The sequence below is a fragment of the Enterobacter cloacae complex sp. IR5412 genome (assembly GCF_049237385.1).
GTDB classification, from domain to species: domain Bacteria; phylum Pseudomonadota; class Gammaproteobacteria; order Enterobacterales; family Enterobacteriaceae; genus Enterobacter; species Enterobacter intestinihominis.
The window spans coordinates 256763-313572 of sequence record NZ_JBMKHQ010000005.1 but is presented as its reverse complement, the minus strand read 5'-3'; the positions used below and the strand labels follow the sequence as shown (position 1 = coordinate 313572).

Here is a 56810-nt window from a genome sequence, read left to right as displayed (position 1 = left end):
ATCTCCCGCTGCCGGATGAGGCAACGTTGGCTCTGGTACATAAACTCCACCGGATCTTCCAGGGTCAGAATGTGCCCGTCCGTATGGTGATTGAGAAAATCGACCATCGCGGCCAGGGTGGTCGATTTCCCGCTGCCGGTGGCGCCGGTGACCAGAATCAGGCCGTTGTCATTGGACAAAAGCTCCGGGATCGCGCGCGGCACGCCTAACGCAGAGAGCTGCGGACACGTCAGCGGCAACAGGCGTAGCGCGATCGAAACGCCGTGCATATGCTTAAACGCACTGCCGCGCAGCCGCTGACCGCCTGTGAGGGTAACGGCAAAATCTACCTGCCCGTTTGCCCACCAGGCACCCTGCTGCTCGTCGTTGAGCCACGCTTTTAATAACGCCTCCACATCGGGGGGCGGAAACGGCGCAGGTTCAAGACGGCCTGACCTGCGCCAGCGCGGTGGTGAATCACTGCACAGGTGTAGATCGGAGACGTTATGCTTTACACTAAGGGCCACAATTTCTTCCACATCCATAGACAACTCCTCGGAAAATGAACGACATTGCGCATAACCTGGCACAGGTCCGGGACAAAATCTCTGCCGCGGCAACGCGTTGCGGCCGTGCTTCAGAAGAAATTACGTTGCTTGCAGTCAGCAAAACCAAGCCTGCGAGCGCCATCGCAGAAGCGATAGCCGCCGGTCATCGTGCCTTTGGTGAAAACTATGTGCAGGAAGGCGTAGATAAGATTCGCGCTTTCCGGGAGCGGGGAAATACAGACCTGCAGTGGCACTTTATCGGTCCGCTACAGTCGAACAAAAGCCGTCTGGTAGCAGAGCACTTCGACTGGTGTCACACCATCGATCGTCTGCGTATCGCTACCCGTTTGAGCGACCAGCGGCCTATGGAGATGCCAGCGCTTAACGTGCTGATTCAAATCAACATCAGTGATGAAAACAGCAAGTCCGGCATTACGCTGAGCGAACTGGATGCGCTGGCGGCGGACGTGGCGGCGCTGCCGCGCTTAACCCTGCGCGGACTGATGGCCATTCCGGCACCAGAGTCAAGTTATGAAAGGCAGTTTGCCGTAGCACAGCAAATGGCTGTAGCATTTGAGGCGCTTAAAGCGCGCTATGACACGGTAGACACGCTTTCTCTGGGCATGTCAGACGATATGGAAGCCGCCATCGCGGCAGGCAGCACCATGGTGCGCATCGGCACAGCAATTTTCGGTGCGCGCGATTACACCCAATAATAAGGAAACCTGAGGAACGCCATGAAGACGTTGACTTTCCTGCTTTCAACGGTCATTGAACTGTATACGATGGCGCTGCTACTGCGCGTCTGGATGCAGTGGGCCCGTTGTGATTTTTACAATCCATTCTCACAATTTATCGTGAAAATCACGCAGCCCATTGTGGGGCCGCTTCGCCGCATCATTCCGGCAATGGGGCCGATTGACAGTTCATCTCTGCTGATGGCGTTTATTCTGAGCGTTATCAAAGCGATCGTGCTGTTTATGGTCATCACTTTCCAGCCGATTATCTGGATTTCAGCCGTTCTGATCCTGGTTAAAACCGTCGGCTCGCTGATCTTCTGGGTCCTGCTGGTGATGGCGATTATGAGCTGGGTAAGCCGGGGCCGTAGCCCGGTGGAGTACGCGTTGATTCAGCTGACTGAACCGTTACTGCGTCCGATCCGTAGCCTGCTGCCTGCGATGGGCGGAATCGACTTCTCCCCGATGCTTCTCGTTTTGCTGCTGTACGTGCTGAATATGGGTATCGCGGAACTGTTACAGGCGACGGGTAATATGCTGCTGCCGGGGCTGTGGATGGCGTTATGAGTGCAGTTAGCCCCTGCGCCGACGGGCTGGTTTTACGGCTGTACATTCAGCCGAAAGCCAGCCGCGACAGCATTGTTGGGCTGCATGGCGACGAGCTAAAAGTCGCCATCACTGCCCCGCCCGTTGACGGCCAGGCGAATGCGCATCTGACCAAATATCTGGCAAAACAGTTTCGCGTCGCTAAAAGCCAGGTCATCATTGAGAAAGGTGAACTTGGCCGGCATAAACAGGTAAAAATCCTTAACCCGCAATCTATCCCGACGGAAGTCGCGGCTCTGACAAAACAGGACTAAACCATGCAGAAAGTTGTTCTCGCCACCGGAAACGCCGGTAAAGTGCGCGAGCTGGCCTCGCTATTACATGATTTTGGGCTGGACGTGGTGGCTCAGACCGAGCTGGGCGTGGACTCCGCCGAAGAAACCGGCCTGACGTTTATCGAAAACGCCATTCTGAAAGCGCGCCATGCGGCGCAGATCACCGGGCTGCCCGCGATTGCCGATGACTCCGGTCTGGCCGTGGATTTTCTGGGCGGTGCGCCGGGGATTTACTCCGCCCGCTATTCCGGGGTGGACGCCACCGACCAGCAGAACCTGGAAAAGCTGCTTGTGGCCCTGAACGACGTCCCTGACGAACAGCGTACCGCGCAGTTCCACTGCGTGTTGGTCTACATGCGTCACGCGGAAGATCCCACGCCGATTGTCTGTCACGGCAGCTGGCCGGGCGTGATCACCCGTGAAGCGGCGGGCAACGGCGGCTTTGGTTACGACCCGATTTTCTTTGTCCCGACCGAGGGCAAAACCGCTGCGGAACTCACCCGCGAAGAGAAAAGCGCGATCTCCCACCGTGGACGCGCCCTGAAACTGTTACTGGAAGCACTGCGTAATGGCTAATTTGCCGCCTCTGAGTCTTTATATTCACATCCCATGGTGCGTGCAGAAATGCCCGTACTGCGATTTCAACTCGCACGCGCTGAAGGGCGAAGTGCCGCACGATGATTACGTCGCGCATCTGCTGGCCGATCTGGATGCCGATGTACCGTACGCACAGGGACGTGAAGTGAAGACCATTTTTATTGGTGGCGGTACGCCGAGCCTGCTTTCAGGCCCGGCGATGCAGACGCTGCTGGACGGTGTGCGTGCACGCCTGAACCTGGCAGCGGATGCTGAAATTACGATGGAAGCCAACCCGGGCACCGTTGAGGCCGACCGTTTTGTCGAGTATCAGCGCGCGGGCGTGAACCGTATCTCCATCGGCGTGCAGAGCTTTAGCGAGCCAAAGCTGAAGCGTCTGGGGCGCATTCACGGCCCGGAAGAGGCAAAACGCGCGGCGAACCTGGCAACGGGGCTTGGGCTGCGCAGTTTTAACCTCGATTTGATGCACGGCCTGCCGGATCAGTCCCTCGAAGAAGCGCTGGACGATTTGCGTCAGGCAATTGAACTGAACCCGCCGCATCTGTCGTGGTATCAGTTGACCATTGAACCGAACACCCTGTTTGGTTCCCGTCCTCCGGTGCTGCCGGACGATGACGCGCTGTGGGATATCTTCGAGCAGGGCCACCAGCTTTTGACCGCGGCGGGGTATCAGCAATACGAAACCTCGGCGTATGCGAAGCCGGGCTATCAGTGTCAGCACAACCTGAACTACTGGCGCTTTGGTGATTATCTGGGGATTGGCTGCGGGGCACACGGCAAAGTGACCTTCCCGGACGGGCGCATTCTGCGTACTGCCAAAACGCGTCATCCGCGCGGTTTTATGGAAGGCCGCTACCTGGAGCGTCAGCATGACGTCGAGGCGGTGGATAAGCCGTTTGAGTTCTTTATGAACCGCTTCCGTCTGCTGGAAGCCGCACCGCGCGCGGAGTTTGCGCTCTACACCGGGTTGTCAGAGTCGGTGATTCGTCCGCAGATTGACGAGGCGTTGGCGCAGGGATATCTGACCGAGTGTAATGAGTACTGGCAAATCACCGAGCACGGTAAGCTGTTCCTAAACTCCCTTCTTGAGCTGTTCCTCGCTGAAAATCCTGAAGGCTGATTCAGGATTTTACATCCCGTTCTGCTGGTTGAGGGAAAGGCTGGCAGAGTGTGGGGATGGAAAAATCAAAACAACTCCGCAAACAAATGACACCCGAAGAATTACGCCTCTGGTATCTGCTCAGAGGTCGCCGCTTCTTTGGGTATAAGTTTCGCCGACAGATGCCGGTTGGGCCGTACATCGTGGATTTTGCCTGCTTTAAGGCGAAACTGATTGTTGAGCTGGACGGGGGGCAACATCAGGATAAAGAGGCCTATGACTCTCGTCGCACCGAGTTTTTGAATGCGAACGGCTGGGAAGTCGTACGGTTCTGGAATCATGAATTCAGGGCTAATGAGGAGGAGATGCTGATGGCTATTCTGCAACGATTGCAATGCCTGATGCCCTCACCCTAACCCTCTCCCACAGGGAGAGGGAACTGGTTACTCCCTCTCCCCTGGGGAGAGGGCCGGGGTGAGGGGCCCTACGCGCAGAGGCGTTACTTCAGCGTCCCCACCAGCGCCTTCCGGCTGTCTTCCAGGGACACCACGCGTTTACACACGTCTTTGCCGAACTGCTGGAAATCGGCTTCCTGATTCTTCCACTCGTTCTGAATCGAGGTTTGCAGTCCGCCCAGGCTACCCAGTACACCCTGCAACGGATTACCGCCGCCTTTCAGCACCGCTTTGGCGCCCATCTCGTTGATGCTGTCCTGGAGAATGCCGCCCATCGCCTGGTTCACCAGCTGCTGACCGTCGGCTCGCACCTGATCGATCGCCTTATAGTGGAACGTCAGGCCATCAGAGCGAGTCTCAATAATGCGGTTCATCTGTTCTTTCAGCTGTTTATCCAGCTTCGTCAGGCGGGTGCGCATATTGCTGCTCTCCCCCACCTCTTTGGTGATGATTTTATCCAGCGCCACGCGGCCCTTCTCAACGCGGGTCAGCGCGCCATCGTTTATCCATGGCAGCGCGGTACGCAACTCGGCCTGGTAGTCCATCGCCTGCTCGCGCTGGGCGGCCGTCAGGTTTTGCTGTTTGCCGTTAAACGTCACGTTGCCATCCGGCGTGATCACCAGATTGCCATTCTCGCCCTTAACCTGCACGGTTTGCGGGCTTAATACCACGTCGTCACGCGGGGTGACGCTACATTTATACTCCGCATGGGCGGTGGTTCCGATTGCCAGTAAAGCAACCGCCAGCAACGTTTTACGCATCTTCAACACTCCCTCAGACAAAATGGGCCAGCTAATGCTGGCCCCGTTCTTGCTTTATTAGTCCCACCAAACGTCGAAAAGTTCGCTGACGCGGACATCTTCCAGTTTGTGGTCTTCAAGCCATTTGCGTACCAGCGCCTGATGTTCTTCGGTGCATTTCCCCACTTCCTGGGTGCAAATCAGACCTTCCCACGCCAGATAGCCGCTACCGTCGAAGGCCAGCTTGTTGGGTTCGATCACCTCGTTGATGAACGCATCAACGTCCTGATCGATCTGCTCAACGCTGGTGCCTTCCGGGAAACGCCAGGCAACGGAGAAACCCACTTCCTGGAATTCTTCGATGTGCATCTTTTTACGCAGACGACGGCTACGATTCTTTGCCATTATTTTACCCTCTCGAACATTAAGTCCCATACGCCGTGACCAAGACGATGGCCACGCTGTTCAAATTTTGTCACCGGACGTGAATCCGGACGCGGTACGTAGTCGTTGCTTTCAGACTGGTTTTTATACCCGTCCAGGGACGACATCACTTCCAGCATATGTTCCGCATAAGGTTCCCAGTCGGTTGCCATGTGGAAAACGCCGCCCAGCTTGAGCTTACTTTTCACCAGCTCGGCAAACGGTGCCTGAACGATACGGCGTTTATTATGACGCGCTTTGTGCCATGGGTCAGGGAAAAAGAGCTGAACCATGTTCAAAGAATTGTCAGGAATCATTTTGTGCAGCACTTCCACCGCGTCGTGACACATGACGCGCAGGTTCTCAACGCCCTCTTCATGGGCCGTTGCCAGGCATGCGCCGACGCCCGGCGAATGTACTTCAATACCGAGGAAGTTCTGCTCCGGGCGCGCTTTCGCCATAGTGACCAGCGAGGTGCCCATACCAAAGCCGATCTCCAGGGTCACTGGCGCGTCGCGGCCAAACAGGTCGGTGAAGTCGAGCGGTTGCTCGCTGAACTCAACGCCCATCACCGGCCAGTAGTTGTCCAGCGCGTGTTGCTGCCCTTTTGTCAGGCGCCCCTGACGGCGGACAAAGCTGCGAATACGGCGCAGCGGGCGACCGTTTTCATCAAATTCCGGTGAAATGACGTCGTTTTTCATAAAAGAGTTGTCTGCTTGTGAGAATGTTCGGGAAACGGGCATTATCCAAAGTTAAGGCTTCTATGCAAGCATGGGAAAGATCCGGTTTACAGCAGATTAACGCTGTGCTGCAATCTGCGTCCCTGATTAAGCGAATCGATGACCATGCAAGCCTCTCAATTTTCAGCCCAGGTGCTGGACTGGTACGACAAATACGGGCGTAAAACCCTGCCCTGGCAAATTGAAAAAACGCCTTACAAAGTATGGCTCTCCGAGGTGATGTTGCAACAAACGCAGGTCGCGACGGTCATTCCTTACTTCGAGCGTTTTATGGCGCGCTTCCCGACAATCACCGATCTGGCCAACGCGCCGTTAGACGAGGTACTGCACCTGTGGACAGGCCTCGGCTATTACGCCCGCGCGCGCAACCTGCACAAAGCCGCACAGCAGGTCGCCACCCGCCACAACGGTAAATTCCCGGAGACCTTTGACGAGGTGGCGGATTTGCCCGGCGTCGGGCGTTCAACCGCAGGCGCAATCCTTTCCCTGTCTTTAGGCAAGCATTTCCCTATTCTCGACGGCAACGTCAAGCGCGTGCTGGCACGCTGCTACGCCGTAGAAGGCTGGCCGGGCAAGAAAGAGGTTGAGAAGCGCCTGTGGGAGATCAGTGAAGCGGTCACTCCGGCGAAAGGGGTGGAGCGTTTTAACCAGGCGATGATGGATCTGGGCGCGATGGTCTGCACCCGTTCAAAACCGAAGTGCGAACTCTGCCCGGTAAATAACCTCTGCGTGGCCTATGCGAACCACTCCTGGGCGCAGTATCCGGGGAAAAAACCGAAGCAGACGCTGCCTGAACGCACCGGGTACATGCTGCTGATGCAGCATGGCGACGAGGTGTTTCTCGCCCAGCGCCCGCCGAGTGGCCTGTGGGGTGGTCTATACTGCTTCCCACAGTTTGAGGATGAAGCTTCGCTTCGGGCATGGCTTGAACAGCGCGGCATTGCGGCCGATACCCTGACGCAACTCAACGCGTTCCGTCATACCTTCAGCCATTTCCATCTGGATATTGTGCCTATGTGGCTTCCCGTGTCCTCATTCACCTCCTGCATGGATGAAGGCACCGCTCTCTGGTATAACTTAGCGCAACCGCCATCAGTCGGGCTGGCGGCTCCCGTGGAGCGCCTGTTACAGCAATTACGTGTCGGTGCAATGGTTTAGCATCGGCAAGACAAAGAGGAATGAGTATGGCCAGAACCATTTTTTGTACTTTCCTGCAGCGCGACGCTGAAGGCCAGGATTTCCAGCTCTACCCGGGCGACCTGGGTAAACGCATTTACAACGAGATCTCCAAAGAAGCCTGGGGACAGTGGCAGAAAAAACAGACCATGCTGATCAACGAGAAAAAGCTCAGCATGATGAACCCGGAACACCGCAAGCTGCTGGAGCAGGAGATGGTGAACTTCCTGTTCGAGGGTAAAGACGTCCACATCGAAGGCTATACGCCACCGGAAAAATAATACTCTGCGGCTGCTGCCCGGCGGCGCTGCGCTTGCACGGGCCTACGGTTATGTAGGCCGGGTAAGCGCAGCGCCACCCGGCAACAGCAACCTCAAAGCAAACACAACACGCACTCCCGGAATGATGAAAAAACTATTAGCGCTAGCACTTGTTGCGCCGTTGCTTGTGTCTTGTTCTTCCAAAAAGGGCGATAGCTATAACGAAGCCTGGGTTAAGGACACCAACGGTTTTGACATTTTGATGGGGCAGTTTGCCCATAACATCGAGAACATATGGGGATTTAACGAAGTTCTTATTGCCGGACCGAAGGACTACGTTAAGTATACCGACGCCTATCAGACCCGTAGCCACATCAACTTCGATGACGGTACGATTACGATTGAAACCATCGCGGGGACTGAACCTGCGGCACATTTACGTCAGGCCATCATCAAAACCCTGCTGATGGGCGACGATCCGGGCTCTATCGATCTCTACTCTGATGCCGATGACATTACTATCTCCAAAGAGCCATTCCTGTATGGGCAGGTCGTTGACCAGACCGGTCAGCCGATTCGCTGGGAAGGTCGCGCGACGAACTTCGCAGACTATTTGCTGCAAACGCGCCTGAAAAGCCGCACCAATGGCCTGAAGGTGATCTATAGCGTTACGATCAACCTGGTGCCGAACCACCTCGACAAGCGTGCGCATAAGTATCTGGGCATGGTGCGTCAGGCGTCGCGTAAGTATGGCGTGGATGAGTCGCTGATCCTGGCGATTATGCAGACCGAATCCTCGTTCAACCCGTATGCGGTGAGCCGTTCCGACGCGCTGGGGCTGATGCAGGTTGTGCAGCACAGCGCCGGTAAAGACGTGTTCCGCGCGCAGGGGAAATCCGGTACGCCGAGCCGCAGCTACCTGTTCGATCCGCAAAGCAACATTGATACCGGTACCGCATATCTGGCGATGCTGAACAATGTTTATCTCGGCGGGATTGATAACCCGACTTCACGTCGCTATGCGGTGATCACCGCCTACAACGGCGGCGCGGGCAGCGTCCTGCGCGTCTTCTCGAACGATAAAGTGCAGGCCGCGAACATCATCAACAGCATGGCGCCGGGGGACGTGTACTCCACGCTGACCACTCGCCACCCGTCTGCGGAATCCCGCCGCTATCTGTATAAGGTGAATACGGCGCAGAAGAACTACCGTCGCCGCTAGAAACCAACACCACCCCTCACCCTGCCCTCTCCCCAAAGGGGAGAGGGTGTTCAAGTTCCCTCTCCCCTTTGGGGAGAGGGTTAGGGTGAGGGGGCATCAGACCGCACCCATCTCATCCCACCCATACAAAAATGCTATTTGCATCACAATCCAAACTGCAAATTAATGTGGATTGCATTTTTTTGCGGGAGGTAACAAAACATATCGTTGCCAACTGATAGAATTGCATCAAATAACAACCCTGAATGTTCCTATAACAACATATCTCCCGCTCACTTGTGAGGAAAGTAACATGAACCTTAAGCTGCAGCTTAAAATCTTGTCGTTTCTGCAGTTCTGCCTGTGGGGTAGCTGGCTGACTACACTCGGCTCCTATATGTTTGTGACGCTCAAGTTCGATGGTGCGTCAATCGGTGCCGTCTACAGCTCGCTGGGTATTGCGGCTGTTTTCATGCCAACGCTGCTCGGTATCGTGGCAGATAAATGGTTAAGTGCGAAATGGCTGTATATGCTTTGCCATCTGGTGGGTGCGGGGACGCTGTTTATGGCGGCCGAAGTGACCACGCCGGGGGCGATGTTTATGGTGATCCTGCTTAACTCGCTGGCGTATATGCCAACGCTTGGCCTGATCAACACCATCTCCTACTACCGCCTGAAATCTGCCGGTCTGGATATCGTCACCGACTTCCCGCCAATCCGTATCTGGGGCACCATCGGCTTTATCATGGCAATGTGGGGCGTGAGCTTCGCGGGCTTCGAGCTGAGCCACATGCAGCTGTATATTGGTGCCGCGCTCTCCGTGCTGCTGGCGCTGTTCACCCTGACGCTGCCCACCATTCCGGTTTCTAACCAGCAGAAAAACCAGAGCTGGAGCACCATGCTTGGCCTGGACGCCTTCGCCCTGTTCAAAAACAAGCGCATGGCGATCTTCTTTATTTTCTCCATGCTGCTGGGCGCGGAACTGCAAATCACCAACATGTTCGGTAATACCTTCCTGCACAGCTTCGATAACGATCCGCTGTTTGCCGGGAGCTTTATCGTTGAACACGCGTCGGTGATGATGTCCATCTCGCAGATCTCTGAGACGCTGTTCATCCTGACCATCCCGTTCTTCCTGAGCCGCTACGGCATCAAGAACGTCATGCTGATCAGTATCGCTGCCTGGATGTTGCGCTTCGGTCTGTTCGCCTACGGCGACCCAAGCGCGTTCGGCACCGTGCTGCTGGTTCTGTCGATGATTGTTTACGGCTGCGCCTTCGACTTCTTCAACATCTCCGGCTCGGTGTTTGTAGAAAAAGAGGTGAAACCTGAAATTCGCGCCAGCGCGCAGGGCATGTTCCTGATGATGACCAACGGCTTCGGCTGTATTCTGGGCGGCGTGGTGAGCGGTAAAGTGGTTGAGATGTATACCACCAACGGCATCACCAACTGGCAGCCAGTGTGGCTGATCTTCGCCGGGTACTCACTGGTGCTGTTCTTCGCGTTCATCGTGCTGTTCAAGTACAAGCACGTACGCGAACCACACGGTGCGCAGCCGATCGCGCATTGATTGTTGTGCCCGGTGGCGGCTTCGCCTTACCGGGCCTACAAACCGCAAATCGTAGGCCGGGTAAGCGTTAGCGCCACCCGGCTATTTTATTCCAGACAGCATCCACCCCACCGACAGCAAATCCGCGCTGCCGCCCGGACTCAGGTTTCGTTCAATCAACGCGTTATCCATCCTAAGCAACGCATCCTGATCCCAGCCGTTCGCCAGCAGCTCCTGTGCATAATCCTGGACGTAGCGCAGCCCTTCAGTGCCGCCGCGCGAAACGAGATTACTGTCCTGGTTGATGGCCATCAGGCGCAATAACAGGTCATGAAGGGTGTTTCCCTTCCACTGCGCCAGCGCCTTACGCACCGTGCTGAAGCCGCTTTCTGCCTCACCGCGCGCGCCGGTTAAACCGTACTGTTGAAACTGTCGCTCTCCCGCCGTTGCCTGCCCGCAGCGCCCGCCCAGTTCCCGCGCCACCAGCCCACGACAGATGTTACTTACCTCACAACAGAGGCTATCCGCAGAGATATTTTTCACACGTCCGGCGGCGAAGCAGAGCAAACCAAGGGCAAAAATCCCGCCCTTGTGCGTGTTCACCCCGCCCGTGGCGGCGTACATTGCCTGCTCACAGGCCATTCCCATCGGGCGGATAATCCGCAACTGCTGATCGGCAGGTTTGGCCGCATTTGCTTCACCCAGTTCCGCAAAACGGGCAAACCACGGCGTAATCGCCGCAATGCTGCGGAGGAATAAGGTATGGTCCATATCGCGATGGGAGCCGTTATTGAGCCTGTCCACCAGCCCCGGTTTGGGCGTCAGCTCCAGCTCCTGCCACAGCGCCTCTGCGGCAAGCGCAGGAACATCAACCGGGCGCGGTTTAGTCGCGAGCAAACCAGTCATCTATCATCTTCTCCACGCGGGAAACCACCTGCTCAACGGGATGGTGCCGAGAACGGGAACAAGCGTGGGCAGGCTCGTCGCAAATCAGACAGCGCCTGAGGTGTGAACCCAACGACTGACGGCCAACGTGGCCGTTTTCAGGGCAGATCACATCCAGATCCCACAGTCTGCCGAGCGGGTGCGTCTGCTCCAGTTCAGCACAGTGCGCTTTAATTTCCGCCGCCGGATGCGCGACGCACCACAGCGCTTCAGGTCCGGTGGGTAGCCAGAGCACCTGGCGATCCAGCACCTGCCAGCGGTTTTCCCACAGCAGCTGGTCGCACATCTGTAACGCCACGCCCATGGTGTTGCGATAGCGCAGGCTGTCTTTGATTTGCCCGGGCGTGACCAGCGTTAGGGAGATCACCGGTTGTTGATGGTGCGTAAGCCAGTCAGCCTGACGGGCTGCGCGGCGCTCTTTCGCCGCCAGCAGCGCGTCCAGGCTGACACCCGTCCGCACGGGTGTCGCAGTAGTCATATTCACTCCTTTACCTGTCGAACGGTGTCGATCACGCTGCCGTCGCGGTAGCGGATCACCCCGACAATTTTGTCGGTGAACTCAATCGGTTTCGGTACGCCGGTCAGGGAAATCGCCCGCTCATAGAGCGCGTTGATATCTACAACCTTCAGGCCTGCTTCCATGAGTCGTTCGCGGATCTCCGGGCGCGCCGGGTTGACCGCAATACCGTGGTCGGTGACCAGCACGTCAATGCTCTCCCCCGGCGTGAGGCGCGTGGTAACGCGCTTCACGACGGTCGGGATGCGGCTTCGCAGCAGCGGCGCGACCACAATGGTCAGGTTGGCTGCCGACGCCACGTCGCAGTGCCCGCCGGATGCGCCGCGCATCACGCCGTCGGATCCGGTGATGACGTTGACGTTAAAATCGACGTCGATTTCCAGCGCGCTGAGGATCACCACGTCGAGCTGATCGCAGCTTGCCGCCTTGCTGCCGGGGTTGGCGTAGACGTTGGTGGAGATCTCCACGTGGTTCGGGTTGCGCGCCAGCGAGGCCGCTGCCTGGCCGTCAAAGCACTGGGTGTCGAGCAGCTTTTCGATGAGCCCCTTCTCGTGCAAATCCACCAGGCTGCCGGTGATACCGCCAAGGGCGAAGCGCGCCTTCACGCCGCTGCGCTCCATCTTCTCTTCCATAAAGCGGGTGCAGGCGGTCGCCGCCGCGCCGGAGCCGGTCTGCATCGAGAAGCCCGGTTTAAAGTAACCAGAGTGTTCAATCACGTCCGCCGCATAGCGGGCAATCATCAGCTCGCGCGGGTTGCTGGTGACGCGCGCCGCACCGACGCTGATTTTCGCCGGGTCGCCCACGCTCTCCACCTGCACGATGTAGTCCACCTGATCCTGCACCAGGCTGGCGGGCATATTCGGGAACGGCACCAGTTCTTCGGTCAGCAGCACCACCTTACGGGCAAAGTGTGCGTCCACCATGGCGTAGCCCAGCGAACCGCAACACGATTTGCCCTGCGTGCCGTTGGCGTTGCCAAACTCATCGCTGCACGGCACGCCAAGAAATGCCACGTCGATATTCAGCTCGCCATCCTGGAGCAGCTTCACGCGCCCGCCGTGGGAGTGAATTTGTACCGGCTCGTCCATCAGCCCGTGGGAGATGGCCTCCGCCAGCCTGCCGCGCATACCGGAGGTGTAAATTCGGGCGATCACGCCGCTTTGAATATGCTCGATCAGCGCGTCGTTGCAGGTCATCAGCGAGCTGGAGGCCAGGGTCAAATTTTTAAAACCCATCCGCGCCAGCAGCGCCACAACGGTGTTGATCACCCGGTCGCCTTCGCGAAAGGCATGGTGGAAAGAGATGGTCATCCCGTCCTGCAAGCTGCTGCGCATGACGGCTTCTTCGAGGGAGGCGCAAAGCTTACGGTTGTGTTTCGCCTCGCTGTCCGCCAGCCACGGCGTCGCGCTGTGGGCGGTATCAAAAGGCTTCAGATCCCGCAGATGGGGGAAATTCACATGGAGAAGTTCTGTCTGATTCATTATGTCATCCTTACCGACGCACGCCGGAGGCCGCCGCGCGCTCCAGCACCACCTGCGCGTGGTTAATAATCGGTGCATCCACCATTTTGCCGTTGAGCGAGACCACGCCCAGGCCGTTACGCTCGCCCTCTTCTGCCGCTTCAATCACCCGTTTGGCGTGCTCCACCTCTTCCCGTGTCGGGGCGTAGGCGTTGTGCAGCAGGTCAATCTGGCGCGGGTTAATCAGCGATTTGCCGTTAAAGCCCATCTTGCGGATCAGATCGACCTCGCGCAGGAACCCGGCTTCGTCATTAACGTCTGACCACACCACGTCGAAAGCGTCGATGCCTGCCGCGCGGGCGGCGTGCAGCACGGCGCAGCGGGCGTAGAACAGCTCGGTGCCGTCGCCGCGCTCGGTCTGCATGTCCATTACGTAGTCAAAGGCGGCCAGCGCGATGCCGATCAGGCGCGGGGAGCTGCGGGCAATCGCCACGGCGTTGATGACGCCAATGGCCGATTCAATCGCCGCCATCACGCGGGTGGAACCTACTTCACGCCCGCACTCCTGCTCAATGCGCTCGAGGTGGCCTTCCAGCTCGTAGATATCGTCCGGGGTGTCGGTTTTTGGCAGGCGAATCACGTCTACGCCCGCGCGCACGGCGGCCTCCAGATCCAGCAGGCCAAACGGCGTGCTCAGCGGGTTAATACGCACCACGGTTTCGATATCCTGATACATCGGGTGCTGCAACGCGTGGAACACCAGCATGCGTGCGGTGTCTTTCTCGCGCAGGGCCACGGCGTCCTCAAGGTCAAACATGATGGAGTCGGGGCGGTAGATAAAGGCGGTGGAGAGCATGGCGGCATTGGCGCCCGGCAGGAACAGCATACTGCGGCGGAGTTTGCTCATTTCAGCGCCCCCCAGTTGATGGCCTGTTCATCGGCGGCACGCAGAAGCGCGCTTTGCAGGCGGGCGCGGATCACACAGTCCAGCGCCCCTTTGTCTTCAATAATGATTAATCCCTGGTGCACGTTCATGGCGCGCAATGTGTCGTTGACCACCTGGCGTATTTGCTCGCCAAACTGCTTAATCACTTCACTGTGGATGACAATCTCCAGCTCACCGTGAGCGGGGGCGATTTTCACCATCAGGTCGCTGGACTCCTGCGTTCCGGCCAGCGCCTCCCTTACAATATTCATGATAAATTCCTGATAGTTATGCGACTTCCGCACTCGCACGATAATGTGCTTCGAGGTGCGCGAAGGTGGAGTCCGGGACAATCTCCCGGATCCGGGAAAACTGCTGTGTCTTGAGTAAACGGCGTACTTCCGAGGCCGAAATGGCGTTGCCGTTGGCTTTGATGCGCGGCATCTCCACCACGTCGATGTGCGAGGCCAGCAGGTCGTGCAGCGTCTGGTTGTACTGGCGGGTGATATCGCAGAACGGCTCCGAGCCGATGAAGCGGTGCGTGATGCCCAGCGCCGGGGCGATAAAGTCCCGGAAGATCAGCACGTCTATCTCGCTCCATGCCTGCTGCACTTTACCGGTCTCCTTCAGGAAGTAGGCAGGAAACGTGGCGCGGGAGATGATGTACTGCGAGCCTTCATGCACCACCACGTTCGGCAGATGCGCCACGCCCGCGCGCACCATCTCAAGGCGCGCGCTGAACGGGAAGAACGAGGCGTCTTCACGCACCACGAACAGATGCAGAGCATCGCACTGCGCCGCCGCCTGCTCCACCAGATGACGGTGACCGAGGGTGAACGGGTTGGCGTTCATCACGATGGCACCAATCTTCTCCCCACACTTGCGGCTAGCGCGCAGGGATCGGCAGTAGCGCACGATCCCTTGCGGAGTGTTCTCCAATAGCACCGCGTTGTTCCCGCTCTGGGCAACCGGCCAGAAACCGCTGCGGCCAAAGCGCTCCTTATTACACGGACGGGTGCAGAGGAAGAGGTGAAAATGGCCGCGCTCCAGCGCCGCATTTTCCACCTCTGCCAGCAGACGCGCGCTGAGGTTTTCCCCACGAAGCTGCTCGTTGACCGCCACGCACTTGATGACGTTGGCAGCCAGCCCGGCGCAACCCACCAGCTGCGCGCCGGACCAGGCTTCAACAAACAGCGTAATGTCGTTGTCCAGGCCAAGGCCGCTGTCTGCCAGCAGGTAGCGGATCTGGCTTAAGCGTTCCGGGTGTTTCGCCACAACGGTGTGGCGAAAATCAATGGGTTGCGATTGCATGCTGCCGCCTTACTCAGTGCGCTGCCGCGAGCCCGACGGCTGGCGCTTCCACGATCACGTTGCTCAGATGACCGATATGTTCGATCTCCACCTCAATGCGATCCCCCTCCTTCATAAACAGTGGCGGGTTGCGCTTTTTACCTACCCCGCCAGGCGAGCCGGTGATGATCACGTCGCCCGGGCTGAGACGGGTGAAGGTGCTGATGTACTCGATCAGCTCCGCCACCTTGTGGATCATGCTGCTGGTGTTGTCCTCCTGCACCATGCGGCCGTTCAGCCAGGTGCGGATCGCCAGGCTGTGCGGGTCCGGGATCTCATCCGCCGTCGCCATCCACGGGCCGAACGCCCCGGTCTGCCGCCAGTTTTTCCCGGCGGTGAACCAGGTGTGCTGCCAGTCGCGGGCGGAGCCGTCCATGTAGCAGCTGTAGCCCGCCACGTGGCGCAGGGCGTCGTCGCGGCTGATGTTCTCCCCGCCTTTGCCGATGATCACCGCCAGCTCGCCTTCGTAGTCGAACTCGCTGGAGTGGCGCGGCTTCAGCACCGGTTCGTTGTGGCCGGTCTGTGAATCCGGGAAGCGGACAAACAGGGTCGGGGCCGGGTTATGCTGATCAAACTCCTTGCGCTTGTCGGCATAGTTCATGCCCACGCAGAGAATTTTTTCCGGCTGGACAATCACCGGTAAGAAGGTGATGGCGTTCAGCGGTACATCCACCGCGTCGTTCAGAAAACGGGTGGCCTGCGCCAGCCCGTTCCCCTGCAACAGCGCTTTAAGGTCGCCATAGCGGTCGCCCAGGCGGCGGCCTAAATCAATCACGCCCTCGGCCTGAACGATGCCGTAGCTGCGTTTACCCTGGTATAAAAAGCTTGCGAGTTTCATTGTTCTTTCCTGAAAACTTAAACGAGGAAGTTGCCCAGAATCAGCAGTGAGACAGAGACGTTAATCGCCCCGCCGATACGGGTAGCAATCTGGGCGAATGGCATCAGGCTCATGCGGTTGCCTGCGGTCAGGATCGCCACGTCACCGGTACCGCCCTGCCCGCTCTGACAGCAGGAGACGATGGCGACATCAATCGGGTGCATACCAATCTTTTTGCCAACGAAGAATCCGGTTGCCACCAGCGCGGAAACGGTGCTGATAATCACCAGCAGGTTGCTGACGGTGAACGCCGCCACCAGTTCATGCCATGGGGTAATCGCCACGCCAACGGCGAAGAGAATCGGGTAGGTCACGGAGGTCTGGAAGAATTTGTACACCACCTGAGAACCTTCCAGCAGACGCGGAGAGGCGCCATTACAGAGCTTCACCAGCACCGCCATAAACAGCATACCGACCGGCGCTGGCAGACCAATCAGCTTGTGACCGAGCATGCCCAGCATGTACAGCAGCACCGCCAGCAGCGCGCCGGAAGCGATGGTGGTCACGTCCGCTTTGCCGGAGAACGCAGGTTGGGAAACAGTGGCATCAGCGTTGGCGCGATTCGGCATCAGCTGGCCTTCACCGGTCAGGTGCGGGTAGCGTTTCCCGAGCTGGTTGAGGCAGCCGGAGATAATGATCGCCGTCAGGCCGCCGAGCATCACCATCGGCAGCACGCGGCCGAGCGCCACGCCCTGATCCATGTGCAGCAGGGTGGCATAGCCGATAGAGAGCGGGATCGCCCCTTCCCCGACGCCGCCCGCCATGATCGGCAGAATGATAAAGAAGAAGATCTGGAACGGCTCGAGGCCCAGCGCCAGTCCAACGCCCATGCCGACAATCATGCCGACGATTTCACCGCACAGCATCGGGAAGAAGATGCGCAGGAAGCCCTGGATCAGCACGGTGCGGTTCATACTCATGATGCTGCCGACGATAATGCAGCAGATATAGAGGTAGAGAATATTGGTGGATTTATAGAATTTGGTCGTGGACTCAACCACCACGTCCGGCAGCAGGCCGTAATAGACCAGCGCGGAAGGGATAAAGGTGGCGCAAATTGCCGCCGCGCCGAGCTTGCCGACAATCGGCAGGCGTTTGCCAAACTCGCCGCAGGCAAAGCCGAAGAAGGCCAGCGTGGCCACCATGACCACAATGTCGCTCGGCAGTTTTCCGCCCAGGCAATCAATCGCAATCAGCGCGCCCGCCAGAACGAACAGCGGCAGAGGAATAATGCCGATTTTCCAGGTATCCATAATATGCCACCAGCGCTCTTTGAGCGATGGCCGCTGAATATCAATCGGGTCGTGGGTAACAGAGAATGAATCGTCAGTTGTGCTCATAATAAGCCCCTTAGTTATTTTGTGCGTCCAGCTTAGAGTCACAAAGGCTTACTTTATGTGAGGGATGGCATATTAAAAGCGAAGTTTTAATGGCCGCTATGGTTTTAATGGTTTCTTTTATTTAATGTGATTTATGCCTTATTTATTGCCGTGGTTTTTATGGTTTCTTTTCTTAACTGAACAAAGAAATAACATTTATTCATTTAACCTTAAGAGGATGAGACTTTCGGAAAAATCTTTTACAGGCTGCGCTGTGCAAGGGATCACAAGTTTTCGGCAAAGCGGGCATCCTGGCCTTAAAAGATGATATATTCAGCCGACCTGTTGATATCTCGCGTGATAGTTATGAAAGTATCGTTTCAGATCAAGCTGTTTATTTCGCTGGTCGCCTTTTTCTCAGTGCTGTTCGCATTACTGGGCGGATATTATTATGTCGATGTCGGCAGGCAGCTTTATCAGGAAATGAGCGCGCGCGCAAAAATACAGGCCGAAGAAATTGCGCTTATTCCTTCTCTGCGAAAAGAAGTCGAACAAAAGGATATCCAGGGCATCCATGACTTTATGCAGAAAATAGCCGCCCGCAGCGACGCCAGTTTTATTGTGATTGGTGACAATAAAGGGCTGCATCTTTTCCATTCCGTGTTTGCCGACCGGGTAGGCAAAACGCTGGTTGGCGGAGACAACGACGAGGTATTACACGGCAAAAGCACCATCACCATCCGCAAGGGCGGGTTAGGCATTTCGCTGCGCAGCAAAGCGCCCATTTTTAATGATGCCGGGCAGGTGGTAGGGATTGTTTCGGTAGGCTATCTCACAAGCTATCTGGACACCATCACCGTCAGCAAGGTGGTTAATATCCTGATTGCCGCCGTGCTGCTGCTTATCGCCCTGTTTATTTTCTCCTGGTTCTTCACCCGCAGCATCAAGAAGCAGATATTCTCTCTGGAGCCGCGCGAAATCGGCCTGCTGGTGCGTCAGCAAAAGGCGATGATGGAATCCATTTATGAAGGGGTGATTGCCATCGACGACGATCTCCGCATTGAGGTGATTAACCAGGCGGCGCGTAAATTATTAGGCTTACGCCAGCCCGCCCGCGAACTGCGGGGTCAACTCATCAGCCAGGTGATCGCGCCCGTCCCGTTCTTTAACGCGCAAACCATGCTTGCGAAAGACACCCACGATGAGATCTGTCGCTTTAACGATCTCACGGTCATTGCCAGCCGGGTGCGGATCATGCTGGAAGATGCGTTGCAGGGCTGGGTGATCACCTTTCGCGATCGCAACGAGATCGACTCGCTCAGCGCCCAGCTCAGCCAGGTGAAGCGCTATGTTGATAACCTGCGCATCATGCGCCATGAACAGCTGAACCGCATGACCACGCTGTCCGGCCTGCTGCATATGGGCCGTTATGACGAGGCAATTCGCTATATACAGGCGCAGTCGGAACACGCTCAGGAGCTGCTGGACTTTATCTCGTCCCGCTTTAGCTCCCCGACGCTGTGCGGTTTGCTGCTTGGAAAGGCCGCCCGCGCGCGTGAAAAAGGCGTTGAGCTGAGCTTCGATCCGGCCTGCCGGGTGGACAAACCCTTCCTGCCGCTGCTCGAATCGGAACTAGTCTCGATCATCGGGAACTTGCTGGATAACGCCATCGAAGCGACCCAGCGCGCCCCGCTCCCGCATGCCCCGGTAGACGTGCTAATAAAGTTGAACGAGCAGGAACTGATTATTGAAGTCGCCGACCAGGGCGTCGGCATCACACCGGAGATCCGCGACCGGATCTTTGAGCGCGGCATCACTACCAAAACGCGCGGCGATCACGGTATTGGCCTGTATCTGATTGAAAGCTACGTCACGCAGGCTGGCGGTGCAATTGAAGTTGCCGATAACACCCCACGCGGTGCCATTTTCTCACTGTTTATTCCCGCCACGGGAACGGTCCGGCACCCCGTACAGGAACTGGAAGATACCGACTATGCAACATGAACTTATCGACGTACTGATTGTTGAAGACGAGAACGAACTGGCGCAACTGCACGCGGAGCTTATCGGTAAACATCCGCGCCTGAGGCTGGTGGGGATTGCCGCGTCACTGGCCGACGCGCAGGTACAACTGGAGAGCAAACAGCCGAAGCTGATGCTGCTGGATAACTATCTGCCGGACGGCAAAGGCATCACCCTTATCAGCAACCCGATGCTCACCCGCGCCAACTGCTCGGTGATTTTCATCACCGCCGCCAGCGATATGGACACCTGTAGCCAGGCCATTCGTAACGGCGCGTTCGACTACATCCTCAAGCCAGTTTCCTGGAAACGCCTGAGCCAGTCGCTGGAACGTTTTGTGCAGTTTGCCGAACAGCAGCGCGTCTGGAAGATTGTCGACCAGCAGAACGTGGATTCACTCTATCAGCTACAGGCGAAAAATTATCGACTGGACAACGGCAGCAAAGGGATAGAGGAGAACACGCTGGCGCGGGTGCAAACGCTGTTTAACAACAAGGCGGCGCACTGCTTTACGGTGGATGAGGTGGTGAGCGAGACGGGACTGAGTAAAACCACCACCCGGCGCTATCTGGAACACTGCGTGGAGGTGGGTTTTCTGACGGTGGAGATGCTGTACGGGAAGATTGGGCATCCGAGAAGGATGTACCGGCGTAGTGCGACTTAACTCCCCTCACCCCGGCCCTCTCCCCAAAGGGGCGAGGGTGAAAAGACGGCTCCGTGCAATCCCTCTCCCCTTTGGGGAGAGGGTTAGGGTGAGGGGCCCTACTTTAACACGTACCCATACAGTCGCTTGATCCCGTCGGCATCCTTCTCGCTGTAAACGCCCTGCAACTCTGGCGAGAAACCCGGCAGCATATTAATGCCCTCTTCCAGCGCCAGGAAGTAGCGCTGTACTGCTCCACCCCAGACTTCCCCCGGTACCACGCACAGCACGCCCGGCGGGTATGGCAGCGCACCTTCGGCGGCAATGCGTCCTTCGGCGTCACGAATACGCACCAGTTCGACATTCCCGCGAATGTACTCCTGGTTGGCATCCTGCGGGTTCATCACCACGGCAGGCAGGCTCTCCTGGCGGAACATCGCCTTCTGTAAATCCTTCACGTTAAAGCTGACGTAGAGATCGTGCATCTCCTGGCACAGCTGACGGATCGTATAGTCGCGGTAACGCACCGGGTATTTCTGATAGATGGTCGGCAGCACATCCACGAGCGGCGTATCGTCTTCAATATGCTGTTCAAACTGCCCCAGCATCGCCACCAGCTGCATTAGCTTCTCCGCGCTCTCGGCTGGCGTCAGCAGGAACAGGATGGAGTTGAGATCGCACTTCTCCGGCACAATGCCGTTTTCGCGCAGGTAGTGGGCGAGAATGGTCGCCGGAATGCCGAAATCGGTATAGTGCCCTGTTTCAGCATCAATGCCCGGCGTGGTCAGCAGCAGCTTGCACGGATCGACGAAATACTGCTCGCGGGCATAGCCTTCAAAACCGTGCCATTTTGCACCCGGTTCAAAACTAAAGAAGCGACGCTCGCTGGCGATAGCCTGCGTGGGGTGATCCTGCCATGGCCGCCCCGCCACCACCGGTGGGATAAAGGGTTTGATCATATTGCAGTTGGCGATGATGGCCTTGCGCGCTTCAATGCCCAGCTCGACGCATTCAGCCCACAACCTGCGTCCGCTCTCACCCTCGTGGATCTTGGCGTTCACGTCCAGCGCCGCAAACAGCGGGTAAAACGGGCTGGTGGAGGCATGCAGCATGAACGCATTGTTCAGCCGCTTGTGCGGGCAGAAGCGCGACTGACCGCGAATATGGTTATCCTTTTTATGGATCTGTGAGGTTTGCGAGAACCCGGCCTGCTGTTTGTGGACCGACTGGGTCACGAAAATTCCCGGATCGTTCTCGTTAAGTTCCAGCAGAAGCGGAGACGTTTCCACCATCATCGGGATAAATTGCTCGTAGCCGACCCAGGCGGAGTCAAAGAGAATGTAGTCGCAAAGGTGACCGATCTTGTCGATCACCTGACGGGCGTTGTAGATCGTGCCGTCGTAGGTGCCGAGCTGAATGATCGCCAGACGGAACGGGCGCGCCTCGGCGGCTTTCTGCGGCGCGACGTCACGGATCAGTTCCCGCAGCCAGGCCTCATCAAAGCAGTGTTCATCGATCCCGCCGATAAAACCAAACGGATTACGGGCTGCCTCAAGATAGACAGGCGTTGCCCCGGCCTGGATCAGCGCCCCATGATGGTTGGACTTATGGTTGTTACGATCGAACAGCACCAGATCGCCACGGGTCAGCAGCGCATTGGTCACCACTTTATTGGCCGCCGACGTGCCGTTCAGCACGAAGTAGGTTTTATCCGCGTTGAACACTTTCGCCGCGAACTTTTGCGCGTGCTTGGCGGAGCCTTCGTGGATCAGCAGATCGCCCAGCTTAACGTCGGCGTTGCACATGTCGGCGCGAAAAACGTTCTCACCGAAGAAATCATAGAACTGCCGCCCCGCCGGGTGTTTTTTGAAAAAGGCACCGTGCTGGTGACCCGGACAGGCAAAGGTGCTGTTTCCCATCGCCACATACTGGCTCAGGGTGTCAAAAAAGGGTGGCAGCAGGTTCTCTTCATACCGGCAGGCGGCAGATTCCAGTTCCAGCAATTCCTGTGCTTTACCCGAGATGATCGCCGTAACACCCTCTGGCACCTCTCCTGGCTCTGTTGAGAACATAAATACCGGTAGCTGAAAGCCCGTACGCTTCAGCAACGCAAGAATGCCGCTGTAGCTTTCAACAACCGTAATGACGACTGCCGCCACATCGGTGAAATCGGTGTTATCCAGCATAACCTTTTCGCGATGCGTAGAAACTTTGGATACCAGCTCACGGCTGACGGCAATTTTCATGGTTTTCATAAGCGCAAATACCCTCACCGAACGGTGAGACAGGAAGGAGAAAATTCGCGCAATCATGTCACCTTTTATTTTCAGGTGCAAGAAGGAATCAGTATGCGTTACGCCTCCCAAAGCTAAGCATAATCAGGGACGGACGTGCCATAATCATGCGATGCCAGTGCTTAAATAACAGGAGTTAAACGTGGTGATTGGACCCTTTATCAATGCGGGAGCCGTATTGCTGGGCGGTGTACTTGGGGCAGTATTAAGCCAGCGGTTGCCGGAGCGTATTCGCGTCTCCATGCCCTCCATTTTTGGCCTGGCGTCGTTAGGGATTGGTATCCTTTTAGTGGTGAAATGCGCCAACCTGCCGGTGATGGTACTGGCGACACTGCTCGGCGCGCTGATCGGCGAGTTTTGCTATCTGGAAAAAGGCATTAATCACGCGGTAGGCAAAGCCAAAAATCTGATTGCCCGACCGGGCAAGGCAAAGCACGGCACGCACGAGTCGTTTATTCAGAACTACGTTGCGATCATTATTCTGTTCTGCGCCAGCGGCACGGGGATATTCGGTTCGATGCAGGAAGGGATGACCGGCGATCCCAGCATATTGATTGCGAAAGCGTTTCTGGATTTCTTTACTGCCACCATCTTTGCCACTACCCTCGGCATCGCCGTGGCGGCGATTTGTGTACCGATGCTGCTTATACAGCTGGCGCTGGCCACCTGCGCCACGCTGATCCTGCCGCTGACGACGCCTGCGATGATGGCGGACTTTACCGCCGTCGGCGGCCTGCTGCTGCTGGCGACAGGGCTGCGCATCTGTGGCATCAAGATGTTTGCAGTGGTGAACATGCTCCCTGCCCTGCTGCTCGCGATGCCGCTTTCCGCGCTCTGGACGCACTTTTTCGCTTAAGTTTGCGACGAAATGGTGAGAGAGTGTGCAGTCTGCAACGAAAACAACAAATTTCGTTGACGTCGGAGGGAGGATCGGGTTTAATGCGCCCCGTTGCCCGGATAGCTCAGTCGGTAGAGCAGGGGATTGAAAATCCCCGTGTCCTTGGTTCGATTCCGAGTCCGGGCACCACTTATTTATAACCCTCGCTTCGGCGGGGGTTTTTGCTTTCTGAGTCAGCAACTCGTTGTTTGAACAGTAGTTACCGCCCTTATCTCTCCTCCGGCCCCGCTTCCCGGTGGTACAACTGGCGTTGTTTACCGCCTTTACCGCCACACAGAAGCAGAAAAACCTGACCTTCACCGATCTATTTGAGCATTACAAATGCACATATCAATTGGACAGAGCCCGACAGAGCGGCATCACGTATCCGTGATTACCCCCCATCGGCTAACTGTTTTATTAGATTCATCGGTGGTAAATCCATCCGGGACATCCTGAAAAGTGACCTTTCGGCGTTCCGTACACTTCTGGAACAGGCCCTGGCTAACCGCAGTAAAGTAGGCCGAGGAACGAAGCTGTAAAAAGCGACTTCTACTTCAGACACCGTAACCACATTGTTACTATATTGTGTGTGCGTTGGCACGCATGGCTGTCATGGGGGCGTTTATCAGTCTAAGCAGAGGCCGGTAAAGCAATTGAGAGGAACTACAATGGATGCAGCATTACTTAACATGATGCGCTCAGATGGAAGAAATAAAGCCTGGGCGGAAACTATGGTGAATATGGAAGCCAGGAAACTGGTAAATACAGCCAACACTCTGTCGGCTTTTCATCTCAGCGATAGTTTGACTCGAATGAAGTTTGTTCAGGAAATTCGGGACCTCATAGAACATCAGTTTACGTTAGCTCGTCGGGCTAAATCAGATGAAGAATGCATGGAATGCGTTAAAATTCTCAGAGAAGAAAACAGTAACCTGCTGGAATAAGCGCGTTTATTAAGAACGAAGGCAGCGAAGCTTTACGCTAAAGTCGAGTTTATCCGAGAGAATAACAAAATTGTTGGGTATGTGATCTCGGCTGTTAGTGTTGTCCTGGCCGGTGCTGAAATAGCCGCAGGATTTACCCTCATAGGCACTATGACCCCTCTCGGGGTTCTTGCTGGTGCGATTCTGGTTACTGACGGGACAAACAGCATCAGTAAAGAAGTGGCTCGCTACGCAACTAACAACACTACCAGTGAAGGGCTGGTCGCGAATGCCGCGATGTCTACAGCTGAGTTTATGGGCTTTAGTCGTGAGAATGGATTAGGTGTCTACAAATCAATTTCACTGGCCGCTAATGCGTACACCATTTTTGGCTTGTTACGGCGACCTGGTACCTGGCGACTGTTTCGTTATCTCCCTGCTGACTATTACCGAAAGGTGAGCACACTGAGCCGCCCGCAGCTTACAATGAAAATAGCGGGTTATGGCGTGAAAGCTAAGATTATTTTTGATCTGTTGTCCGTCAGCGACCCGTCCCAGAATTAGTCAGCATTTTACGATAACGCCAGGATTTGTAGCCAAGTTTTGCTGGCGTTATATACCAGATGAAAGGTAGTACAATCAATAATGTGAGCGCAAGTGTCAGGCTTGTATCCTTGGATGCAAGTAAAAGAGTTAAAGCCAGTATGATGAAGGCAATAATAGTTATCCACTTCATAGCCTTAAAACGATTGGCCAGATCATGAGTTACGCTATCAAACGAACCACCGTAATTTTCAATATTGTTTTTTAACTTTTGAAGATCTCGTTTGCTAAAACCTGATTTTAAAAGTGCCTCTTCGCTGGTCATTCTGTTATCCGTCCCATAACTCACTGAAACCTGTGACGAAGTTTAACTTAATTTGGCGGATAAATCGCTACCTGACGATATTCGTCAAATTTATATATATCAACGAGTTGAAGATATCTTAGAGTATACGCTCGAAAACTGACATTATTGCCCACTGCGGAACTTCGCTGGTAGCAACTCTAATGACTCCTTCGGGGCCGTTTCCAACATCTCCCGCCCTGCCCGGTAGAAGCAACATGCAGATCACCACAGGAGGCTGAATCATGCACGATGAAATCATTAATCAGGCCCGCGAAATCCTCCCTCAGCGGCTCAACCATACCGACACATTGGCATCACAGCAGGACACCGCGTACTATCTGGCCCTACAGTGAAGCGCAATGCTGCTATTATCTATTCCCCTATCCACGACACCCCGACCACTGCGTCAGCAGCGCATGCAGATTAGCCGGCTCCAGAGGCTTGCGAAGCACCAGGTACCCCTCCTGCTCCGCCTCCAGCAGAACCGGTGAATTAAATTCGCCGCTGACTATCGCGCCGCTCATATCCGGCAGACGGTCAAAAAGCGCTTTCAGGATATCGAAGCCGCTTTCGCCGGATCGCAGGCGCTGGTCGCACAGCACGGCGAACGGCGTAAAGCCGTCGTCGATGATGGCAAACGCTTCTTCAGCGGAGGCCGCACAGCGTACATCGATTCCCCAGACGCTCATCAGGCTCTCCCAGGCAGACGTCACCAGCGGGTCGTCATCGACGACCAGGCAGGAACCGTGCAGCGGCGCATAGCGTACCGGCGTGGCGGTGTTATCAGCGGCGGGCGGGGTGTCCAGCGCGCTATCTTCGCCAGCATATTGGGTGAAGCGCATCCAGAAGCGTGAGCCTTTACCTTCAATGGATTGCATCCCGTATTTCACCTTCATCAGCTTGGCACAACGGGCCACTACGGCTAGTCCCAGCCCGTGTCCGGCGCTGTCGATCTTCCATGCCAGCTCGGGGCGGTAGTAAGGTGAGAAGATTTTGCCCTTCTCTTCATCGGCGATACCGACTCCCGTGTCCCACACCTCCACCATACACTCGTCACCGCGCGGTCGGATGGCGACCAGCACCCCGCCCTGGAGCGTGTAACGAAGGGCGTTTTGAATCAGGTTAATCAGGGACTGTCGTACCAGCAGCGAATCGCCCATCACGTAGATACGGCGTTTAGGCCGCCGGATGCACAGCCTAAGCGCGCGGCTGTTGGCCTCTTCGCGAAACAGCGTGATGACCGAGTCGAGCAGAGCACCGATATCCACTTTGGTCGGGACGGAGAGGACATTCCCGGATTCTATTTTGCTGAGATCGAGCAGAGAGTTGAGCATTAAATGTACCGAGCGAACGCTCTGCTGCAGGTCAAGAAGCTGTGGCGTCAGGCTGTCGTCCCGGTTTCGGTGGAGGATGGCTTCGATCAGAAAGCCCATAGCGTGTACGGGCTGGCGCAGATCGTGGCTGGCGGTGGTCAGAAACTGATTTTTATCCAGCAGTGCCTGCTCCGCGTCCTCTTTGGCCTGACGAAACTGTTCCGCCAGGCGTGAGCTTTTTTCCTCAAGCAGTGCCTGCTGAATAAAGAACGCATGGGAAGTTAACGCATGGCGGTAAATTGCGAAGCCGTAAAGCAGATTCAGCATGAGCACGATGAACATCAACTCATCCAGCCGCCAGATAATACCGAGGTTCAGCACCCCCCAGGAGGCGAAGAAAAAGCGCGTAAAGGTGCTGATGACCGGCGTCAGATGCGTCGCATTGGCGGCGACGATAGCGGCGATGCTGATATTAAGTAACAGGAAAAAGTCAAAATTCTGCGTCTGTGGAGTAATTAAATAGAGTGAAGAAATGCCCAGCCCGTGAATAAAGGCGATATTATTAATACGCGGAAGCCAGCGTCGCAGGACGTCCCTATCACCGTTTTCTTTCGCTTCACGCTGATAGCGTCGGTGCAATAGTCGTATCGCCCCTGCACATAGCAGATAAATAATTATCCAGATAATCGTTGGGCCGAGGTCGTCCCCAAGCATATAAATCCAGATGGCGAAAGGAATACCCACAAAGGGCACAGCACTAAAGCTAAATACCAGCCGCAGAAAGGTGTTGTTTAGCAAACGGATCTGCGCCGGAGCAGAGATACCTTCGTTTTGTAAGCTCTGGAAAAACCTCATTCCGACGGTTCCTGCTTGCCGTGCAGAAGCGTGATGGCTTCGACCCGGCTGTTAACACCTATCTTTTTCAATATATTGCTGATGTGTTCTTTGACTGTGGGCTCAGAAATTGAAAGCTGTGCGGCGATTCGTTTATTTGGCAGGCCGCGCATAATCATATTTAATACGTCTATTTGTCGCGGCGTTAAGTTAAATTTACTTAACTTCTCATTATTTGCCTTAACGGAAATTTCGTTTCCCTCAGGAAACCAGGTCTGATTATCAGTGAGTGCGAAAACGGCCCGCGAGAACATCTCAGGTGGCTCGCTTTTCAATACAAAACCGTGTCCCCCGGCGGCATTAACTTTGCGCCAGATGTCATTATTGTCATCCCCGCTGACCACCAGGAGTCGTACCTGTGGGTAAAGTTGTTTTACTTCTTTGAGTAATTTCAGGGCCGTTCCGGAAGAGAGCCAAAAATCGATTACCAGCAAACGTGGCGGGCCATGATCCCTAATTTGGCGGTAGCAATCATCCTCATTCGTCACCACACACGCCTGTTTAAACTGGCAATGTGTAATCAGAAAATTGGCGATGCCGCTTGCTACCAATGGATGGTCATCAACGACTAACGCATAATTCTGTCCCAAAGGAGCCTCCTTTTACCTTCGCATATCTTAGAGTACAGATGAATTATTATCTACCCACCCTACTTTAGGAGGGTTTTTTCGATTAGGAAAGAGAAATATATTATTCGCTGATTTGGGTAAAAGAAAACATAAATACAATCAGTGAAATTAACTGGTTGGATATCAAGGATAATTTATGAAAAAACCACTAATCGTTTTAACCGTTACGTTGATGCTAGCCGGTTGTTCCACGTTGAAAACCGATCAGGCTATTCCACTCCTGCAAGCGGAGACCGCTAAAATGCTGGGACTGGGCTCATCGGATGAAATAACCGTGACCAACGTTAATGGCGCCCAGCCGGACGCACTGGGAGGACAAAAACTGTCTTATCGCGCCACGACAGAAAAAGGGCGTATTTTCGATTGTTCATCAATGATGATGCCGGGGATTTTAGGATCCGCACCGACGCTAAGCGCGCCAACCTGTACACCTGTTGTCACACATAAATAATTAACGCCGCATCAAAAGGCGTACATAAATAACGCCTTTTACATTTTCTGACGTATCTGAGTTTTCATAAAAACGATTTTCCAGACATCACGCTAATGAGTACGGAGATAGCCCGTGAATAACTCTACATCGCATGCTTTAGCGGTTAAGACGCCGCTTTCCAGACTTTACCTCGCTCTATTTTCCGCGCCGCTGTTACTGTTTTTACCTGCCGATATCGCGCGTGCAGCCGATGCCTTTTTTGATGGCGACGCGCGTATTACCGAAACGCTGGGTTACACCGGAGATGTTTATGTTGGACGTAACCAACGCGGAAACCTGCTGATCGATAATGGCAAAATCACCGCCTATAACATCAATATCGGTCGGCTGTTCGACGGCAAAATTTATGAAAGCGTGGTCACGGTCCGTGGGCCAGACGCTGAGCTTAACGCGGTGAACGATCGGTACGTCCTGCGCGGCGACCTGAATCTTGGCCTCGGCACCCTGCGAGTCGAAGAGGGCGCGCTGGCGAGTGCAAAGGAGATTGTTGTCGGCACCACCCGCGGCTACGACAGCCACCTTATCGCCACGGGTGCTGGCTCTCGTGTGACCAGTAATTTTCTCAGCGTAGGCACCGATCTGGGCGCACGCTCCACGCTTGCGATTGAAGACGGCGCTGCGCTCAATACCGCTTACGATGCACGCATCGGCAACGGTACCGGACCGGGTGAAACCGACACGCTGAGCCCGAAAGCCACCGTCACGGGGAGTGGCTCACAGTGGAACGTTGGCCGTACGTTGACGCTTTATGGCGACCTGGACGTACTGGACGGCGGAGCGGTTAACGTTGGCGGCGTGCAGGTGGCAGGCGTCTCCGGGGCAGGGAAAACCGCCGAGCTGGTTATTGCGGGCGAGGACTCGCGCTTTACCAGCGGCAGCAGCGTGAGCGTGGGCGATTACGGCAATGGCGTGCTGTCTGTGATTGACGGCGGTTCATTTTCCGCTGGCAGCAATGCGCTGATCGTGGGGACATCGGGTTCCGGCTCGAACCGGGGTGCGCTCATCATCGGCAGCCGCGGCAATATGGACACCGGCACGGGTTTAACTGAGCCAACGCTTGGCACGGCGGGCGGCGCAGGTACCCTCGATGCGAAGACGGCAATAAGCCTGCGTGGCGGACTGTTCGGCAGCTATGTCTACTTCAACCATACCGACGGAAATTACATCTTCAGCAACACGATGAGCGGTGAAGGTGATGTGATCAACACCTCCGGGCAAACGACGCTGAACGGCGATCTTTCCGCACTCAAGGCGAACGTAACCGCGCGGGGCGGTAAAGTTATCATTGCCAGCAATATTAATACCCAGCCAGAAGACGATATTTTTGATGTTCAGACGCTTAGCGCCGAGAACGGCGGTACGCTAATCCTCAACGCGACGGCGGGTTCAGACGTCAGCGACGGGGTCGGTTACAGCAGCGCCGCGTCAATCAAGTCCGGCGGCACGCTGGGCGGCAACGGCACGCTGGGCCAGACCGAGATCCTGTCTGGCGGGCATATCTCGCCTGGCGACGGCAATATCGGTACGTTGACGCTGAAACGCTATCTGAACTTTATCGGCGAATCCTTCTATGACGTGGATATCGCGGGCGATGGCAGCAGCGACCAGCTACTGGTATCGGGCAAAACCACCATCAGCGATCGGGCTAAGGTACAGGTCACCGCGCTGGATCCGCAAACCAGCTATAAAACGGGCCAAAGCTACCGCATTTTGACCTCCGACGGGGGAATTGACGGTGAGTTCGCCGGAGCGATTTCCAAATCCGCCTTCCTGGACGTGGCGCTTGAGCAAAGCACCAACGCCGTCGATCTGACCATCGCGCAGAAAGAGACCGGAGGTGAAAATCCTGGGGGCGAGAACCCGGGCGGTGAAAATCCCGGAGGCGAGAACCCGGGCGGTGAAAACCCCGGAGGTGAAAACCCGGGCGGTGAGAATCCTGGCGGTGAAAACCCGGGTGGTGAGAACCCGGGTGGAGAAAACCCGGGCAGCGGCAAGCCGGGCATTTTCCAGACCGTGGCCCAAAGCAGCAACCAGTGGAATACCGCTGGCGCGCTCTCCACTCTGACGCAAAGTGGCCCGTCGCTGGCGCTGTATAACTCGCTGCTTCTGCTGAGCGCGCCGGAAGCGCGCGAGGCGTTCAACCAGCTGTCTGGTGAAGTTTATCCATCAATGCAGTCCAACCTGATCGCTGGCAGCACGCAGGTGTTTAACGTGTTAAACCAGCGTATGCAGCGCGCGTTTGATAACGACAGCCTGCCGATCCCACCGTTAGCCATGTCGCTGGTGCAGCAGCCGGAGCCGCAAAACAATGGCGTCTGGGGCCAGACCTTCAGCTCCTGGAGCCGAAACAGCGGCGACGGAAACGTGGGCAAGCTGGACGGCAACACCACCGGCTTCCTGCTGGGGGCAGATCGCAAGCTGGCGGACCATAACGTGCGTGTCGGCGGCTACTTCGGCTACAGCCGGGGTGATTACGACGTCGACAGCCGTCGCTCCTCAACGGATACCGACAACTATCACCTTGGCCTGTATGCGGCGGGTCAACAGGATGCGTTCTCCCTTCGCGGCGCGCTGGGTTACACCTGGCACAAGATCCAGGGCGAGCGCAATGTTGATTTCAGCGGCTTCTCGGATCGGCTGAAGTCAGATTACGACGCTAACTCGCTGCTGGCGTTTACCGAAGCGGGCTACCGTTTCGGTCAGCCAGACAGGAATATTGAGCCGTTCGTCAATTTATCGTACATCCGGCTGCATACCGACAGCTTCAGGGAAGACGGCGGTGCCGCTGCGCTGAGCGTCCGTAACGAAACGATGAACACCTTCTATTCCACACTCGGGGTGCGCGGTGTGACCGAGCTGCCGAAGAACGTTAACCTCTACGGTTCGCTGGGCTGGCAGCACGCTTATGGCGATAAGAATACCTCTTCGCGCATGGCGTTTGCGGGCAGCGACGCGTTCATTACTCAGGGGCAAGCCGTGGATGAGGACGTAATGGTGGGTGATATCGGCGTGAGCGTACAGCTGTCGCGTGCTGCGACGCTGGATGTGGGTTACCAGGGACAATATGGTGCGGATACCCGCGTCAACTCGGTGAACGCCAATCTGCGCTGGTCGTTCTGAATTATTTCCATTAAAAGAACCCGCCCTCGTGGCGGGTTTGTGCTTTTGGCTTCTGACGAAGCTAGGGATCGTTCCCAGCTGCGTCCAGCAGTTTGTTTTTGAAGATAAACAAACACGCCTCGTTGAAGTTCCCTGCCCCTAACCGCTCCGATAGCGCCGTTCGCTTGCGATAGAGGCTTTTAACCGACATATTCAGCTTATCTGCAATCTCTTCCATTGACCTCCCTGCCTTCAGCAACCGGAGCATTATCGCTTCATGTCTACTCAGCCGTAAGTTAAGCAGCCATTTGGTTGTCAGACGCCAGCCTTTCATATCAAGCACCAGATTGAATAACGACGCCATATCCGGAGGCGTAAGCGACGTGTTCATAAACAGCTTCATACTGTGCAGATCCTCCTCTCGAGGGCGCATATCCAGCATAACGCAGCAGATGGTTTTTCTCGTTCTGGCCGGATGGCGTATCAGGTAATCATATAAACGGAGCGGCGTACGGCTATCAATCAGTACAGTATATTCATTTGCGTCGGTATCAAATATGTTTCTGTCTATCGAACAGAGGCAAATTATATCCGGGAAAAATAGCCGCATCCCCCTGACAAGGAAACAATCCTGAGTCACTAACACTATTGAAGTCGCCACTAATCATCCCTTTTAGATTAAAGCAAGCCCGCCTCTTAAGAAACAAGGACGCTTTCGTTTATAGCGCTTTACATTAACGGCAAATGTTTTCTGGCTTTGATCATCCCTCAATATGACATTGGTGAGCTAGACTTTTTGCAGACTATCACTCAATGCCTGGCGTTAATTATAAATAAAAAAGAATTTCAGAAAAGTCACTTCTCTGAACATTAAGAATTTTTGTCATGAAACTTCCCAAACATGCACCGGAAAGTACTTTAATTAACTCAGAAGAACTTCATTTCAAATATAAAAAAACTGCAAACAGCAAAGAAAAAAAACATTTAATATCAATCATTTAAAAAGAACAATCCTGCACTGAATTATCTAAAAAACTTACTTCTTCCAGAATTATCTCAAAACCTCCCAGCCGCTTTTCAACTTATTTATCCCCCAACACATCGGGTGTACATTAAGTCCAATCAGACCACTGAGATGAGGGCGCATAATTACCTTTAAGTAAGTACCCCATAACGTAGCATCATTCAGATTTAATGTTCTCCTTTATGCCCTTTAACGCAGAGTTAAAAGGCGGCCGTGTTATGCAATGGATTCACGATAAACAAATGGCAAATAGATATGGAAAGATCGCTTAGCTTCACTACGTTATTCTTTTATCGCACCACAATATTATTGCTCCTGCTTTTACTCTTTCCTGTTCTGGTTCAGGCTGATGAATCCGTTTATGAGCATCAGATACAACAGGCACGTAACGGTAATTACGCTCTGTTTCTTGATTACCTACAGCGCTATGAGCAACAGCATGCTTTAACACCTGGACAGGTTGCGGACTGGTTACAGGTAGCCTCCTGGGCAGGACGCGATGATGAGGTTATTCGAGTCTGGCAGCGTTATGGTATTTATATGCCGCTGCCCGCTCGCGCCATCGCTGCTGTCGCCCAGTCCAGAAGAAACCAAAAAGCCTGGCCATCCGCCTTATCGCTGTGGAAAGAGGCGCTCAGCCTTGCGCCGGATAACGACGATTACCGCATCGGCTATGTTAAGACCCTGGCCGATGCCCGCAGAGATCGCCTCGCGCTTTCGGAAGCCCGGCAGCTGGTTAAGGACGATCCTTCTCCCGCGCACCTTGAGACGCTCTCCTATGTCTGGATGCGCCAGGGAAAAAACGGGGACCGGCTGCTGGCGGACATGCGCGCGCTAAACGCCGCACCAGGGAATAACGCCCTTCTTCGCGAGACGATCGATGCGTTAACGGATAACCGGGTAAGCACGCCCGCACTCTGGCTGTCGCAAAGCGCAGCAATGTCTCCCGCGGAGCGTCGCCGCCTTGAGCGTAACGCCGCGGCTGAAAAGGTACGCCTGGCGGATGTGCCTGGCAGAACGGAGAAAGAGCGGCTGCGGCTGGCACAAAACGCATTAGATCGCTATCACGTCCTGCTTTCCCGCTGGCAAAACGAACCGCAGGCGGCTGAAGACATCATCCTTGCCCGTATCGATCGGCTTGGCGCGCTGTATGCGCAGGGTGATTACCGGCAGGTTATTAGCGAATATGAGGCGCTGACGACCGCACAGCATCCGGTGCCGGACTGGGCCATCGGCTGGGTGATCTCTGCATATTTGCAGGAGAAAAACACCGTCGCCGCCTTCTCGCTTGTACAACGCTATCCACACTACGCCTCCGATCCGCAGGATGAGGAGCATGCGCTTTTCTACGCCTGGCTGGATACGGGGCAGTATCAAACCGCCCGCCGCTACGTTGAGCGCGAGACCCGCAGCGTTCCCTGGACCCGCTACGATTTCGGATCCCCGACCGCTCAGCCGAACGATCGGTGGCTCACCGGACAGTCACTCAAACTTAACTATTTGCTGGCGACCAACGCCCTGTCGGAAGCCGGAAAGCTGTCGTATCGTCTGGCGTCAACGGCGCCGGGAAATCAGGGATTACAGATTGATTATGCCGCCCTGCTTCAGGCCAGGGGCCTGCCGCGCGCGGCCGAGCAAAAGCTTAAACGAGCAGAGGCGCTCGAACCCACGAATCTGGAGCTTGAAAAACAGCAGGCTTACGTCGCAATGGACCTTCAGGAGTGGCGCCAGATGGATTTACTGGCTGATGACGTAATTGCTCGCGCCCCCGCCGATCGCAGCGCCCGCCGCCTGGACAGGCTCAGAGCGGTCCACCATATGTCAGAGCTGCGTCTGAACGCGGGTAAAGGATTGCACTCAGATAACCCCGTCAGCGGTAGCCACGACATGAGCTGGGACGCCACGCTCTATGGCCCACCCGTGGCGGATAACTGGCGGCTATTTGCTGGCGCCCGCTATGCACAGGGGAATTTCGACGAAGGTAAAGGCATCAGCCGCCACCTGTTGGGCGGCGTTGAGTGGCGCCCACGTGACCTCACGCTCGAAGCCGAGCTCTCCAGCAACCGCTATCACGGCACAAACAGGCCGGGTGCACGGCTCTCAACAACCTACAGCCTGAGTGATAACTGGCAGGTCAGCGGTAGCCTCGAGCGCTTATCACGCGCGACACCCTTACGGGCATTACGCAATGGGATCAGTGCCAACCGGGGTGAAGGTGGGGTGCGCTGGTATCAAAACGAGCGACGTGAATACCAGTTCAACGCCGCCGTCAGCCGCTTCTCAGACCACAACCGCCGTCAGGAATACACCCTCTCTGGGAAAGAGCGTCTCTGGCAGACCCCGACCCTGACGCTGGATCTCGAACCGGAGATCGCCGCCAGTAAAAACAGCCTGCGGAATACGCTCTATTACAACCCGGCACGGGATCTGTCCGTGACGGCAGCCCTGTCCGTTGACCATGAGATGTACCGCCACTACGACACCCTCTGGAGCCAGCAGTTCGTGGCAGGCGGCGGCAGCTACTGGCAGAAAAATCAGTCGCCTGGCGCCATTACCCTGCTGGGTTACGGGCAACGCATTCAGTGGAACAACGTTGTCGATACTGGCGTGATGCTGAACTGGGATAAACGCCCTTACGACGGCAAACGCGAGAGCAATCTCTCCGTCACGTTAGATGCGACTTTACGCTTTTAAGGATGAATATGCTGAATACACGTTTTTCTGTAAGCCTGATCGTCATCGGCTGGCTCTGCCTCAGCGCGAGCCTCTGCGCGCAGCCGCTCTCCTTTATGGCCCCTGAAGAGAGGCCGCAGCTGGAGGCCAGCAAACCCTGGCCGGAGAATCAGTTTCTGGTCCTGGCCTACCACGACGTCGAAGATGATGCCGCCGATCAGCGCTACCTCTCCGTTCGCACCAGCGCCTTAAACGAGCAGATAAGCTGGCTTTTGCACAACGGCTATCACGCCATCAGCGTGCAGGACATTCTGGATGCGCATGAAGAAAAAAAAGCGCTGCCGCCGAAAGCCGTTTTGCTCAGCTTTGATGACGGCTACAGCAGCTTTTACACCCGGGTCTGGCCCCTGCTTCAGGCCTGGAACGTTCCTGCGCTGTGGGCGCCGGTGGGCAGCTGGGTGGATACGCCGGCAAATCAAAAAGTTAACTTCGGCGGTCTGATGACGCCCCGCGATCGCTTTGCCACCTGGGATATGGTTCGCGAGCTCAGCCAGTCCCCGCTGGTTGAGATTGGCTCGCATACCTGGGCCTCGCATTACGGCATTCCGGCCAACCCGCAGGGAAGCCGTGAACCCGCCATCGCCAGCCGTTTTTATGATAACGCGACGGGGCATTACGAAACCGATGAACACTTCAACCAGCGGATCGCCGCAGACGTACGCAAAGTCACCGATAAAATCACCCAGGTGACGGGAAAAGCGCCGCGTGCCTGGGTGTGGCCCTATGGGGCTGCCAACGGAACGTCGCTCGCTATCGCCCAGAAACAGGGCTATCAGCTGGCCTTTACCCTGGAGGACGGGCTGGGAAACGTGCGCGACCTCGGCAACATCCCGCGCCTGCTGATTGCCGGAAATCCGTCGATAAAAACCTTTGCCAACACGGTTAGCCGCGTTCAGGAGTTTGACCCGGTGCGCGTCATGCATGTTGATCTCGATTATGTCTACGATCCCGATCCGGCCCAGCAGACGAAAAACATCAACAAACTCGTCCAGCGGGTCTACGACATGAAAATCAGCCATGTGTTTCTCCAGGCGTTTTCGGATCCGCGGGGCGACGGCAGGATCGGCGCGCTCTATTTCCCCAACCGCCGGCTTCCGGTCCGGGCCGATCTCTTTAATTTTGTCGCCTGGCAGCTACAAACCCGCGCGGGAGTGAAAGTCTTTGCGTGGATGCCGGTCCTCTCTTTCGATCTCAGTCCAGCCCTGCCGCGCGTGCAGCGCCGGGATCGCCAAACGGGAGAGTTGACCGTGGCCGCCGAGCCCTATATCCGGCTCTCCCCATGGAGTGCGCAGGTTCGCCAGCAGGTGACGGAGATCTATGAAGATCTGGCCCGCTATGCCAGCTTCAACGGGATCTTGTTCCATGACGACGCGGTGCTGACGGACGTTGACGATGCCGGGCAGAAGACGACGCGCCAGAAAAGCCAGCAGCTTATCGGCTTTACCCGCACCCTGAGCCAGACGGTGAAGGACATCCGTGGCCCGCAGATCAAGACCGCGCGCAATATGTTCGCCCTCCCCATTCTGCAGCCCGAAAGCGAAGCGTGGTTTGCGCAAAATCTGGATGATTTTCTGTCGGCCTACGACTGGACGGTGCCGATGGCAATGCCACTGATGGAGTCCGTCCCGGCAGAAGAGAGCAATGCCTGGCTGACGCGTTTAGTCAACGCCGTCGCCGCACGCCCCGGCGCGCTGAATAAAACGATTTTTGAGCTACAGACCAGGGACTGGGCGCAGAAACCGCAGCGTGCCGTAGCCGATGAACGTCTGGTGGAGTGGATGCAGGTGCTCCAGCTGAACGGCATCAAAAATTACGGTTATTACCCCGACGACTTCCTCAACAACCAACCTGATATTTCGCGTATCAGGCCTGAATTTTCTTCGTATTGGTATCCTGACAATGACTGATCGCATTATCGCCTTCTCTATTTTGTGTCTGGTATTCGGGTTGCCGTTAGGCGTAGCCGCGCTGTTTACCGGCGAACTGATTCTGGACTTTGTCTTTTTCTGGCCGCTGTTTATGTCCGTGCTCTGGGTAACCGGCGGCCTCTATTTCTGGTTTCAGCTTGAACGGCACTGGTCGTGGGATAACGCAACACCCGCGCCTGCCTTAGCCGGTGAACCGTTAATCTCGATTCTTATTCCCTGCTTTAATGAGGAACGCAACGCACGGGAGACCATTAGCGCCGCGCTGGGTCAGCGGTACTGGAATGTTGAGGTTATCGCCATCAACGACGGCTCTTCGGACAATACCGCGCAGGTGCTGCATCAACTGGCGCAGGAGCAGCCGCGCCTGCGGGTGATTAATCTCGCGGAGAATCAGGGGAAAGCCGTGGCGCTCAAGGCTGGTGCGGCGGCGGCCCGGGGCGATCTGCTGGTCTGCATTGACGGCGACGCCCTGCTCGATCGCGATACGGCCGCGTATCTGGTGGCACCGCTGATTCAGTATCCCCACGTTGGGGCCGTCACCGGAAATCCGCGTATTCGCACGCGCTCAACGCTGATTGGTCGTATTCAGGTGGGCGAGTTTTCTTCCATTATTGGTCTTATCAAGCGAACGCAGCGGATCTATGGCCGGGTCTTTACGGTCTCCGGCGTCATCGCCGCCTTTCGCCGACAGGCGCTGGCGGATGTAGGGTACTGGAGCCCGGATATGATCACAGAGGACATTGACATAAGCTGGAAGCTTCAGCTGCGCCACTGGGATATTTTTTTCGAGCCGCGGGCGCTGTGCTGGATCCTGATGCCGGAGACGATCAAGGGGCTGTGGAAACAGCGTCTGCGCTGGGCTCAGGGCGGTGCAGAGGTGTTTCTGGTTAACCTGCGCAAAATGGCCCGCTGGGAGCATCATCGGATGTGGCCCCTGTTTCTCGAGTACGCGCTATCAACGCTGTGGGCGTTTGCCTATGGAGCGACCGTGGTGTTGTTCATTCTTAGCCATATTATCCCTCTTCCCGCGAACCTGGCCGTTGCGAGTCTGTTTCCCCCGGCGTTTACCGGGCTGCTGCTGGGGGTGATGTGCCTGCTGCAATTCCTCGTCAGTTTGTATATCGAGCGGCGCTACGAGCGGAAAGTGGCAGGCTCGCTGTTCTGGGTGATTTGGTTCCCGATGGTGTACTGGATGATTGGCCTGTTTACCACCCTCGTGGCATTTCCGAAAGTCATGCTTAAACGTAAACGCGCCCGCGCGCGCTGGATCAGTCCGGACCGGGGAAAAGGGAGCATTCAATGAACGAGAATACGTTAATTTTGACTGAACATCGGCTGGCACCGCGTCTTTTCGATGCCGCATTAACGCTGATAGCCTGGGGAGGATTCCTGTTTTTCCTGTATGCCAGGCTGTGGATGCAGTTAACCGAGGCGAGCGATCACCGCTGGAGCGTGATTATCGCCTCCTTTAATACAGTGCTGGTTTATCTGCTGATTGCCGCGTTCAACGGCTGGCTGCTGATCCTGTGGTATCAGTACAATCGCCGCCGCGCGCATGTGAGGCGGCGTCATCCGCAAATGTTGCGCCATGACGAGCTTGCCCAAAGTTTTAACGTCACGCCGCACATTATGTCCGAGATGAGCCAGTACAACCTGCTGACGGTCTATCATGACCAGATCGGCCGGATCATTGATTTGAAGATCAGCGAGCAGCAGGAAGAGGAAGAAGAGTAAGAAAAAGCCCCCGCAGGTTATCCGGCGGGGGCTTTTTTGTCGCGGGTATGAATTAGTTATCCTTCACCACAATCAGCGGTTCAATATCGCTCTCTTTCTTCACCACCAGCGAGTCATCCCCACGCAGACAGGTTCCGCCATAGTTTCCGCCCACGGTAAAGGTGCAGACCTGTATGTATCTGCCGTCAACCTTTGGCAGGCACCATAGCTGCTGGTAGATATTTTTGCGGTCAACAAACTTGCCGCTGGACTGGTCCAGCAGTTGATCCTGGGCGCCGATCAGATCGATATTGCTCCCGCAGCGTCCGGCTATCGGTTTAACGGCATAGCCTGTCCGTTTCAGCAGCGCATTCACCTCAAAATCGGTATCCAGCAGGTAACGGTGGTTCGGGAACAGCTGCCACAGCACCGGCAGGATCGCCTTGTTACCTGGGATCACCGTCCACAGCGGTTCAAAGACCAGCACTTCCGGGCGCAGCAGGACGTCAATCAGGCGCACTTCACCTTGCGGGTGACCGGTACGGATGGGCACGGCGGCGTACTCGGTTTCGCTCACCTCGCGGATCTGCTCGATCGCCGTTTCCCACGCCCAGGTTTTCCATACGCAGTTGACGTGACGGCCTTCATCATCAATCAGTTGCCCGGCGGCATCCCAGCTCAGCGCGCCCAGTCCATGCAGGATTTTGGTTTCAAACCCGGCCTGGATCAGCGAGCGCTGAATAAAGAGCGCGTGGTAATCCTCTTCGATATCGTTGTCCTGCATGATATGGACGAACGGCCGCGCGTGGCTGTGCTTCCAGGCGCCGGTCAGCTCCTCCAGCAAGCCTTCCGCCGGATTGTGGCCGGTGCCGCGATAGCCGTTTTTCACCCACTCTTCAAGAATCAGCCCGCCCTCGGTATGGCAGGAGGCGGAATCCGCGTTGTACTCGTAAACCTTAATGCCGCGCTCATCCATGCAGAAATCCATACGACCGGTGATCATATGGTGACGACGCCACTGCCAGGAGAGGCGCAGACGCGGCCAGAGAATTTTCGGGATGTCGAAAAGCGCGAGTAAGCTGTCGTCTTTCAGCACCTTGTCGGTGGCATGAAGGTACATCAGGTGCAGTTCGTTGGTGGCTTTGATCAGCTCCTGCTCGGCACTTTCGGTAATGGTGAAGTACTGGCAGGGATCGTTGTTAATAACGTGGCCGTTCGCGCGAACGTACGCCTGTTGCAGGGCGTCGTTTTCATTGAGCCATTTTCCGTCGAACTGACGGTTGTTCTTCAACCGCGCGCCGCTGATTTTCAGCAGCTCACCGTCGATCTCCGGCTGAGGTATACTGTGTTCCGTCTCCTCCGTCTGGATCATCCAGCCAAGGATCTCGGTATCGCTGAACGTATCATGAAGCGTATAGCAACCGTTCTCAACGCTCAGACGCAGCTCGCGCGTCCACTGCTGCCCCATCGGCAGCGGGGAGTGAATAACGTTCTGCTCGGCAATGCGCACTTTGTCGTCCAGCAACTGGGTGATGACGGCGACGTGGCCGGTCTCTTGAAATTCACCGCCCTTTTGCCAGATGAGCAATGCACCGGCCTGCGGCGCGCGCTTCGAGCCATTAGCAAAGGCCTGTAGCGGCAGGATGTTGTCATTCACCACCTGGCGTAAAAAACGCAGGGAGAAGATCTCCCACGCCATCCCGACATCGGTAAAGACAAACCCGTGGTTGAGAAACAGGAAACGGCGCGCAAACTCAACGCACTGCCATTTATGGCCCATGTATTCGTTGCCGATATAGCTGCGGAATTCCGCGTCTTCCGGGTAGTGCCGCGGATCGAGACTGCCGTAATTTGAAGAGTAAATCGCCACGCCACCCGGCGCATAACCTAATAACGTCCCGAAGGGTGCGTCACTGCTTAATGTTCCTTTACGCATGTGTCCAACCTAAAACAGGCAGGCGGCAATTTTTTTGTGGGGTTGTCGTCGTCTGCACGTTGTAATTAACTGACAGAGGTGGCGTTATCATACACCCGCCCTGCCCATTACGCTCGCATCGTTAAACGGTTCCCCTATCTCCTGCTACACTGCCTCAACACAACACCAAAAAGGCAGGCCAACATGTCAGATAACACCTATCAGCCACCGAAAGTGTGGGAATGGAAACAGAATAACGGCGGCGCGTTCGCCAATATCAACCGTCCCGTCTCGGGCGCTACGCACGAGAAAGAGCTGCCTGTGGGCGAGCACCCGCTCCAGCTGTACTCTCTGGGTACGCCGAATGGACAGAAAGTTACCATCATGCTGGAAGAGCTGCTGGCGCTGGGCGTGACGGGCGCGGAATACGACGCATGGTTAATCCGCATCGGTGAGGGCGATCAGTTCTCCAGCGGTTTTGTCGACGTGAACCCGAACTCGAAGATCCCGGCACTGCGTGACCACTCTACCACCCCGCCGACGCGCGTCTTTGAATCCGGCAATATCCTGCTCTATCTGGCCGAGAAATTTGGTCACTTCCTGCCAAAAGATCCGGCTGGACGTACGGAAACCCTGAACTGGCTGTTCTGGTTACAGGGCGCGGCCCCGTTCCTCGGCGGCGGTTTTGGCCACTTCTATAACTACGCGCCGGTGAAGATTGAGTACGCTATCGATCGCTTCACCATGGAAGCTAAACGCCTGTTCGACGTGCTGGACAAGCAACTGGGGCGCGGTCGTTATGTAGCGGGTGAGGAATATACCATTGCGGATATGGCAGTCTGGCCATGGTTTGGCTGCGTGGCGCTGGGCAGCGTCTACAACGCCGCCGAATTCCTGGACGCCGGGAAGTACACCAACGTGCAGCGCTGGGCAAAAGATGTGGCGAATCGCCCGGCCGTTAAACGCGGGCGCATTGTTAACCGCACCAACGGCGAGCTGAACGAGCAGCTGCATGAGCGCCATTCAGCGAGCGACTTCGATACCCAGACGGAAGATAAACGTCAGGATTGACCCATGACCGGGCGGTTCGCCGCCCCTCTTCTGCGATGAGAAAAATGAGTCAGCACGCGTGAGCAAGGATCCTCGAATGTCAGACCAGACGCTAAAAGCGACCCGACAGCAGAGCATCATCACCCTGCTGAGTAAAAGTGACTGGCTGACCACCGATGCCCTGGCTGAAAAGCTCTCCGTCAGCAAAGAGACGATCCGCCGGGATCTGAAGTCGTTACAGCAGCAGGGGAAACTTCTGCGCCAGCACGGGCGTGCGCGTCTGATTCACCCGGACAGCCGCGACAGCGGTGAACCCTTTGGCGCACGCCTGAAAAGCCATTATGCCGACAAAGCCGATATTGCCCGACACGCGCTGGGCTGGATCAGCGAAGGGATGACCATCGCCCTCGACGCCAGCTCGACCTGCTTTCATCTGGCGCGCCAGCTTCCGGATATCGAACTCACCGTGTTTACCAATAGCCTGCCTGTCTGCCACGAGATGGCAAAGCGCGAGCGGATCACGCTTATCTGCTCCGGCGGAACGCTTGAGCGTAAGTATCGCTGCTATGTTAATCCGGCGCTGGTGACGCAGCTTAAAGGGCTGGAGATCGATCTGTTTATCTTCTCGTGTGAAGGGGTTGATGAGCATGGCGTCCTTTGGGATCCGTCCGAGCACAACGCGGGCTTTAAGGCGCTGCTGTTAAACCGGGCCAGCCAGTCGCTGCTGCTGATCGACAAAAGTAAATTTATGCGGGCAAGCGAAGTGAAAATCGGTCAGCTGTCGCAGGTGACACAGATTATTCAGAGCGATAAATGTCAGGCCGCCAGAGACGGCCTGACGCGATGATGTTACGCGGAGAGACGGAACTTCTGCACTGAGCGCTGGAGTTCTTCGGTCTGCCGTTCCAGTGCAGCCGCAGCGGCGGAAACCTGCTCCACCAGCGAGGCATTCTGCTAGGTCACGCCGTCCATCTGCGTGATGGCTACGCCGACCTGAGAAATACCTTTGCTCTGCTCCTCTGACGCGGTGGCGATCTGCTTCATAATGACGGTCACCTCCGTCACGTCGCGCAGGATAGCTTCCATCGTCGTGCCGGTATCGTTCACCAGCTGCGCCCCCTGCTCCACGCGGGCAACGGAATCCGCAATCAGCCCTTCGATCTCTTTTGCCGCATTCGCGCTGCGGCTGGCCAGATTACGCACCTCACCCGCCACGACCGCAAAACCGCGCCCCTGCTCCCCGGCCCGAGCCGCTTCCACCGCGGCGTTCAGCGCCAGAATATTGGTCTGGAAGGCGATGCTGTTGATAACGGTAGTGATTTCAGCAATTTTCTTCGAGCTGTCCGAAATGCCGCTCATGGTCGTGACCACATCGTCTACCAGCGACCCGCCGCGGCTGGCCGTACTGGAGGCGACATCCGCAAGCTGGCTGGCCTGGCGCGCGCTTTCGGCGTTCAGCTTCACCGTTGCGGTAAGCTGCTCCATGCTGGCCGCGGTCTCTTCCAGCGCAGCGGCCTGCTCTTCGGTACGCGAAGAGAGATCGTTATTCCCGCTGGAGATCTCCGTTGCCCCGCGCCAGATATTCTCGCTGCCGGAACGAATCGTGCTGACCGCCTCCCGCAGGCTGTCCTGCATGGCGCTCAGCAGCGGAACCAGTTGCCCCACGCAGTTGCGGCCAATGGGCTCAATCGGCTGGCTGAGATCGCCCTGCGCAATCTGGCGGAACTGCTGACGGATACGCTCCAGCGGTTTTACCAGCAGCGCCACCAGGTAGCGGTCGGTGAACAGCAGGATCAGCAGACCCACGATCGTGGCGGTGATAATCACCGTCCGGGTCATGCTGGTCAGGCTGTCGACCACAACGCGCGTACTGTCGAGCGCCTTCACCGCAGAATTGTTAAAGTTCTCAACCGCGGCGCCAAACGCGCGGCTTAGCGGCGGCGTAACGTTGTTGGCATGCTGACGATAGCCTTCGAGCGTCGCCTGCTTTGCCTGCACCATCTGAGGCGTAACGCCCCGATCGAGCAGCGCCTGCCAGGTGGAAATCACCTGCGCAGAGACCTTTTCATCCATCGGGCCCGGGGAGATAGCCTTCATCTCTGCCAGCTTTTTACTCATGTTATCCAGCGCCTGCTGAGCAGGAGCCAGGTCCGGCGTGCCGCCCGCTGCTTTAGCTTCCATCGCCCGGCTCAGGCGGGTGACGAAACGGAAATACTGATCGTTGCCCTGGCTCAGCACCGTCATTTGCCTGACCAGCTGGCGGTCAACGTCATTACCATCAGAAACACGAGACAGAGACCAGGTGCTATAAAGCCCCACGCCTGCCCACATGACACAAAAGATCCCCAGTACCGTCAGCATGACGAAACGGATGGTGAAATTACGAAGCATCTTCATTGAGTATTCCTTGCCGTGAGGGTGAATTCGCCCAGAGGCGAGTACTACCCTCGTTATCGGCAGGGACAGGGGAAAAGATAACCCTTTGTGATGATTTATTTAAGCCGGGCTTATCATTCCAGATATTTTTTAAACCAGCTTAACGTTCTCGACCAGGCCAGCTCGGCTGCGGGCTGGTCATAGCGTGGGGTAGAATCGTTGTGAAATCCATGGTTTACGCCGGGGTAGATATACGCTTCATAAACCTTATTATTTGATTTCAGCGCGGCTTCATAGGCAGGCCAGCCCTCGTTAATATTTTTGTCCAGCTCGGCATAATGAAGCAGGAGCGGCGCGCTAATTTTTGGCACATCCTCCACCCGCGGCTGACGACCATAGAAGGGCACCGCGCACTCGAGTTCCGGATACGCTACGGCGGCGGCATTCGACACGCCGCCGCCGTAGCAAAAACCGGTAATCCCCACCTTCCCGGTGGCTTCCGGATGATTTTTCATAAACTCTATGGCGGCAAAAAAATCGTTCATCAGCCTTGTCGGGTCGACCTTCTGCTGCAAAACCTTTCCTTCGTCGTCGTTGCCGGGGTATCCCCCCACCGAGCTCAGGCCGTCGGGAGCCAGCGCGATATACCCCGCTTTCGCCACGCGTCGTGCCACGTCTTCAATATACGGATTCAGCCCCCGGTTCTCATGCACGACCACTACCGCGGGCGTTTTCGCGGTAGCTTTGGCCGGCTTCACCAGGTAACCGCGCACTTCGCCGTGACCATTGGGCGAGGGATAAGTGATGTATTCCGGAAGAATATCGGGATCGGTGAATTTAACCTGCTCCGCGAGGGCGTAGTTGGGTTTAAGCATATTAAACAGCATCAGCGCCGTTACGCCGCCTGCGGCATAGCGCGCCGCGAGATTCAGAAATTCGCGTTTGCTGATTTTACCGTGGGCGTAATAGTCATAGTAATCAAGCAGCTCTTGCGGAAAATCTTTGGCAGTCAGGCGCGTCATCGCTTATCTCCATGATTTATGATTTGATAAGCTTAGAATAAAAACGCTGTTTCGAAAATTCACCGATAAGAAAGGAGACATCATGTCCTGGCACCCTTACACCGGCCGATACGAAAACATGCAGTACCGATACTGCGGCAAAAGCGGCCTGCGCTTACCGGCGCTGTCGCTGGGTCTGTGGCACAGCTTTGGCCACGTTCAGGCGCTCGATTCCCAGCGCGCGCTGCTGCGTAAGGCCTTCGATCTCGGCATTACCCATTTTGACCTTGCCAACAACTACGGCCCCCCTCCAGGCAGCGCTGAAGAAAATTTTGGCCGCCTGCTGCGAGAAGATTTTGCCGGGTATCGCGACGAGCTGATCATCTCCACCAAAGCGGGCTACGACATGTGGCCAGGACCGTATGGTTCGGGTGGTTCACGTAAGTATCTGCTCGCCAGCCTCGACCAGAGCCTGAAACGCATGGGAGTGGAGTATGTGGATATTTTCTATTCTCACCGCGTAGACGAAAACACGCCGATGGAAGAGACCGCCGCCGCGTTGGCACACGCGGTGCAGAGCGGAAAAGCGCTGTACGTCGGCATTTCGTCCTACTCCACGGAACGCACGACGGTGATGGCCGAATTGCTGCGCGAGTGGAAGATCCCGCTTTTGATCCACCAGCCCTCTTACAACCTGCTTAACCGCTGGGTCGACAAGACTGGTCTGCTGGACGCGCTGGAGAAAAACGGAACGGGCTGTATCGCCTTTACCCCGCTGGCGCAGGGCCTGCTGACCGGGAAATACCTGAACGGTATTCCGGACGGTTCACGTATGCAGCGCGAAGGGAAAAAAGTGCGCGGCCTGACGGAGAAAATGCTGACCGAAGCCAACCTGAGCAGCCTTCGTCTGCTGAACGAGATGGCGCACGCGCGCGGGCAGACGATGGCGCAGATGGCGCTAAGCTGGCTGTTGAAAGATACACGTGTAACGTCAGTGCTCATCGGCGCGAGCCGCCCGGAGCAACTGGAAGAGAACGTTCAGGCGCTGAATAACCTGTGCTTTACCGAAGATGAACTGACGCGGATTGACCAGCACGTGGCGGATGGTGAGCTGAATTTGTGGCAGGCGTCGTCGGATAAATAAATAGTGCGGTACGATGCTTTCGCCCCTCACCCTAACCCTCTCCCCAGAGGGGAGAGGGAACTTGAACACCCTCTCCCCTCTGGGGAGAGGGCAGGGTGAGGGGCCTGGTAAATTTATTTCTTACTGATCTTATCCAGATATCCCATCACAAACGCCGACAGTACAAACGTCAGGTGGATAATCACATACCACATCAGCTTATTATCCGGGACGTTTTTAGCATCCATAAAGACACGTAACAGGTGAATAGACGAAATCGCCACAATCGACGCCGCGACTTTATTTTTCAGCGATGAGGCGTCCATTTTCCCCAGCCAGTTGAGCTTTTCTTTGTGCTCGGCGATATCAAGCTGAGAGACGAAATTCTCATAACCGGAGAACATCACCATCACCAGTAATCCTCCTACCAGCGTCATATCCACCAGCGACAGCAGAACCAGAATCAAATCGGCTTCTGCCACGGAGAAAATGTTTGGCAGGACGTGGAATATCTCCTGGAAGAACTTGATCGTCAGGGCGACCAGTGCCAGAGAGAGACCAAAATAGACGGGTGCGAGCAGCCAGCGAGAGGCATACATTGCGTTTTCAAAGAAGCGTTCCATAAAATCCTGTCTGCAAACGAAACCAGCGCTCAGTATATCTCAACTATACCTCGTTGGGATCCACATCCGGACGCGCATACTCCGGCCAGACCAGTGCGACCAGTTCCGGGTAGGCTTCCAGGCTAAACTCGCGAAAACACTGGCGCAGATTTAATACGTCTAAATCGGAATACGACACCTTCTCGCCATTCAAACAGCGCTTTTTGATATTGTCGTAATATTTATAGACCGCCGAATTAAGGTCGCTACAGCGGCGCTGCGCGTCGAACAGGCCGGGCGTATCATTAATTTCGGCCATTTTCATTCGCTTAATTGTCGCATGGAGAAAATCGATATATTCGTGATTCACCCGCCAGTACCAGACTGGCGTCACGGCGTTCATCAAGACGGAGAAATGATCTTCCCCCTCCTCTTTGGACATCAATTCAGGCTGCGGTGGTTCACTGGCGTCATTTGACACTTTCGTTTTATTGAACTCTTGCATCAATAAAAGCACGCCAGCGGTCAGTAATAGTAACGTTACGACCGTGAAGAAAATGCTGTTCATGGGTAGGCTCCATTTTTTTTGATTTTAAAATTGCCTCATGATATTGTCAACGAATCTCACCCTTTTTCCAACCCCACCCTTTTGAAATTAAAGGAAATTAAAATGCTGCCCGACAATCTTGTCCCGGCAAAGTACCACATTACGCCTGTGGAACAGCCTTCGACGGAAGCAGATAAAGAGGCGAATTTCACTCAAGGAAAAAGAAAACTCTCCGACTATGAAGCCGATATATTAATTGGTGTTTCACGCACCGGCAAATCCCGTAATATGGTGCTGGAAGAGCACGATCGCCATTTAAAAGAACGGTTATTTCGTGCCATCAAGATTGAAGCCTTAGTTCATCTGCTAAATGATTTACAGGCCGAAGGGGAAATAGATGCCCAGGCTCTAAGTCAAATAATGGCCGAGAAAACACAGCAAATAAATGAAGCTGGCAATGAAATTTGGCTTAACTTAATTACGCGTGAAAAAAACAATCCCATTTTTTATAACCTGGGGGATGATTAACGTGAATGATGATAGCGGTAATAACGTTTATTTGACTTTAGATGATAAGAAAAGCGATGAATTTATCTTAAAGCAGAATCTCGACGCCCTGAAAAAGATAAAAAATGACGAGATGACGCGAATAACGCAGGACTTGGTTTCGATTCCGGCCACGCTGGTGCGCCTGAAATGGCAGAACCGTCGGGAAATTTATGCCTTGCAGGCCAAAGAGGAGATTTACGGCGCGGTGATGAACGCTATTATTGAGCTGCGCCCTGAGCTTAAAGAGAAGATCCTTGGGCGACTGGAGACGAACTATCAGTACCTGCTGGCACGCGAGACAGCCACCCTGCGCCTGACCCGTAAACTCTCGGAAGGCAACTATCGCACATCAAACGTCACCTGCGTGGCGCTCGATGAAGAGGCGTCAACAACATCTTCTAACTGCTGACAACGTGGTTCGCCCGGCGGCGCTAGCCTGAGATTGTAGGCCGGGTAAGGCGAAGCCGCCACCCGGCACGGAAGGCGGCTTCGCCTTCGTTTTACTTCGCGGCCGCTTTCTCTTCGCCGACCAGACCAATCTTCAGGTATCCCGCCTGATGCAGCGTGTCCATTACCTTCATCATGGTTTCATAATCGACGGTTTTATCCGCGCGGAAGAAGACGGTGGTGTCTTTCTTGCCGCCGGTCAGCTGGTCCAGCGCCGGAATAACCGAGACATCCGTCACCGGATCGTTGCCCAGGAACATGGACTTATCGGCCTTCACGGACAGGTAGACAGGCTTTTCCGGACGCGGCTGCGGCTGGCTGGAGGACGCTGGCAGATTCACCTTCACGTCCACCGTCGCCAGCGGCGCGGCAACCATAAAGATAATCAGCAGAACCAGCATGACGTCGATAAACGGCGTCACGTTGATCTCATGCATTTCACCGTTATCGTCCAGATTTTCATTAAGACGCATTGCCATACAATCAACCTACGCGCAGTTTGGACGCCGCATGCACCGGTTTAACGGCGCTGGCGTTCAGGTCCAGATCGCGGCTTTGCAGCAGCAGAACCTGCGCGGCAACGTCACCCAGTGTGGCTTTGTAACTGCCAATCATGCGCGCGAAGATGTTATAGATAACTACCGCAGGGATAGCGGCAACCAGACCGATAGCCGTTGCCAGCAGCGCTTCTGCGATACCCGGCGCGACGACCGCAAGGTTAGTGGTCTGCGTCTGGGCGATACCGATAAAGCTGTTCATGATGCCCCAGACGGTACCGAACAGGCCGACGAACGGGGAGATAGCGCCGATAGTCGCCAGGTAGCCGTTACCGCGGCCCATATGACGACCCACGGCCGCAACGCGACGCTCCAGACGGAAGCCGGTACGCTCTTTAATGCCTTCGTTATCTTCACTGCCTGCTGAGAGTTCCAGCTCGTTCTGCGCTTCGTTCACTAACAGGGTAGTCAGGCTTTTCGCATGGAAGGATGAGGTGATATCAGAAGCCTGATCCAGAGAGCGGGCTTCCGCCAGCTGCTTCTGCTCACGCTTGAGGCGGCGTTTTTGTGAAAGAAGTTCGGCGCTCTTGCTGAAGAAGATAGCCCAGGTGATCACGGACGCCAGAATCAGGCCGATCATCACAACCTTAACGACGATGTCAGCATGTTGATACATGCCCCAAACGGAGAGATCCGTCTGCATCAAATTATTACCCACTCTGTATCTCCAGGACGCAAATCACACAATCTGAACGTAATAATATCAAAACGTCGTCGAATTGATAGTAGTTCTCATTAGTATTTACATAGTGCCGTAATTTTCGCTCACTTTCCTTGCGCTTACGCAGTAAAAATTTCTTGTGCGAATTTTTGATAATATTTTCTGCTTATTCGATAAGCATCCGGATGCACATTCTGACAATCGTGGTAGTCTGGACGTCCAGACGTATAAAAATAGGGTTAGCGAACATGACTAAAAAGCAGCTTGAGACCACGCTGGTGCAGGCAGGACGCAGTAAAAAATACACCCAGGGCTCGGTCAACAGCGTGATCCAGCGTGCCTCCTCGCTGGTGTTTGATACCGTCGAAGATAAAAAAATCGCCACGCGTAATCGCGCGAAGGGCGGGCTGTTTTACGGTCGCCGTGGCACGTTAACCCATTTCTCGTTGCAGGAAGCCATGTGCGAACTGGAGGGCGGCGCGGGCTGCGCGCTGTTCCCGTGCGGTGCGGCGGCGGTCGCCAATACCATTCTGGCGTTTGTGGAACAGGGTGACCACATCCTGATGACCAATACCGCCTACGAGCCAAGCCAGGACTTCTGCACCAAAATACTCAGCAAGCTCGGCGTCACCACCAGCTGGTTCGATCCGCTGATTGGGGCCGGTATTGCCGGGCTTATTCAGCCCAACACGCGCGTTGTGTTCCTGGAATCTCCCGGCTCCATCACCATGGAAGTGCATGATGTCCCGGCCATCGTGAAGGCGGTGCGCAGCATAGCGCCGGAAGCGATCATCATGATCGACAACACCTGGGCGGCAGGTGTGCTGTTTAAAGCCCTGGAATTTGACATCGATATCTCCATTCAGGCGGCGACCAAATACCTGATTGGCCACTCAGACGGCATGATCGGTACGGCGGTATCTAATGCCCGCTGCTGGGAGCAATTGCGTGAAAACGCCTACCTGATGGGCCAGATGGTGGATGCCGATACCGCCTACATGACCAGCCGGGGCATCCGTACGCTCGGCGTGCGTCTGCGTCAGCATCACGAAAGCAGCCTGCAAATTGCACAGTGGCTGGCGCTGCATCCGCAGGTGGAGCGCGTTAACCATCCGGCGCTGCCGGGCAGCAAGGGCCACGAATACTGGCAACGTGACTTTACGGGCAGCAGCGGGTTGTTCTCATTTGTTCTTAAGAAGCGCCTGAATGACGCCGAGCTGGCAAGCTATCTGGATAACTTTACCCTCTTCAGCATGGCCTATTCATGGGGTGGGTTTGAATCGTTGATCCTGCCCAATCAGCCGGAGCAGATTGCGGCCCTGCGCCCGGGCGGCGAGGTGGACTTCGAGGGGACCTTAATCCGCCTGCATATCGGGCTGGAAAATGTGGACGATTTAATTGCGGATTTATCGGCAGGATTTGAGCGCATCGTGTAAAGTGCTGGCTGACATGTACTCCCTGGACGCTATTCTGAACACCGCAAGCAGAAAAGTCTGTATGAGATGCGCCTGCGATCAACCCCGACAGGCAAAATTGGGAGTACAATAGCGTTATATCTGCTGTTCCACAGGAAAGTCCATGGCTGTTATTCAAAATATCATCACGGCGCTCTGGCAACACGATTTTGCCGCGCTGGCGGACCCACATGTCGTCGGGATTGTCTATTTCGTGATGTTCGCGACGCTGTTTCTGGAAAATGGATTACTGCCAGCCTCATTTTTACCCGGTGACAGCCTGCTCCTGCTCGCAGGGGCGTTAATCGGCAAGGGCGTGATGGACTTCGCACCGACAATGGTGATCCTCACCTCTGCGGCCAGTCTCGGCTGTTGGCTGAGCTACCTGCAAGGGCGCTGGCTTGGAAACACCCGCGTGGTGAAAGGCTGGCTGGCGCAGCTGCCGCATAAATATCATCAGCGCGCGACCTGCATGTTTGACCGTCACGGCCTGCTGGCGTTGCTTGCCGGGCGTTTTCTGGCGTTCGTTCGCACCCTGTTGCCTACCATGGCGGGTATTTCAGGCCTCTCTAACCGCCGCTTCCAGTTCTTCAACTGGCTGAGCGCCCTGCTCTGGGTGGGCGTGGTTACCACACTCGGCTACGCGCTGAATATGATCCCCTTTGTTAAGCGCCATGAAGACCAGGTGATGACCTTCCTGATGATCCTGCCGATTTTCCTGCTGGTTGCAGGGCTGGTGGGGACCATTGCGGTGGTGATCAAGAAAAAGTATTGCAGCGCATAAATAAAAGCCGGGTGGCGCTACCGCTTACCCGGCCTCCGTTTCCCCTCACGCTCCCTGCATGGTTCTGATACGTGACGCATCTTCCCCCGGCGTGACGCCGAAGTAACGCTTAAATTCCCGACTAAACTGCGAAGCGCTTTCATACCCGACCCGCATCGCCGCGGCGCTGGCCTTCATGCCATCGTGGATCATCAGCATCCGCGCCTTATGCAGACGGTAAGTTTTGAGGTACTGCAACGGCGACGTGCTGGTGACGGATTTAAAGTTATGGTGAAACGCCGAGACGCTCATATTGGCTTCCGCCGCCAGCTGATCAACGCTGAGGTTTTCCGTGTACTGGCTCTCGATGCGCTTCAGCACGCGACTAATGAGGCTGAAGTGCGTTTGCCGGCTTACCAGCGCCAGCAGCGCCCCGCCGCCCGGTCCCAGCAGCACATGGTAAAGAATTTCGCGGATAATCTGCTTTCCGAGAATACGCGCATCCAGAGGCCTTTCCATCACGTCTAACAGGCGTTCAATCGCGCAGAGAATTTCCTCCGATAAGGTCGCGGAGTTGATACCGCTTGCCGCCATCGACGGCCGGAAAAATTCGTCCTCCCCAATCTCCATCAGCAACTCCTGCAACTGGAGAATGTCGACGTTGACGCGGATCCCGGCCAGCGGTACCTCCTCTGTCGCGAAAGTTTCACATTCGAAGGGTAAAGGTACAGTCAGAAGCAGATATTCATTGGTGTCGTAACGGAACACGCGCTCATTGATATAGCCAATCTTATGGCCAGAAAAGAGAAACACGATGCCGGGCTGATACATCACCGGGGTGCGCGTTCCGGGCTGGGTACCGTAGAGCAATCGGATATCCGGCAACAGCTCAGCCGAATCATTTCCGTTATCTATCAGTCTTTTAATCTGCGACGTTAGCTGGCGGCAGATGGCATCACGGTTCATTTTCAGTTACTCCGGGTACGGTTTCCGACGCTGACAGTGTGCGCATTTTCTTACCGTTTCTCCAGCGTGCTGTAGAAATGGGCAAGACATCGGCAGGAATGTGCATTGAGAGGATAGCGCCTGCCCGCCACAATGTGCAGCATCAGGTTGCCTTCTGCGCCACCACGATTTTCTACCCACTACAGGGAACAAGCCATGAACAACTTTAATCTTCACACCCCAACCCGCATTCTGTTTGGTAAAGACGCTATCGCTGACCTGCGCGCGCAAATCCCGACGGACGCCCGCGTCCTGATTACCTACGGCGGCGGCAGCGTGAAAAAAACCGGCGTACTGGATCAGGTTTACAGCGCTCTGGAAGGGCTGGACGTACGCGAGTTCGGCGGTATCGAGCCTAACCCGTCTTATGAAACGCTGATGAACGCGGTAAAAATCGCCCGTGAGGAGCAGATCACTTTCCTGCTGGCGGTGGGCGGCGGTTCCGTGCTGGACGGCACCAAATTCATCGCGGCGGCAGCGCATTACGCTGACGGCATCGACCCGTGGCATATTCTGGAAACGGGCGGCAGCGACATCAGCAGTGCGATCCCGATGGGCTCCGTGCTGACGCTGCCGGCCACCGGCTCTGAGTCCAACAAAGGCGCGGTCATCTCCCGTAAAACCACCGGTGACAAGCAGGCCTTTATGAACGAACATGTTCAGCCCGTGTTCGCGATCCTCGATCCGGTTTACACCTATACCCTGCCTGCGCGTCAGGTGGCGAACGGCGTGGTCGACGCCTTTGTTCACACCGTTGAGCAGTACGTCACTTACCCGGTGAACGCCAAAATTCAGGATCGTTTCGCGGAAGGCATTCTGCTGACGCTGATTGAAGAAGGTCCGAAAGCGCTGAAAGAACCTGAAAACTATGACGTGCGTGCTAACGTGATGTGGGCTGCAACACAGGCACTGAATGGCCTTATCGGTGCAGGCGTGCCACAGGACTGGGCGACCCATATGCTCGGTCACGAGCTGACGGCGATGCACGGCCTGGATCACGCCCAGACGCTGGCGGTGGTTCTGCCTGCGCTGTGGAATGAAAAACGTGACGCTAAACGCGCCAAACTGCTCCAGTACGCCGAACGCGTGTGGAACATCACCGAGGGTTCCGACGATGCGCGTATTGATGCCGCAATTGAAGCCACCCGTCACTTCTTTGAAAGCCTGGGCGTGCCAACGCGTCTCTCTGACTACGGCCTGGACGGCAGCTCCATCCCTGCCCTGCTGGCGAAGCTGGAAGCACACGGTATGACGCAGATCGGCGAGCATGGCGACATCACCCTGGACGTCAGCCGTCGCATTTACGAAGCGGCACGCTAAGCGTTTTTAGGATCCTGACTTTCGTTTTTTGACATTTCGTCCAGACTTAATGCACATCACATCGTCGGAGGTTCCCTCCGGCGATGAGCACCTGAAGGAGGAAAAATGGCAAACCAAACCGTAATCAAGCTACAGGACGGCAACGTGATGCCCCAGCTGGGGCTAGGTGTATGGAAAGCCGGTAACGACGAGGTCGTCTCCGCCATTCATAAAGCCCTGGAAGTCGGCTATCGGTCCATTGATACCGCCGCCGCCTATAAAAACGAGGACGGCGTGGGGACCGCGCTTGCCAGCGCTGGCATTCCCCGCGATGAGTTATTCATCACCACCAAGCTGTGGAACGACGATCAAAAGCGTCCACGCGAAGCGTTACAGGAGAGTCTGGAGAAACTCCAGCTCGATTTCGTCGATCTTTATCTCATGCACTGGCCGGTACCGGCTATCGACCATTACGTTGATGCCTGGAAAGGGATGATTGAGCTGCAAAAAGAGGGGCTGATTAAAAGCATCGGCGTCTGTAATTTCCAGGTTCATCATCTGCAACGCCTGATTGATGAAACGGGCGTCGCGCCGGTGATTAACCAGATTGAACTGCATCCGCTGATGCAGCAGCGCCAGCTTCATTCGTGGAACGCCACGCACAAGATCCAGACCGAATCCTGGAGCCCGCTGGCTCAGGGCGGCGAAGGGGTGTTTGACCAGAAAATCATTCGTGAACTGGCGGATAAGTACGGCAAAACGCCGGCGCAGATCGTCATTCGCTGGCATCTGGATAGCGGTCTGGTGGTGATCCCGAAATCGGTCACGCCATCGCGTATCGCCGAGAACTTCGACGTCTGGGATTTCCGCCTGGATAAAGACGAGCTGGGTGAGATTGCGAAGCTGGATCAGGGCAAGCGGCTTGGGCCGGACCCGGATCAGTTTGGCGGGTAGTTTCCCCTCACCCTGCCCTCTCCCCGGAGGGGAGAGGGTTAGACCTGTAGGCCCGGTAAGCGCAGCGCCACCGGGCATTTTACAGGTTTAACCGGTCTTACGTTTTACGTTCTTCTTCGTTCCCGCAACACCGTTCGAACGCTGATGCACAATTGGCGTGTGCTTGGTCAGCGCCGGGCGCGTGTTGCGGTTCTGGCGGCGCGCTTCGCGCATCTCTTCCAGCGTTGGCGCAGGCACCAGGCAATCACGACGCGAGCCGATCAGGTGCTTTTTCCCCATCTCTTCCAGCGCCTGACGGATCAGCGGCCAGTTTTTCGGGTCGTGATAGCGCAGCAGCGCTTTGTGCAGACGGCGCTGTTTATCCCCTTTCGGCACCACCACGTCTTCACTCTTATAGCCAATCTTACTTAGCGGGTTTTTACCGGTGTAATACATGGTCGTCGAGTTAGCGAGCGGCGACGGGTAGAAGTTCTGCACCTGATCCAGACGGAATCGACGCTGCTTCAGCCACAGCGCCAGGTTCACCATGTCTTCATCACGGGTGCCGGGGTGCGCGGAGATGAAGTATGGGATCAGATACTGCTCTTTCCCCGCCTGTTTTGAAAAGGTATCAAACAGCTGTTTAAAGCGGTCATAGCTGCCCATGCCCGGCTTCATCATTTTGGACAGCGGGCCCTCTTCGGTGTGCTCCGGGGCGATCTTCAGATAACCGCCAACGTGGTGCGTCGCCAGCTCTTTGATGTAGCGCGGATCTTCCACCGCAATGTCGTAACGCACGCCGGAGGCGATCAGGATCTTCTTGATGCCTTTCAGGTCACGGGCGCGACGGTAAAGGTTGATCGTCGGCTCGTGGTTGGTGTCCATATGCTCGCAAATGCTCGGATAGACGCAGGAGAGACGACGACAGGTCTGCTCAGCGCGCGGCGATTTGCAGCGCAGCATGTACATGTTAGCCGTTGGACCACCCAAATCGGAGATTACGCCGGTAAAGCCCGGGACTGTGTCGCGAATCGCTTCGATCTCGTTAACAATCGACTCTTCGGAACGGCTCTGAATAATACGACCTTCGTGTTCGGTGATCGAACAGAGCGAGCACCCTATAATTCTGATCATTTAGAAATTTTTTTGCGTTTAAAATCAATGAATTGAAAGATTTCATTTTTCTAAGTCTGATAAAACAGATGAAAACCCAACTGACTATACTCATAAAACTCAATCTTTGCGCTGCTGTACGATACCAGTAATTACAGGC

At 55.7% G+C, this 56810-nt stretch carries 52 protein-coding genes, 1 tRNA gene and 3 pseudogenes (1 of these 56 cut by a window edge); 30 read left to right on the top strand and 26 right to left on the bottom strand.

The window, feature by feature from the left end; all coding sequences use genetic code 11:
- A protein-coding gene (locus ACOTX2_RS12040) for a type IV pilus twitching motility protein PilT (protein WP_032676501.1) crosses the window boundary here: on the bottom strand, positions 1 to 524 show its 5' portion. The gene continues 457 nt to the left of window position 1, outside the view; the window shows 524 of its 981 coding nt (coding positions 1-524); the start codon lies at positions 522 to 524; the stop codon falls past the left edge of the window.
- A gap of 17 nt (positions 525 to 541) precedes the next feature.
- Here ACOTX2_RS12040 and ACOTX2_RS12035 point away from each other — a divergent pair, with 17 nt between their 5' ends.
- The 6 genes from ACOTX2_RS12035 to ACOTX2_RS12010 are packed head-to-tail and all read left to right on the top strand — an operon-like array spanning position 542 to position 4257.
- On the top strand, positions 542 to 1243 hold the full coding sequence (locus tag ACOTX2_RS12035; protein WP_023298569.1) for a YggS family pyridoxal phosphate-dependent enzyme: 702 nt from the start codon (positions 542 to 544) through the stop codon (positions 1241 to 1243).
- A gap of 21 nt (positions 1244 to 1264) precedes the next feature.
- Entirely contained in the window at positions 1265 to 1831 is a 567-nt protein-coding gene (locus ACOTX2_RS12030; RefSeq protein WP_003860024.1) for a YggT family protein, read from the top strand.
- Positions 1828 to 2124 carry a DUF167 family protein YggU gene (gene yggU / locus ACOTX2_RS12025; protein WP_022649356.1) on the top strand — a complete coding sequence of 99 codons (297 nt, stop codon included), beginning with the start codon at positions 1828 to 1830 and terminating at the stop codon, positions 2122 to 2124. The genes ACOTX2_RS12030 and yggU overlap by 4 nt, the downstream gene beginning before the upstream one ends.
- Positions 2125 to 2127: 3 nt before the next feature.
- A complete protein-coding gene (locus ACOTX2_RS12020; protein WP_022649357.1) occupies positions 2128 to 2721 on the top strand; it encodes an XTP/dITP diphosphatase in 594 nt (197 codons plus the stop codon).
- Positions 2714 to 3862: a radical SAM family heme chaperone HemW gene (gene hemW, locus ACOTX2_RS12015; protein WP_038416710.1), complete on the top strand. Its 1149-nt coding sequence runs from the start codon at positions 2714 to 2716 to the stop codon at positions 3860 to 3862. Before ACOTX2_RS12020 ends, hemW begins: the two co-directional genes overlap by 8 nt.
- 56 nt (positions 3863 to 3918) lie before the next feature.
- The gene (locus ACOTX2_RS12010; RefSeq protein ID WP_023298571.1) at positions 3919 to 4257 is read left to right on the top strand and encodes an endonuclease domain-containing protein; all 339 of its coding nucleotides are present in this window, start codon (positions 3919 to 3921) and stop codon (positions 4255 to 4257) included.
- 83 nt (positions 4258 to 4340) lie between these two features.
- On the opposite strand, the gene ACOTX2_RS12005 is transcribed toward ACOTX2_RS12010, so the two are convergent.
- From ACOTX2_RS12005 to trmB, 3 genes are read right to left on the bottom strand one after another with little or no spacing between them, the layout of a single operon-like run.
- Positions 4341 to 5057 carry a DUF2884 domain-containing protein gene (locus tag ACOTX2_RS12005; RefSeq protein ID WP_022649360.1) on the bottom strand — a complete coding sequence of 239 codons (717 nt, stop codon included), beginning with the start codon at positions 5055 to 5057 and terminating at the stop codon, positions 4341 to 4343.
- 57 nt (positions 5058 to 5114) lie between these two features.
- A complete protein-coding gene (locus ACOTX2_RS12000; protein ID WP_003862421.1) occupies positions 5115 to 5441 on the bottom strand; it encodes a YggL family protein in 327 nt (108 codons plus the stop codon).
- Positions 5441 to 6160: a tRNA (guanosine(46)-N7)-methyltransferase TrmB gene (gene trmB / locus ACOTX2_RS11995; protein ID WP_015571843.1), complete on the bottom strand. Its 720-nt coding sequence runs from the start codon at positions 6158 to 6160 to the stop codon at positions 5441 to 5443. The genes ACOTX2_RS12000 and trmB overlap by 1 nt, the downstream gene beginning before the upstream one ends.
- Before the next feature lie 144 nt (positions 6161 to 6304).
- On the opposite strand from trmB, the gene mutY reads away from it, so the two are divergent.
- From mutY to ACOTX2_RS11975, 4 genes are all read left to right on the top strand, one after another.
- Complete coding sequence (gene mutY, locus ACOTX2_RS11990; RefSeq protein ID WP_023306917.1) at positions 6305 to 7357, top strand: A/G-specific adenine glycosylase; 1053 nt, start codon at positions 6305 to 6307, stop codon at positions 7355 to 7357.
- A 26-nt stretch (positions 7358 to 7383) separates the two neighbouring features.
- On the top strand, positions 7384 to 7656 hold the full coding sequence (locus ACOTX2_RS11985) for an oxidative damage protection protein (RefSeq protein WP_003862425.1): 273 nt from the start codon (positions 7384 to 7386) through the stop codon (positions 7654 to 7656).
- A 124-nt stretch (positions 7657 to 7780) separates the two neighbouring features.
- Complete coding sequence (gene mltC, locus ACOTX2_RS11980) at positions 7781 to 8857, top strand: membrane-bound lytic murein transglycosylase MltC (RefSeq protein ID WP_032621902.1); 1077 nt, start codon at positions 7781 to 7783, stop codon at positions 8855 to 8857.
- 292 nt (positions 8858 to 9149) lie between these two features.
- The gene (locus tag ACOTX2_RS11975; protein ID WP_022649364.1) at positions 9150 to 10406 is read left to right on the top strand and encodes a nucleoside permease; all 1257 of its coding nucleotides are present in this window, start codon (positions 9150 to 9152) and stop codon (positions 10404 to 10406) included.
- 81 nt (positions 10407 to 10487) lie between these two features.
- On the opposite strand, the gene citG is transcribed toward ACOTX2_RS11975, so the two are convergent.
- Genes citG through ACOTX2_RS11935 form a run of 8 tightly spaced genes read right to left on the bottom strand, consistent with a single transcriptional unit; the run spans position 10488 to position 17799 of the window.
- On the bottom strand, positions 10488 to 11291 hold the full coding sequence (gene citG, locus ACOTX2_RS11970; RefSeq protein ID WP_063147404.1) for a triphosphoribosyl-dephospho-CoA synthase CitG: 804 nt from the start codon (positions 11289 to 11291) through the stop codon (positions 10488 to 10490).
- Positions 11269 to 11808, bottom strand: a complete 540-nt coding sequence (gene citX / locus ACOTX2_RS11965) for a citrate lyase holo-[acyl-carrier protein] synthase (RefSeq protein WP_023298574.1) — start codon at positions 11806 to 11808, stop codon at positions 11269 to 11271. The genes citG and citX overlap by 23 nt, the downstream gene beginning before the upstream one ends.
- 2 nt (positions 11809 to 11810) lie before the next feature.
- Positions 11811 to 13328, bottom strand: coding sequence for a citrate lyase subunit alpha (citF, locus tag ACOTX2_RS11960; RefSeq protein WP_100148844.1), 1518 nt, complete (start codon positions 13326 to 13328; stop codon positions 11811 to 11813).
- Between the two features lie 10 nt (positions 13329 to 13338).
- Positions 13339 to 14214, bottom strand: coding sequence for a citrate (pro-3S)-lyase subunit beta (citE, locus tag ACOTX2_RS11955; protein WP_032626185.1), 876 nt, complete (start codon positions 14212 to 14214; stop codon positions 13339 to 13341).
- Entirely contained in the window at positions 14211 to 14504 is a 294-nt protein-coding gene (gene citD, locus ACOTX2_RS11950; protein ID WP_017382935.1) for a citrate lyase acyl carrier protein, read from the bottom strand. Before citD ends, citE begins: the two co-directional genes overlap by 4 nt.
- Before the next feature lie 16 nt (positions 14505 to 14520).
- A complete protein-coding gene (gene citC, locus ACOTX2_RS11945; RefSeq protein WP_063147403.1) occupies positions 14521 to 15543 on the bottom strand; it encodes a [citrate (pro-3S)-lyase] ligase in 1023 nt (340 codons plus the stop codon).
- Between the two features lie 13 nt (positions 15544 to 15556).
- Positions 15557 to 16420, bottom strand: a complete 864-nt coding sequence (locus tag ACOTX2_RS11940) for a fumarylacetoacetate hydrolase family protein (protein WP_015571851.1) — start codon at positions 16418 to 16420, stop codon at positions 15557 to 15559.
- Positions 16421 to 16437: 17 nt separating this feature from the next.
- A complete protein-coding gene (locus ACOTX2_RS11935; protein WP_022649371.1) occupies positions 16438 to 17799 on the bottom strand; it encodes a 2-hydroxycarboxylate transporter family protein in 1362 nt (453 codons plus the stop codon).
- Positions 17800 to 18144: 345 nt separating this feature from the next.
- Here ACOTX2_RS11935 and ACOTX2_RS11930 point away from each other — a divergent pair, with 345 nt between their 5' ends.
- Both ACOTX2_RS11930 and ACOTX2_RS11925 read left to right on the top strand, forming a co-directional pair.
- Positions 18145 to 19782: an ATP-binding protein gene (locus ACOTX2_RS11930; protein ID WP_022649372.1), complete on the top strand. Its 1638-nt coding sequence runs from the start codon at positions 18145 to 18147 to the stop codon at positions 19780 to 19782.
- Positions 19772 to 20464, top strand: coding sequence for a response regulator (locus ACOTX2_RS11925; RefSeq protein ID WP_022649373.1), 693 nt, complete (start codon positions 19772 to 19774; stop codon positions 20462 to 20464). Before ACOTX2_RS11930 ends, ACOTX2_RS11925 begins: the two co-directional genes overlap by 11 nt.
- Before the next feature lie 98 nt (positions 20465 to 20562).
- On the opposite strand, the gene ACOTX2_RS11920 is transcribed toward ACOTX2_RS11925, so the two are convergent.
- A complete protein-coding gene (locus ACOTX2_RS11920) occupies positions 20563 to 22698 on the bottom strand; it encodes an ornithine decarboxylase (RefSeq protein WP_023298579.1) in 2136 nt (711 codons plus the stop codon).
- 181 nt (positions 22699 to 22879) lie between these two features.
- Between ACOTX2_RS11920 and ACOTX2_RS11915 the strand changes: the two genes are divergently transcribed.
- The 3 genes and pseudogenes from ACOTX2_RS11915 to ACOTX2_RS11905 all read left to right on the top strand — a co-directional run bounded on the left by ACOTX2_RS11915 (position 22880) and on the right by ACOTX2_RS11905 (position 25104).
- The gene (locus ACOTX2_RS11915; protein WP_003862452.1) at positions 22880 to 23593 is read left to right on the top strand and encodes a DUF554 domain-containing protein; all 714 of its coding nucleotides are present in this window, start codon (positions 22880 to 22882) and stop codon (positions 23591 to 23593) included.
- 95 nt (positions 23594 to 23688) lie between these two features.
- Positions 23689 to 23764, top strand: a tRNA-Phe gene (locus tag ACOTX2_RS11910).
- Between the two features lie 521 nt (positions 23765 to 24285).
- Positions 24286 to 25104, top strand: a pseudogene (locus ACOTX2_RS11905) (DUF4225 domain-containing protein).
- On the opposite strand, the gene ACOTX2_RS11900 reads toward ACOTX2_RS11905, so the two are convergent.
- From ACOTX2_RS11900 to ACOTX2_RS11890, 3 genes are all read right to left on the bottom strand, one after another.
- Entirely contained in the window at positions 25082 to 25408 is a 327-nt protein-coding gene (locus ACOTX2_RS11900; RefSeq protein WP_023298582.1) for a hypothetical protein, read from the bottom strand. The pseudogene ACOTX2_RS11905 and the gene ACOTX2_RS11900 sit on opposite strands and share 23 nt — an antisense overlap.
- Before the next feature lie 401 nt (positions 25409 to 25809).
- Positions 25810 to 27597 carry a hybrid sensor histidine kinase/response regulator gene (locus ACOTX2_RS11895; RefSeq protein WP_063147401.1) on the bottom strand — a complete coding sequence of 596 codons (1788 nt, stop codon included), beginning with the start codon at positions 27595 to 27597 and terminating at the stop codon, positions 25810 to 25812.
- Complete coding sequence (locus tag ACOTX2_RS11890) at positions 27594 to 28226, bottom strand: response regulator transcription factor (protein ID WP_003862456.1); 633 nt, start codon at positions 28224 to 28226, stop codon at positions 27594 to 27596. Before ACOTX2_RS11890 ends, ACOTX2_RS11895 begins: the two co-directional genes overlap by 4 nt.
- A 175-nt stretch (positions 28227 to 28401) precedes the next feature.
- Here ACOTX2_RS11890 and ACOTX2_RS11885 point away from each other — a divergent pair, with 175 nt between their 5' ends.
- Both ACOTX2_RS11885 and ACOTX2_RS11880 read left to right on the top strand, forming a co-directional pair.
- A complete protein-coding gene (locus ACOTX2_RS11885) occupies positions 28402 to 28716 on the top strand; it encodes a lipoprotein (protein ID WP_003862457.1) in 315 nt (104 codons plus the stop codon).
- A gap of 114 nt (positions 28717 to 28830) precedes the next feature.
- Positions 28831 to 31878, top strand: coding sequence for an autotransporter outer membrane beta-barrel domain-containing protein (locus ACOTX2_RS11880; RefSeq protein ID WP_063843662.1), 3048 nt, complete (start codon positions 28831 to 28833; stop codon positions 31876 to 31878).
- A 61-nt stretch (positions 31879 to 31939) separates the two neighbouring features.
- Here the strand turns inward: ACOTX2_RS11880 and ACOTX2_RS11875 are convergent, their stop codons facing one another.
- Positions 31940 to 32467, bottom strand: coding sequence for a helix-turn-helix transcriptional regulator (locus tag ACOTX2_RS11875; RefSeq protein ID WP_045308383.1), 528 nt, complete (start codon positions 32465 to 32467; stop codon positions 31940 to 31942).
- 669 nt (positions 32468 to 33136) lie between these two features.
- On the opposite strand from ACOTX2_RS11875, the gene pgaA reads away from it, so the two are divergent.
- Genes pgaA through pgaD form a run of 4 tightly spaced genes read left to right on the top strand, consistent with a single transcriptional unit; the run spans position 33137 to position 39276 of the window.
- A complete protein-coding gene (gene pgaA / locus ACOTX2_RS11870) occupies positions 33137 to 35575 on the top strand; it encodes a poly-beta-1,6 N-acetyl-D-glucosamine export porin PgaA (RefSeq protein WP_063147399.1) in 2439 nt (812 codons plus the stop codon).
- An 8-nt stretch (positions 35576 to 35583) separates the two neighbouring features.
- On the top strand, positions 35584 to 37521 hold the full coding sequence (gene pgaB / locus ACOTX2_RS11865) for a poly-beta-1,6-N-acetyl-D-glucosamine N-deacetylase PgaB (RefSeq protein WP_063147398.1): 1938 nt from the start codon (positions 35584 to 35586) through the stop codon (positions 37519 to 37521).
- Positions 37514 to 38845, top strand: coding sequence for a poly-beta-1,6-N-acetyl-D-glucosamine synthase (gene pgaC / locus ACOTX2_RS11860; RefSeq protein ID WP_063147397.1), 1332 nt, complete (start codon positions 37514 to 37516; stop codon positions 38843 to 38845). Before pgaB ends, pgaC begins: the two co-directional genes overlap by 8 nt.
- On the top strand, positions 38842 to 39276 hold the full coding sequence (gene pgaD / locus ACOTX2_RS11855) for a poly-beta-1,6-N-acetyl-D-glucosamine biosynthesis protein PgaD (protein ID WP_063147396.1): 435 nt from the start codon (positions 38842 to 38844) through the stop codon (positions 39274 to 39276). The genes pgaC and pgaD overlap by 4 nt, the downstream gene beginning before the upstream one ends.
- A gap of 52 nt (positions 39277 to 39328) precedes the next feature.
- Here pgaD and gss read toward each other — a convergent pair whose 3' ends face one another.
- Complete coding sequence (gene gss, locus ACOTX2_RS11850) at positions 39329 to 41191, bottom strand: bifunctional glutathionylspermidine amidase/synthase (RefSeq protein WP_045623048.1); 1863 nt, start codon at positions 41189 to 41191, stop codon at positions 39329 to 39331.
- Positions 41192 to 41374: 183 nt separating this feature from the next.
- On the opposite strand from gss, the gene yghU reads away from it, so the two are divergent.
- Positions 41375 to 42241, top strand: coding sequence for a glutathione-dependent disulfide-bond oxidoreductase (yghU, locus tag ACOTX2_RS11845; RefSeq protein WP_023306934.1), 867 nt, complete (start codon positions 41375 to 41377; stop codon positions 42239 to 42241).
- A gap of 76 nt (positions 42242 to 42317) precedes the next feature.
- A complete protein-coding gene (fucR, locus tag ACOTX2_RS11840) occupies positions 42318 to 43067 on the top strand; it encodes an L-fucose operon activator (RefSeq protein ID WP_023298593.1) in 750 nt (249 codons plus the stop codon).
- Positions 43068 to 43069: 2 nt separating this feature from the next.
- Here the strand turns inward: fucR and ACOTX2_RS11835 are convergent.
- Both ACOTX2_RS11835 and yghX read right to left on the bottom strand, forming a co-directional pair.
- Positions 43070 to 44617 (bottom strand): annotated as a pseudogene (locus ACOTX2_RS11835) (methyl-accepting chemotaxis protein).
- A gap of 113 nt (positions 44618 to 44730) precedes the next feature.
- A complete protein-coding gene (yghX, locus tag ACOTX2_RS11830) occupies positions 44731 to 45618 on the bottom strand; it encodes a YghX family hydrolase (RefSeq protein WP_063147394.1) in 888 nt (295 codons plus the stop codon).
- Positions 45619 to 45700: 82 nt separating this feature from the next.
- Between yghX and ACOTX2_RS11825 the strand changes: the two genes are divergently transcribed.
- Entirely contained in the window at positions 45701 to 46741 is a 1041-nt protein-coding gene (locus tag ACOTX2_RS11825) for an aldo/keto reductase (protein ID WP_063147393.1), read from the top strand.
- 113 nt (positions 46742 to 46854) lie between these two features.
- Here the strand turns inward: ACOTX2_RS11825 and ACOTX2_RS11820 are convergent, their stop codons facing one another.
- Together ACOTX2_RS11820 and ACOTX2_RS11815 are read right to left on the bottom strand one after the other, a co-directional pair.
- Positions 46855 to 47343, bottom strand: coding sequence for a TIGR00645 family protein (locus ACOTX2_RS11820; protein ID WP_006811956.1), 489 nt, complete (start codon positions 47341 to 47343; stop codon positions 46855 to 46857).
- Between the two features lie 43 nt (positions 47344 to 47386).
- Positions 47387 to 47890 carry an ESA_00282 family adhesion-associated protein gene (locus ACOTX2_RS11815; protein WP_023298598.1) on the bottom strand — a complete coding sequence of 168 codons (504 nt, stop codon included), beginning with the start codon at positions 47888 to 47890 and terminating at the stop codon, positions 47387 to 47389.
- 102 nt (positions 47891 to 47992) lie between these two features.
- Here ACOTX2_RS11815 and ACOTX2_RS11810 point away from each other — a divergent pair, with 102 nt between their 5' ends.
- Together ACOTX2_RS11810 and ACOTX2_RS11805 are read left to right on the top strand one after the other, a co-directional pair.
- Complete coding sequence (locus tag ACOTX2_RS11810) at positions 47993 to 48397, top strand: hypothetical protein (protein WP_023298599.1); 405 nt, start codon at positions 47993 to 47995, stop codon at positions 48395 to 48397.
- A complete protein-coding gene (locus tag ACOTX2_RS11805; protein ID WP_023298600.1) occupies positions 48390 to 48827 on the top strand; it encodes a hypothetical protein in 438 nt (145 codons plus the stop codon). The genes ACOTX2_RS11810 and ACOTX2_RS11805 overlap by 8 nt, the downstream gene beginning before the upstream one ends.
- A 91-nt stretch (positions 48828 to 48918) precedes the next feature.
- Here the strand turns inward: ACOTX2_RS11805 and exbD are convergent, their stop codons facing one another.
- Both exbD and exbB read right to left on the bottom strand, forming a co-directional pair.
- Positions 48919 to 49344 carry a TonB system transport protein ExbD gene (gene exbD, locus ACOTX2_RS11800; protein WP_063147392.1) on the bottom strand — a complete coding sequence of 142 codons (426 nt, stop codon included), beginning with the start codon at positions 49342 to 49344 and terminating at the stop codon, positions 48919 to 48921.
- A gap of 4 nt (positions 49345 to 49348) precedes the next feature.
- Positions 49349 to 50080, bottom strand: a complete 732-nt coding sequence (gene exbB / locus ACOTX2_RS11795) for a tol-pal system-associated acyl-CoA thioesterase (protein ID WP_023298602.1) — start codon at positions 50078 to 50080, stop codon at positions 49349 to 49351.
- 251 nt (positions 50081 to 50331) lie between these two features.
- Between exbB and metC the strand changes: the two genes are divergently transcribed.
- Entirely contained in the window at positions 50332 to 51519 is a 1188-nt protein-coding gene (gene metC, locus ACOTX2_RS11790) for a cystathionine beta-lyase (protein WP_023306940.1), read from the top strand.
- A 142-nt stretch (positions 51520 to 51661) separates the two neighbouring features.
- Complete coding sequence (gene yghB / locus ACOTX2_RS11785) at positions 51662 to 52321, top strand: DedA family general envelope maintenance protein YghB (protein WP_015571869.1); 660 nt, start codon at positions 51662 to 51664, stop codon at positions 52319 to 52321.
- Between the two features lie 45 nt (positions 52322 to 52366).
- Here yghB and ACOTX2_RS11780 read toward each other — a convergent pair whose 3' ends face one another.
- Positions 52367 to 53266 carry an AraC family transcriptional regulator gene (locus ACOTX2_RS11780; RefSeq protein ID WP_063147391.1) on the bottom strand — a complete coding sequence of 300 codons (900 nt, stop codon included), beginning with the start codon at positions 53264 to 53266 and terminating at the stop codon, positions 52367 to 52369.
- A 195-nt stretch (positions 53267 to 53461) separates the two neighbouring features.
- On the opposite strand from ACOTX2_RS11780, the gene yqhD reads away from it, so the two are divergent.
- Positions 53462 to 54625 (top strand): alcohol dehydrogenase, encoded by a 1164-nt coding sequence (gene yqhD, locus ACOTX2_RS11775; protein WP_023330190.1) that lies wholly within the window; start codon positions 53462 to 53464, stop codon positions 54623 to 54625.
- A 105-nt stretch (positions 54626 to 54730) separates the two neighbouring features.
- The gene (dkgA, locus tag ACOTX2_RS11770) at positions 54731 to 55558 is read left to right on the top strand and encodes a 2,5-didehydrogluconate reductase DkgA (RefSeq protein ID WP_023306942.1); all 828 of its coding nucleotides are present in this window, start codon (positions 54731 to 54733) and stop codon (positions 55556 to 55558) included.
- Positions 55559 to 55645: 87 nt separating this feature from the next.
- Here dkgA and ACOTX2_RS11765 read toward each other — a convergent pair.
- A pseudogene (locus tag ACOTX2_RS11765) lies at positions 55646 to 56656 on the bottom strand (DUF3362 domain-containing protein); the annotation flags it as partial.
- Positions 56657 to 56810 lie beyond the last annotated feature (154 nt).

Excerpts from the sequence above, each read along its gene's own strand:
- ACOTX2_RS11875 (WP_045308383.1), bottom strand. The coding sequence starts at position 32,467 with ATGCGGCTATTTTTCCCGGATATAATTTGCCTCTGTTCGATAGACAGA.
- ACOTX2_RS11985 (WP_003862425.1), top strand. The coding sequence starts at position 7,384 with ATGGCCAGAACCATTTTTTGTACTTTCCTGCAGCGCGACGCTGAAGGC.
- ACOTX2_RS11895 (WP_063147401.1), bottom strand. The coding sequence starts at position 27,597 with ATGAGGTTTTTCCAGAGCTTACAAAACGAAGGTATCTCTGCTCCGGCG.
- ACOTX2_RS12000 (WP_003862421.1), bottom strand. The coding sequence starts at position 5,441 with ATGGCAAAGAATCGTAGCCGTCGTCTGCGTAAAAAGATGCACATCGAA.
- metC (WP_023306940.1), top strand. The coding sequence starts at position 50,332 with ATGACTAAAAAGCAGCTTGAGACCACGCTGGTGCAGGCAGGACGCAGT.
- ACOTX2_RS12035 (WP_023298569.1), top strand. The coding sequence starts at position 542 with ATGAACGACATTGCGCATAACCTGGCACAGGTCCGGGACAAAATCTCT.
- ACOTX2_RS12020 (WP_022649357.1), top strand. The coding sequence starts at position 2,128 with ATGCAGAAAGTTGTTCTCGCCACCGGAAACGCCGGTAAAGTGCGCGAG.
- pgaA (WP_063147399.1), top strand. The coding sequence starts at position 33,137 with ATGGAAAGATCGCTTAGCTTCACTACGTTATTCTTTTATCGCACCACA.
- citG (WP_063147404.1), bottom strand. The coding sequence starts at position 11,291 with ATGACTGGTTTGCTCGCGACTAAACCGCGCCCGGTTGATGTTCCTGCG.
- ACOTX2_RS11975 (WP_022649364.1), top strand. The coding sequence starts at position 9,150 with ATGAACCTTAAGCTGCAGCTTAAAATCTTGTCGTTTCTGCAGTTCTGC.
- mutY (WP_023306917.1), top strand. The coding sequence starts at position 6,305 with ATGCAAGCCTCTCAATTTTCAGCCCAGGTGCTGGACTGGTACGACAAA.
- ACOTX2_RS12005 (WP_022649360.1), bottom strand. The coding sequence starts at position 5,057 with ATGCGTAAAACGTTGCTGGCGGTTGCTTTACTGGCAATCGGAACCACC.
- yghX (WP_063147394.1), bottom strand. The coding sequence starts at position 45,618 with ATGACGCGCCTGACTGCCAAAGATTTTCCGCAAGAGCTGCTTGATTAC.
- ACOTX2_RS11805 (WP_023298600.1), top strand. The coding sequence starts at position 48,390 with ATGATTAACGTGAATGATGATAGCGGTAATAACGTTTATTTGACTTTA.
- fucR (WP_023298593.1), top strand. The coding sequence starts at position 42,318 with ATGTCAGACCAGACGCTAAAAGCGACCCGACAGCAGAGCATCATCACC.
- ACOTX2_RS11930 (WP_022649372.1), top strand. The coding sequence starts at position 18,145 with ATGAAAGTATCGTTTCAGATCAAGCTGTTTATTTCGCTGGTCGCCTTT.
- citD (WP_017382935.1), bottom strand. The coding sequence starts at position 14,504 with ATGAATATTGTAAGGGAGGCGCTGGCCGGAACGCAGGAGTCCAGCGAC.
- ACOTX2_RS11935 (WP_022649371.1), bottom strand. The coding sequence starts at position 17,799 with ATGAGCACAACTGACGATTCATTCTCTGTTACCCACGACCCGATTGAT.
- ACOTX2_RS11815 (WP_023298598.1), bottom strand. The coding sequence starts at position 47,890 with ATGAACAGCATTTTCTTCACGGTCGTAACGTTACTATTACTGACCGCT.
- ACOTX2_RS11925 (WP_022649373.1), top strand. The coding sequence starts at position 19,772 with ATGCAACATGAACTTATCGACGTACTGATTGTTGAAGACGAGAACGAA.
- pgaD (WP_063147396.1), top strand. The coding sequence starts at position 38,842 with ATGAACGAGAATACGTTAATTTTGACTGAACATCGGCTGGCACCGCGT.
- yghU (WP_023306934.1), top strand. The coding sequence starts at position 41,375 with ATGTCAGATAACACCTATCAGCCACCGAAAGTGTGGGAATGGAAACAG.
- pgaB (WP_063147398.1), top strand. The coding sequence starts at position 35,584 with ATGCTGAATACACGTTTTTCTGTAAGCCTGATCGTCATCGGCTGGCTC.
- mltC (WP_032621902.1), top strand. The coding sequence starts at position 7,781 with ATGAAAAAACTATTAGCGCTAGCACTTGTTGCGCCGTTGCTTGTGTCT.
- pgaC (WP_063147397.1), top strand. The coding sequence starts at position 37,514 with ATGACTGATCGCATTATCGCCTTCTCTATTTTGTGTCTGGTATTCGGG.
- yggU (WP_022649356.1), top strand. The coding sequence starts at position 1,828 with ATGAGTGCAGTTAGCCCCTGCGCCGACGGGCTGGTTTTACGGCTGTAC.
- exbD (WP_063147392.1), bottom strand. The coding sequence starts at position 49,344 with ATGGCAATGCGTCTTAATGAAAATCTGGACGATAACGGTGAAATGCAT.
- citC (WP_063147403.1), bottom strand. The coding sequence starts at position 15,543 with ATGCAATCGCAACCCATTGATTTTCGCCACACCGTTGTGGCGAAACAC.
- ACOTX2_RS11900 (WP_023298582.1), bottom strand. The coding sequence starts at position 25,408 with ATGACCAGCGAAGAGGCACTTTTAAAATCAGGTTTTAGCAAACGAGAT.
- citE (WP_032626185.1), bottom strand. The coding sequence starts at position 14,214 with ATGAGCAAACTCCGCCGCAGTATGCTGTTCCTGCCGGGCGCCAATGCC.
- ACOTX2_RS12030 (WP_003860024.1), top strand. The coding sequence starts at position 1,265 with ATGAAGACGTTGACTTTCCTGCTTTCAACGGTCATTGAACTGTATACG.
- ACOTX2_RS11940 (WP_015571851.1), bottom strand. The coding sequence starts at position 16,420 with ATGAAACTCGCAAGCTTTTTATACCAGGGTAAACGCAGCTACGGCATC.
- hemW (WP_038416710.1), top strand. The coding sequence starts at position 2,714 with ATGGCTAATTTGCCGCCTCTGAGTCTTTATATTCACATCCCATGGTGC.
- trmB (WP_015571843.1), bottom strand. The coding sequence starts at position 6,160 with ATGAAAAACGACGTCATTTCACCGGAATTTGATGAAAACGGTCGCCCG.
- citX (WP_023298574.1), bottom strand. The coding sequence starts at position 11,808 with ATGACTACTGCGACACCCGTGCGGACGGGTGTCAGCCTGGACGCGCTG.
- ACOTX2_RS11825 (WP_063147393.1), top strand. The coding sequence starts at position 45,701 with ATGTCCTGGCACCCTTACACCGGCCGATACGAAAACATGCAGTACCGA.
- yqhD (WP_023330190.1), top strand. The coding sequence starts at position 53,462 with ATGAACAACTTTAATCTTCACACCCCAACCCGCATTCTGTTTGGTAAA.
- citF (WP_100148844.1), bottom strand. The coding sequence starts at position 13,328 with ATGAATCAGACAGAACTTCTCCATGTGAATTTCCCCCATCTGCGGGAT.
- ACOTX2_RS11780 (WP_063147391.1), bottom strand. The coding sequence starts at position 53,266 with ATGAACCGTGATGCCATCTGCCGCCAGCTAACGTCGCAGATTAAAAGA.
- gss (WP_045623048.1), bottom strand. The coding sequence starts at position 41,191 with ATGCGTAAAGGAACATTAAGCAGTGACGCACCCTTCGGGACGTTATTA.
- ACOTX2_RS11820 (WP_006811956.1), bottom strand. The coding sequence starts at position 47,343 with ATGGAACGCTTCTTTGAAAACGCAATGTATGCCTCTCGCTGGCTGCTC.
- ACOTX2_RS11920 (WP_023298579.1), bottom strand. The coding sequence starts at position 22,698 with ATGAAAACCATGAAAATTGCCGTCAGCCGTGAGCTGGTATCCAAAGTT.
- yghB (WP_015571869.1), top strand. The coding sequence starts at position 51,662 with ATGGCTGTTATTCAAAATATCATCACGGCGCTCTGGCAACACGATTTT.
- ACOTX2_RS11885 (WP_003862457.1), top strand. The coding sequence starts at position 28,402 with ATGAAAAAACCACTAATCGTTTTAACCGTTACGTTGATGCTAGCCGGT.
- ACOTX2_RS12010 (WP_023298571.1), top strand. The coding sequence starts at position 3,919 with ATGGAAAAATCAAAACAACTCCGCAAACAAATGACACCCGAAGAATTA.
- dkgA (WP_023306942.1), top strand. The coding sequence starts at position 54,731 with ATGGCAAACCAAACCGTAATCAAGCTACAGGACGGCAACGTGATGCCC.
- ACOTX2_RS11810 (WP_023298599.1), top strand. The coding sequence starts at position 47,993 with ATGCTGCCCGACAATCTTGTCCCGGCAAAGTACCACATTACGCCTGTG.